Below are 54,388 nucleotides of genomic sequence, written 5' to 3'. Positions count from 1 at the left end.
GCATCGTGCAGACCATACCGATCAGCCGCAAGTGAAAGGGGATCGCAGATGAACGAGAAATTCGATTTCGGCCCGGAAATCACGGGCAACACCGTCTATATCCGTCGCGTCGCCATGGACACGCTGCCCGACGAGGTGCGCCGCCAGGTGCCGGATGCCGAGGCGCTCTATGCCGTGCACGGCCCCGATGGCGAGCGGCTGGCGCTGGTCAAGGACCGCAGCCTGGCTTTCATGCTGGCCCGCCAGAACGAACTCAGCCCGGTCAGCGTGCACTGACCGCCGGCGCCGCCCCGTCCGGCGGGGCGGCGGGCGCTGCTGCGGCGGTCTGTCGCAGCCCGGCGGCAAGAAATCGTTCCGAACTGTCGGCTATCTTACACAAACACCGGCAAGAATCCGCTAAATGGTGGTGACGCTAGGGGATCCATGTTTCCTCGGCCCGGTTTTGCAAGTGCCGGATCCCCCAGCGCAATGCTTCCGGTGCCCCGGCGGCAGGTTCTTTGCTGTTCCGATCCTGCCCCGTTCGTGTAAAATCATGCGCGTCACCTGACGCGCATGATTCAAACTGGGGCGGCCTCTTGACCAATGACAGCCCGATCCGCCGGAGCCCGCAGCCGGGCCCCGTTCGAAAAGCGCCGGGCCTGCCGCCATGGTTCCAGCAGCCGGGGCGCTGGGAAAGCCTGTCGCCCGACCTGATCGAGGGGCTGGGCGTCGAGGCGCGGCTGGCCTTCTATGCCGAATGCACGCCGCGGGTCTTTCCCACCCCCACCGAGATCCTCAGCCAGGACGAGGAAACCGACGTCGCCTATCTGATCATCGAGGGCCAGATCGAGGTCAGCTTCATCGACGTGGACGGCAACACCGTCATCGCCCATGTCGCCGGCCCCGGCGAGGTGATGGGCGAGATCGAGCTGCTGTCCGGCAAGACCTGCGCCGCCTCCTGCCGCACCCTGCCGAACACCAGGCTGCTGTGCTTCACCGCGCCGCTGCTGATGCGGCATGTGCCGTTGGCGGTGCTGCTGCGCAATTTCGCCGGCATCCTGCATGGTCGGCTGGTGCGCGACAACCGGCTGCAGGCCATCGCGCAATTCTACTCGGCCGAGGGGCGGATCTGCATGCACCTGCTGCGCATGACCACGACCGAGCGGCCCGAGGTCCAGGTCAGCCAGTCGCAGCTGGCGCTGCTGGCCGGCTGCTCGCGCCAGACCGTCAACCGCACCCTGGCCGAGCTGCGCGCCGAAGGCATCATCGAGCAGCGCCGCGGCCTGATCCGCGTGCGCGATCCCGGCCGGCTGAGCGCCCGGCGGCTGGCGCCGTAACGGACGCCGGTTCAGGCCGGAAAGCCGTAATGCTCCAGCATGGCGCGCAGCGCGCGGTCGTTGCCGTCGCCGGCCAGGTTGCCGGCGCGCAGGTTCTGCGCCTGGGTGCCCGGCCATTCGGTGATGCGGAAGCGGCCGCCGATCTTTTCCGGCCGCGACCCCGCCAGCCGGTGCATCCAGTAAAGCCAGACATCGTCGGCCGAGGGCGCCAGCCGCTGGAACAGCGCCGCATCGGTCACGTCCGGGTGGAACACCCCCGGCGCATAGAGCACGCCCCCCACCCCGGTCGGAAAGACCAGCGGCCCGGCCTCGGGCCGGCCGATGTTGCGCTGCCAGTCGCCATAGGCGGCGGGCCGGCCGTCGCGCAGCGCCACGCGATGCGCGCGGTGGCAGACCACGCCCGCCCCCGCCCGGCGCACCATCTGCGCCAGCCAGTCGGCGCCGTAATAGACATCGTCGTCGGCGGTGACGATGAAGGCATCCGGCGCCTCCAGCAGCGCCGGCACGATCTTCTTGTAGCTGCGCCAGTTCGGGCAGATCCGCGTCTCGACCCCCAGCGCCCGGATCTCGGGGGTCAGCTTCGCCTCGTCGCCCGCGTCCAGCCACAGGATCACCCGGTCCGCCGCCACCGTCTGCGTCAGCAGCGAGCGCAGCACCAGATGCAGGCTGGCGAAACGCGCCGGATAGCTGGTCAGGCTGACGACCAGCGGCGCCCGCAGCCCATGCGGCGCCGGCGCGACGCGGCGGGCCAGGATCTCGGCCTCGGCCGCCCTGATGCGCCGGGCCTGCTTCAGGCGCCGCAAGGCATCCGCGATCATCCCTGCCAGGCCTTTCTCAGCCAGTCGATATTGCCGATGCGGCGATACCATTTGTGGCCGCGGCCGGCGAACACGTCCTCCATCTTCGGCGCCCCGGCGAACAGCACGATCTTCGCGCCCTCGGGCAAGGCCGGATCGGCCAGGAAGCTGCGGAAATGCCGCGGCACGCAATCGTTCTTGAAGCTGACGCACCAGCCTTTCGGCCAGTAATGCAGGTTGCCCTGCGCGGCGAGCTGGGCGCTCTGGAACTGCTGGCTGATCTCGTATCGCGCGGTCGCCGCCTGCGGATCGGCCAGATAGGCGTCCAGGACATAGCCATGCGCCCCGACCTCGTAGCGGAAGACCGAGCTGTTGCCGACCGAATGCAGGAAACGGTCGCGGGCCGGATTGACCTTGCGCAGCGGCTTGGCGCGAAACAGGTCGTCGTCGCGGATGATGAAGAAATCGCCCGGCAGGTCGAAGAACGGCGCCAGGTCGTCCACCACCACCAGGTCCAGGTCCAGAAACAGCGCCGTCATGCCGGCAAAGCCGCCCAGGTCGCGGCGGAACAGCGCCAGCTTGCGCCAGCGCGTGTCACCATGGCCCTTGGGCAGGCCCAGCTCGGGCAGCGGCAGCGCCTCGACGCCGGGGTCGATGCCCTCGGCGTCGTCGGTGAAGCAGATGAAGCGATGCGGCCGCGCCAGATGGCGCCGAACCTGCCGATAAAGCCGGTTCACATCTTCTGCACCGTAGATCGTGCCCCATTTCATGGTCAGGATCAGGACAGGCTCGGTCATCTGCGCTCCCACTCTCTGCCTCTTGCGATAGGCGATGCGGCCGTGCCGGTCAACGCGCCGTCAGCCGACGGGGTCGAGCCCCAGCCCGTCCGCATGGGCGCAGAGCAGCCGCCGCGCCGCCGCGTCCTCGGGCAGCAGCAGATGCGTGGCGCCGTGGTTGCGCGCCAGGATCGCCTGGCCCAGGGCGCTCTCGACGGCCAGCGGCAGCGCCACCGGCTCGCCCCGGTCCGGGCGCAGCATCACCCCGCCCGCGCCAAGCTCGGCCAGCACCTGCCGGCAGCCCGCCGCCCGGAACCGCGCCCGCAGCGCATTCGGGGTCAGCGCCGCGTCGCGGCCGCGCGGTGCCGCCAGCCCCTTGATGCGGCCGCCCAGCAGCGCCGGGCCGGCGCCCCAGATATCGGTCACCGACATGATCGCCAGCACGGCGCCGCCGGGTTCCCGCAGCGCGATGTCCTGGCCCGGCTCCAGCTCGGCGGCAAGGCCGTCCGGAACCGCCAGTGCCAGCGGCAGCGGCCAGACCATGCCCGAGGCCAGCCGGCCGTCCGCCAGCACCGCCTGATGATCGGCCTGGGACAGGTAGCCGCGCAGCGGAAACAGCCCGCCATCCATCATCAGCGCCAGTTCGGCCGTCTGCTCGGCGGTCAGGTCCCAGGCCGCCAGCCGCGCGGCATCCGCCCGCAGGCCCTGCCCGGCGGCGGGGCTGACATAAAGCTCGGGCAAGGCGGCAAAGGCCGTCACGCCGGGATCTCGGCGGCGTGGCGGTTCGGCTCTCCGGCCATGTCATGCTCGGCCAGCCAGCGCTCGGCATCCAAGGCCGCCATGCAGCCCATGCCGGCGCTGGTCACCGCCTGGCGATAGATGTGGTCGGTCAGGTCGCCGGCCGCGAAGACGCCGGGGATCGAGGTGCGGGTGGTGCCCGGCTCGACCTTCACATAGCCGCCATTGTGCAGCTCCAGCTGATCCCGCACCAGCTCGGATGCCGGGGCGTGGCCGATGGCGATGAACACCCCATCCGCCGGGATCACCTGTTCGGTTCCCTGCGCGACGTGGCGGAGCTTGACGCCGGTGACGCCCAGCGGCGCCTCGGTGCCCTCGACCTCGGCCAGTTCGTGGTCCCACAGCACCGCGACCTTGGGATGGCGGAACAGCCGCTCCTGCAGGATCTTTTCCGCCCGCAGGCTGTCGCGGCGGTGCACCAGCGTCACCTTGCTGGCGAAATTGGTCAGGAACAGCGCCTCCTCGACGGCGGTATTGCCGCCGCCCACCACCACCACCTCGCGGCCGCGATAGAAGAAACCGTCGCAGGTGGCGCAGGCCGAGACGCCGAAACCCTTGAACTTCTCCTCGCTCGGCAGGCCCAGCCAGCGCGCCTGCGCCCCGGTGGCCAGGATCACCGCATCGGCGGTGATGGTGGCGCCGGAATCCAGCGTCGCGACAAAGGGCCGCACCGTCAGGTCCAGCTTCGTCACCGTGTCGATGAAGATGCGCGCGCCCATCGCCTTGGCATGGGCCTCCATCTTCACCATCAGTTCGGGGCCCTGGATCTCGGTCTCGCCGGGCCAGTTCTCGACCTCGGTGGTGATGGTCAGCTGGCCGCCGGGCTGCATGCCCTGGATCAGCGCCGGGCTCAGCATGGCGCGCGAGGCATAGACGGCGGCGGTATAGCCCGCCGGACCCGAGCCCACGATCAGCACCCGGCTATGGGCGGGCAGGACGGCATCGGCAGCGGGGCTGGCGGCATCGACGGAATCTTGGGACATGAAGCTGGACCTTTTGCGTTGCGCCGCCTAGGTAATCACCCCCGCCGCCTCATGCAATCCACCTGCGGGCAGGCTGCGGTGGCGGAAAGAATATTGCGCAAAGCCACCCGGCGGGGTAGCTTCCGGCATGATTTTGGCCGAGCGAACGGCCCAAGAGGAACAGATGAGCGGCGCCAGACTTGACGAGATCGACCGAAAAATCCTGGCGGAACTGCAGGGCGACGGTCGGATGACCAATGTCGAGCTGGCGCGACGGGTGGGCATCTCGGCCCCGCCCTGCCTGCGCCGGGTCCGCGCGCTCGAGGAGATGGGCTATATCCGCGGCTACCATGCCGATATCGACGCCCGCGAGCTGGGCTTCGAGGTGCAGGTCTTCGCCATGGTCCGCCTGCTCAGCCAGTCCGAGCGCGACCTTTCGGCCTTCGAGACGCTGTGCCGCGACTGGCCGCTGGTGCGCGAATGCCACATGCTGAACGGCGAGATCGACTTCATCCTGAAATGCGTCTCGCCCGACCTGCCGAGCTTCCAGCGCTTCCTGACCGAAAGCCTGACGGCGGCGCCGAACGTGGCCTCGGTCAAGACCTCGCTGGTGATCCGCTGCGCCAAGGACGAACCCGGCGTGCCCTTCGCGGTGGTCGAGGAACGCGCGGCGGCGGTGGGATAAAGGGGCTGAGGCCAGTGCGGACGGTCGCGCGACGCCGCCCGGCGTCGCTGTTGACGGCCGACAGGGCGGCGCCGGAAGGCTTGGTCCATCTGAAGATGGATGATCGCCTGCTTGTCGGCCGGGACGGTCGCATGGCGGTCTCCGGCACGAGCTAGCGGGACGCGAAGCCGCGATCCGTTACCGTAATCGCGCGCAGGTCCACCCCGGCCTCATTCCGAAAACGCGCGACTGCTGCGTCGGCAAGCGCCGCCTGCATCGGCTCGTTCCCCTTCGCCACAGCATCACTGTAAACAGCCTGTTGAATGAGAAAGTTCATCATCAACACCTCTGAAAGCTCCTGGCGTTGCGCCTCGGTCAACGCCCGGAAACCGCCATTTTGCGACAGCGCCAACCGGGCCTGAATCAATATGGGGCGGGTATCAAAATCCGTCTCATGCGCCCTGTTGGCGATGATCCAGTTGAGCATCCAGTATCCTGCAACTGCGTCCACCGCATCGCCTGGCCGCAGCCCGTCCCCTGCGACCATCCCGGCCCAGATCTGGGACGGGCTTGCTTTTCTGAATTCCAGTTCGACCGCCTCGGCGCCGGCCGCACCGGAGGTCTCGCGGACAAAGGCGATGAACTGGCGCTGCGCCTGCGCGCTTACCGCTGCCGATGCCGCATAGCCGGTTTCCACGGCAGCTCGTGTTTCCGTCGCCGGCTCATCGTCATTCTGCTCCAACATGCTGTTGAGCATCGAGCTGTGCAAAGCATTCATCGCCATGTCTGTGGCAAGCCCGTCAAACGGAACCGGAAAATCCTGCCCCGCCGAGGGCGGTGCAATCGTCAGCCCCAAAAATGCCAAAAGCATCGCATATGTCCGCATATCGTTACTCCGATTGCTGTTCGACTTGCTGGTCCAGCGCTTCCGCGGCGGGCGACACGGCCCGTTCACTGACCTGGGCCACCCGGGTTGAATGCCCCGTTCCGAAGATCGGTCTCGACCGGCCCCTTCGCCATCGTGACCCGGTTTTCCCGGCCCGGCGAACCGGACCGCCTATTCCTGATGGGCGCCGGCGCGCATGGCGCTGCCGAATGCGGCCCTTGCCGGCCGCGACAAAGGCGCGGCGGCTTTCATGAGCCATTCCGACGCGGCCTCACCCGCCACCGGCGTGGAGATATCTGCGCCGCGCGCAAACCGTTCGGCCGCCTCTTGGTCATCCTTCAGCGCCGTCATCATTGCCCCGGTCGCAAACCCCGCATTCGCCGCCAATGGGAACCGGACGCCGCCATCTTGAAACACCGGCCGCCCAAGGCTGTCCGGGTCGGCGATCAACAACGCCCATTGCTGGCCAAGCCGCGCCGCCGCCCCGGCCTCGACCATCGCCCTTGCATAGCGCTGCATGGCGATGCGCCCGCCGATCTCATTGTCGACCAGGGATGCAACGGCCTCCGGATCGTTCTCGAACACTGCGGCCAGCTCATCCAGCCGCTCGGTCATCGCCCGGCTCTGGATGACCGGGATGAAGTCCTCCGGCCGCAATGAGACATCCTCGGCGCGAACCGCGCCGCCGGAAATCGGGCCCAAAACCAGCAGCATCAGCCCGAAGCTGTAGAACAGGGGGTTCAACCGGGACATCCTATCGCTGCTGACATTCCGCGCCAAAGCACTCGCCCCGATCATGGTCGGTTTTTCGCCCCGGGACAATTGCACAGCGCAACATTCCGTCGGCTGCCGCGGAAAACCACCCTGCCCAGCTGACGCAACGGTCTTGTGACCGCTGCGTCCCGCGACGCTGACAGCGCCCAAGGCCCCCTCGGCCCGGCTGGGAATGTCCGCCCCCCGGCATACGGCCTGTGTACGCCCGGTGTACGGCCGTCACGCCCGCATTTCCAGCAGGATTAACGCCTTGAAAGCCGCGTTGCGCGCCCCGCGCACGCCCGTTGCCTCACAGCGCGATCGCCGAGATCAGCCGCCCGTAATCCGCCTCGTTCTGATGCGTGCTGCGGCGATAGGAAAAGAACCGCTCCGGGTCGGAATAGGTGCAGCGCCCGGTCCATTCCGCCTCGGCCCCGGCCTCGCGCAGCCGCATCAGCCCGAACGAGGGCAGGTCGAACATCGGCCGGCCGTTCGGCCCACCGGCGAAGAAGCGGTGATAGTCCGGGTCCTCGGCCAGGAACGCGTCCATGAAATCCTCGCCGACCTCATAGGCGCGCTGGCTGATCGTCGGGCCGATCACCGCGCGGATGCGCCGGGCGCCCAGGTCGTTCATGGCGCCCACCGCCGCCTCGATCACCCCCGACAGCGCACCGCGCCAGCCGGCATGGACGGCGCCGATCACCCCGGCCTCGGGGTCGGCCAGCAGGATCGGCTGGCAATCCGCCGTCAGCACCGCCAGCGCCACGCCCGGCTGGTCGGTCACGATGCCGTCGGCGCGAATCGTCGCGAAATCAGCGGCTTCGTCGCCGGCGCGCAGCACGGCGACATCGGCGGAATGGACCTGATGCACGGTGGCAAGCCCGCCCGGCGGCACGCCCATCGCCTCGGCGACGCGGGCGCGGTTGATGGTCACCATCTCGCCCTGATCGCTCGAGCCATAGCCGCAGTTCAGCCCGGAAAACAGCCCCGAGGAAGCGCCGCCGCGGCGGGTGAAGAAGCCATGCCGCACCGAGGCGAGCAGCGGATGGGTCAGGATCTCAAGCGTGGTGTGCATCATCGTCCAGGGGCTCTATTCCAGGAGGCGCGGGCGCATGGCGAGCCCAGAAGGCCAGCACCTTGAACAGGTGACCCATTTCGCCGGGCGCGGTCAAGCGATGAAGCGCCGCCATGGCGCCGCCGTCCCCGGCCGCCGCCAGGCGCTGCGCCCGTTGCGCGATGCCCAGCCGCAACAGCCATTCGCCCTGGCTTATCATGCCCGAGACGCGGATGCCCAGGGCCCGCGCCGTTCCGGCCAGCGGCGCGAAATCGACATGCGCGGTCAGATCGGCCTCGCCGGGATGGGCCAGCGGATCCTCGGGCCGGTGCCGGCGCAGCGCCTGGAAGGTGTCGCCCTGCCCGTCCCAGCCGCCATAGTCGATGACGATGGCGCAGCCGCCATGCGCCGCGATCCGCCCGGCCAGGGTCGCGACGATGGGTCCGGCCGCCGAGCAAAGCTCGCGCACCGTGCCCTCGGGCGCAGGCGGCAGCGGCTGTTCGGCCACCGCGGCGAGCCCCAGCGCCAGCCCGCCCTCGGGGTCCAGGACCACCACCCGCTCGGCCCAGCCCTGCCCGCCCATCTGGAACTGGCGGATCGGCAGCGCGTCGAAAAACTCGTTGGCGACCAGGAACAGCGGCGCTTCCGGCAGCCCGGACACATCCTCCACATGACTGATTTCGCCCAGCTTTTCGCGCTGCACCCGGCGCAGATGCGGCGAGGCCTCGACCAGCACCACCCGCGCCGCCGCGGCCATGCCCGGCACCACGCGGATGGCGCGCAGAATGTCGGCCATCAGCGTGCCGCGCCCCGGGCCGATCTCGGCCAGGGTGAAGGGCGCCGGGCGGCCCTGGTCCAGCCAGGCCTGCGCCAGCGCCAGCCCGACCATCTCGCCGAACATCTGGCTGATCTCGGGCGCGGTGGTGAAATCGCCCGCCACGCCGAAGGGATCGCGGGTCGCGTAATAGCCATGCTGGGGATGCAGCAGGCAAAGCTGCATGTAGTCGTCCAGCCGCATCGGTCCCGACAGCCGGATGCGCGCGGCAATGGTCCGCGCCAGCGGGGTCATGCGGCGGTCGGGGCGATGGCCGGCCGCGCGCGGGCGCGGATCAGGAAGGCCAGCCCGACCAGCACCATCGGCAGCGACAGCACCTGCCCCATGGTCACGCCCCAGACCGGCCCGCCCAGCACATGGCCCAGCGGATTGTCGGGGGTGATGAATTGCGCATCGGCCTGGCGGAAGAACTCGACCACAAAGCGCGACAACCCGTAGCCCATCACGAAGACCCCCAGCGCCTGCCCCGGCCGCCGCAAGCCGCCAGCGCGGACCAGCAGCACCAGCACCAGCGCCAGCAGCACCCCCTCCAGCCCGGCCTCGTAAAGCTGGCTCGGATGCCGGGCGCAGGGGCCGGTGACGCCGGGACAGGCCTGCGCCGCCTCGCCCGGGAAGATCACCCCCCAGGGCGCGTCGGTCGGCCGCCCCCACAGCTCGGCATTGATGAAATTCGCCACCCGGCCAAGGCCCAGCCCGACGGGCGTCGCCACCGACAGCGCATCGGCCAGCCGCAGCGCCGGGATGCCGTGCCGCCGGCAGAACCACCACGAGGCCAGCACCACGCCCAGGAAACCGCCGTGAAAGGACATGCCGCCGCGCCAGATCACCGGGATCTGTCCGGGATTGGCCAGGTAATAGCCCGGCTCGTAGAACAGCACGAAGCCCAGCCGCCCGCCCAGAACCACGCCGACGATCACCCAGGTCAGCAATTCCTCGACCTGCTCGGGACGCATCGGCGCGCCATCGCCCCAAAGCCGCGGCCGCCGCATCAGCGCCACGATGATGCGCCAGCCGATCAGCAGCCCGGCCAGATAGGCCAGCGCATACCAGCGCAGCGAGAAATCCATGCCGAAAAGATGGATGGTGAAGATCTCGGGCGAAATGTCGGGAAAGGGGATCATGGGCTCCTCGTTTCGGCGCGGGCAGGCTACGCGGGGGCGGCCCGGTGTCAACCGCCGCCGTCAGGCAATTGAACAGCGGCCCCGGCAGGGCCATATAGGGGCCGACGCTGAACCGAAAGGCCCGCCATGACCGCGAACAACCGCTTTCTCGACGATCTCTCGAAATTGATGACCAACGCCATGGGCGTGGCGCAGGGCGCCAAGGACGAGGCGCAGACCGCCTTCAACAGCTGGATCGACCGCTGGCTGGCCGAGCGCGACTTCGTCACCCGCGAGGAATTCGAGGCGGTGCGCGAAATGGCGATCAAGGCAAGGACCGAGAATGCCGAACTGCGTGCCCGGCTGGATGCGCTGGAAGGCAAGGCCCCCGGTGCCGCCGGCACCAACGGCGGCAAGGCCGGTGACTCGGCTCAGGGCTGAACCTGGTCGCGCAGCCGCCCCTGGCGGTCGTAAAGCAGCACCGCGCCCGCTTCCGTCACCACCACGATCCAGTCGCGGGCAAAGGTGACGGCGGCGGGCGTCGCGCCCTCGGGCAGGGCGATGTGCTCGGGCAGTTCCGGCAGCGGCGCCTCGGACAGGCGCAGCCACAGAAGCGCCGCGATCACCAAGACGCCCAGGCCCATCACCGCCGCCAGCGCGGTCACCAGAAAGCGCAGCCAGCGCAGCATCGGCAGCGCTTCCTCTGGCCCCGCATCCAGCCTATCATCCCGTGCCATGGCCGAAATCCTCATCACCATTCCCGAAGGTCTGTCCGAGCGCCTTGATAAGGCGCTTGCCCTCTGCGCACCAGAGCAGGCGGTGCTGTCGCGTTCGCGGCTGGCCCGGCTGATCGCCGAGGGCGCGGTGACCGGCCCCTCGGGTTCCGTCACCGACGGCAAGGCGCGGGCCGAATCCGGCGACTATTTCGTCGAGATCGGCGAACCCGAGCCGCTTGACGCCCTGCCCGAGGCGATCCCGCTGAACATCGCCTATGAGGACGAAGACCTGATCGTGGTGGACAAGCCCGCCGGCATGGTGGTGCATCCGGCACCCGGCAGCCCGTCGGGCACGCTGGTCAACGCGCTGCTGGCGCATTGCGCGGACAGCCTTTCCGGCATCGGCGGCGCGGCGCGGCCGGGCATCGTGCACCGGATCGACAAGGAAACCTCGGGCCTCTTGGTGGTGGCGAAATCCGACCGCGCCCATCAGGGCCTGGCAAGGCAATTCGCCGATCACAGCGCGCAGCGCCGCTATCTCGCCATCGCGCATGGCATGATCGACCCGGCGGATGCGCGGCTGCGCGGCCTGCCGGGCCTGGCCTTCGAACCTGGCGGGGTGCTGCGCATCACCACCCTGCTGGGCCGCCATCCCGGCGACCGGCAGCGCCAGGCGGTCAGCTTTCACAACGGCCGCCATGCCGTGACCCGGGCCAGGGTGGTCGAGACCTTCGGCACGCCGCCCGCCGCCATGCTGGTCGAATGCCGGCTGGAGACCGGCCGCACCCATCAAATCCGCGTGCACATGGCCCATGCGGGATTGGGCCTTGTCGGCGACCCGGTCTATGGTGGAAACAGGCGGGCTTCTGCCCGGGCGCTGGGGGCGGAGGCCGCAAGCGCCGTCGCCGCCTTTCCCCGCCAGGCCCTGCATGCGGCCGAGCTGGGCTTCGAACATCCGGTCAGCGGCCAGACGCTGACCTTTGCCAGCCCGCTGCCGCCCGACATGGCCGGGTTGCTGGCCAAACTGCGCGGCGCGCCGGGCTGACGGAACCCGGACCGCGCTGATAGCGTTCACAATTGCCCGCTGCTCTGCGGGACAGGGATTTTCAGATGGCGAACTACACGAACCTTCCGGCCCCCAGCCCCGAACAGGGCTTGAACCGCTACTTGCAGGAAATCCGCAAGTTTCCCCTGCTGGAGCCGGAGGAGGAATACATGCTGGCCAAGCGCTGGACGGATCACGAGGATCCCGAGGCGGCGCAGAAGCTGGTGACCAGCCACCTGCGGCTCGCCGCCAAGATCGCCATGGGCTATCGCGGCTACGGCCTGCCGCAGGCCGAGGTGATCTCCGAGGCGAATGTCGGCCTGATGCAGGCGGTCAAGCGCTTCGATCCGGAAAAGGGCTTCCGGCTGGCCACCTATGCGATGTGGTGGATCCGCGCCTCGATCCAGGAATACATCTTGCGGTCCTGGTCGCTGGTGAAGATGGGCACGACCAGCGCCCAGAAGAAGCTGTTCTTCAACCTGCGCAAGGCCAAGTCCAAGCTGGGCGCGCTGGAGGAAGGCGACCTGCGCCCCGAGAACGTCGCCCAGATCGCCAACGACCTGAACGTCTCCGAGCAGGAAGTCATCGACATGAACCGCCGGCTGTCGGGGGGCGATGCCTCGCTGAACGCGACGGTGGGCTCGGGCGACGGCGAATCGACGGCGCAATGGCAGGACTGGCTTGAGGACGAGGATGCCAACCAAGCCGAGGCCTTCGCCGAGGCCGACGAGCTGTCGACGCGGCGCGAGATGCTGATCGCCGCCATGGACGTGCTGAACGACCGCGAAAAGGACATCCTGATGGAGCGCCGGCTGCGCGACGATCCGATGACGCTCGAGGACCTGTCCTCGCGCTACGACGTCTCGCGCGAGCGCATCCGCCAGATCGAGGTGCGCGCCTTTGAAAAGCTGCAGAACCGCATCCGCGAACTGGCGCGCGAGCGCGGCATGGCCGTCCCCGAAAACGCCTGAGCCCGGCTGGTCCGCCTCGTTCCCGTCCCCTGTGCAGGGCGCGAACCGGCCGGGACCGTGACGGTGGTCCGGCAGGATGCGGAAGGCGCTGCATGCGGGTTTCGCGCGGGACCGGGGGCGCCCCTGCGACCGCCCTCGGGCGCATGGCGAATTTTGTCGCGGCCCATCGCGGACACTCTGGCGCCGGCGCGGAATTTCCGTGACAACAGGGGCCGTTGACCGGCGCCGGGCTTGGCTTATGGTCGGGAAAAGGCAGCGGAGGCCGGTCGCGCAGCAATGACAGCGCTGAACCAATATCAACGGCTGGAGGCAGCGGGAATCTGGCGCGAGACGCCGAAATCGCAGCTGCGCGACGTCATCGTCTCGTTCGGCGATGCGACGTTGGTGCTGACCGATCCGCGCTCGGAAATGCCGCTGGCGCATTGGTCGCTGCCGGCGGTGACGCGGCTCAACCCCGGCAAGCTGCCGGCCCGCTACGCGCCGGGCGGCGCCGATGCCGGCGAAGAGCTGGAAATCGACGACGAGCTGATGATCGCGGCCATCTCCAAGGTGCATCAGGTGATCGAGGCCAGCAAGCCGCATCCCGGCCGGTTGCGCGGCGGGCTGATGCTGGGCGCCGCCGCGGTCATGGCGGTGCTGGCGCTGTTCTGGGTGCCGCCGGCGCTGGTGCGACATGCCGCCGACATCGCCCCGCCGGCGCAACGCGCGGAAATCGGGCGCATGGTGCTGGCCGAGATCGCCAAGACCACCGGCAGCCCCTGCTCGCGGCCCGCGGGCGACATGGTGCGCCAGAAGCTGGCGATGCGGCTGATGGGCCCCGAGGCGCAGATCGCCGTGGTCCCGGCCACGCTGCGCGGGGCGCTTCGCCTGCCCGGCCCGATCACCGTGCTGGGCGAGGACCTGATCGAAGGCCAGCTCTCGCCCGAGGTTGCGGCGGGCCATATCCTCGCCGCGCAGGCGGCGGCGGTCGCGAACGACCCACTGCTGGCCGCGCTGCGCTATGCCGGACCGCGGGCGACCTTCCACCTGCTGACCGCGGGAACGCTGCCGGCAGCCTCGCTGTCGGGCTATGGCGAGAAACTGCTGGCCGATCCGGTGCCACGCCCCGAGGACGAGCAGTTGCTGGCCTATTTCACCCGCGCCGGCCTCTCGAGCGAGCCCTATGCCCGCTCGCTGGACCCGACCGGAGAGGCCACGCTGGGCCTGATCGAGGCCGACCCGTTCCGCACCGCCGCGCCCAAGCCGGTGCTGAGCGACCGGGAATGGATCGCCCTGCAGGAGATCTGCGACCAGTGACGCCGGATGGCGGGGCCGCAGGCAGGCGGCGGCGGCCCGCAGCCAGCCGCCCATCCGCCCCAGGACCGCCCGCCAGCTTGGGTCAGCGTGGGAAGGCATCGCGATAGCCGGCGCGGCGGATGGCATCCAGCGCGCGCACGATGGATTCGCGGTCGTCGAACGGGCCGGCCATGATGAACTGCACCTCGCGCCCGTTCACCCGGTCCCTGCCACGCAGCACCGGATAGCCCAGCCCGGCCAGCCGCCGGGCCGCGCGCTCGGCATTGTCGGGATTGCCGAAGGTCCCAAGCTGCACATAGCGCGCGCCCGCGGGGATGGTGCCGACGGCGGAGGTCGCAGCGCCAGCACCCCCGTGGCTCTTGCCGGCCGGCTGCGGCCTGGTCCCGGGCTTGTCCTGGGGGACGATCGCTCGTGCCGCAGCGGCCGGCTTCGCGGCCGGCACAGGCCCGGGAACGGTTTGGCGGCCCAGCCCCGCCACCGTCGCGGCTTGCGCTGTCGCCGCTGGCGGCAGCGGCGCGACCCGCGCGGCCGTGGCGGTGGCCGGATGGCCGGCCGGGCGCATGAAGCTGAGACGCGACAGGTCCGCTGGGTTCAGCGAGCCGCAATAGCCCTGCGACGGGTCCGCGCCCAGCCGGGCCGCGCCCGGCGCGCCGTCATAGCCCAGCAGTTCGCACAGCCGGCGATTCGGCTGCAACGCACCGCCCATGCCCTGACGCAGGGCCGGCGCCGCGCTCAGCGCGGCGCGCAAGGCCTCGGCCGGGCCGGCCGAGGCAGGCTCGCCGCCCCTGTCGGGCAGGGTCTCCATCGGCCGGGGGTCGCTGGCCAGCTCGCCCGGCCGCAGGTTGGTGATGACGGCCTGGGACAGCGTTTCCTCCAGCAACTCGGCATGGCTGCGCCCGGCATCGGGGTCCAGCGCCCGCAGCCGCGGCTTGCCGTCCAGCCCGCGCGCCGACAGCGTCGGCGGATAGCCGCAGGTCGCCGAGCCGTCGCGCGCCAGGCGCGGCGCCCACAGCCCGGCATCGTCGCGCAGGAACACGCAGCCCCGGCTGTCGATATATTGCCGGGCAAAGAAATCCGCCGGCGGTTCCTCGGCCGGGCGCAGATCCTGGGCCAGCGCCAGTCCCGGCAGCAGCGCCAGCATCATCCGCAGCATCCACAGCATCGTCCCGTTCCCGAATCGGCCCTTTGGGACGGTGATAGGGCAAAAACCCTGAACCTGCGGTTAACGCCGGCCTATTTGGTGCCGAACATGCGGTCTCCGGCATCGCCCAGGCCCGGCACGATATAGCCGTGATCGTCCAGCCGCTCATCCAGCGCGGCGGTAAAGATCGGCACGTCGGGATGGGCCTGCCGCATGCGCTCGACCCCCTCGGGCGCGGCCAGAAGGCACAGGAATCGCAGGTTTTTCGCGCCGCGTTCCTTCAGCATGTCGATGGCCGCGACCGAGCTGTTGCCGGTGGCCAGCATCGGATCGACCACGATGGTCATGCGCGCGTCCAATTCCTTCGGAACCTTGCAGTAATATTCCACCGGCTGCAGCGTCTCGGGGTCGCGATACAGGCCGACAAAGCCCACGCGCGCGCCCGGGATCAGCTCGAGAATGCCGTCCAGAAGCCCGTTCCCGGCCCGCAGGATCGAGATCAGCGCCAGTTTCTTGCCTTCGAGCGTCGGCGCCTCCATCTCGCAAATCGGCGTCTCGATGCGGATCGTGGTCAGTTCCAGCTCGCGCGTGACCTCATAGGCCAGCAACAGGCTGATCTCGCGCAGCAGGCGGCGGAAACCCGCGGTGGAAACATCCTTCTGGCGCATGATCGTCAGCTTGTGCTGCACCAGGGGGTGGTCGACGATGGTCAGGTGCCGGGTCATGTCAGGTCCTTTCGCAGGCGGGTGCGGGTGGTCTCGTCGCAGAATGCCGCATCGACGGCCCAGAGGTTCATCTGCCGGAACTCATCTTCGGCCCAGCCGAAGGCATCGGCAAGCATCTGGTATTCGCGGGAAAGCGAAGTGTGGAAGAAGGGCGGATCGTCGGTCGAGACCGTGACCCGCACGCCCGCATCGGCCAGCCGGGCGATGGGATGGGCGGACCAGGACGGCACGATGCCGAGCGCGACATTGGAACCCGGACAGACCTCCAGCGTGGTGCCGCGCTCGGCCAGGTCGCGGAGGAGCGCCGGGTCCTCGACGGCGCGGATGCCGTGGCCGATGCGGGCAACGCCCAGCGACAGGGCATCGCGGACCGACTCCGGCCCGCGCCATTCGCCGGCATGGGCGGTCAGGCCCAGCCCGGCCTCGCGCGCGCAATCGAAGGACCAGGCGAAATCGCGCAGTTCGCCGACATTCTCGGCGCCGCCGATGCCGAAGCCGGCGACCCAGCCGCCCGCGGTCTCGGCGGCGCAAAGCGCCGTCCGGCGGGCGCGTTCCGGGCCGAAATGCCGGATCGCGGTCAGGATGGCGCGGCTGGCGATGCCGTCGCGCTCGGCCGCGGCGGCGACCTCCTCCATCGCGGCGAGATAGTCGCGCCAGGCCGAAAGCTCGGCGCCGCCGCAGAACTCGGGCGAGACGAACAGCTCGGCATAGATCGCGCCCTGTTCGGCGCATTCCGCCAGCACCTCGGCCAGCAGCCGGGCATAGTCGCGCGGACCGGTCAGGACCGAGGTCGCAGCCTCGTAGACGCGCAGGAACTCGTCGAAGCCGCGATAGGCATAGGCGCCGCGCGCGTCGAAGATGCCGCCGATGTCGCGCTGCTTCTCGGCCGCCAGCGCGCGGATGAAGCCCGGCGGCGCGGCGCCTTCCAGGTGCAGGTGCAGCTCGATCTTCTTCACGGATTTCACAGGAAGGCTCTCCCCGGCCCGACCTGCGGCAGGCCCAGATGCGCGGCGACCGAGGCACCGATATCGGCAAAGCCCACCAGCCCGACCGCGCGCGCGCCATAGCCCCAGCCCAGAACCGGCACCCGTTCGCGGGTGTGGTCGGTGCCGTGCCAGCTGGGATCGTTGCCATGGTCGGCGGTGAACAGCGCCAGGTCGCCGGGCCGCAGCCGCCGCATCAGCGCGCCGGCCACGCCGTCGAACCATTCCAGCGCCCGGGCATAACCCTTGATGTCGCGGCGGTGGCCGTAGAGGCTGTCGAACTCGACGAAATTGGCAAAGGTCAGGCTGCCCGGCTCGGCCTCGTCGGCGAGCCGCAGCAGGTGTTCGGCCAGATCGGCATCGGACCGGCCCTTGTGCAGCCGGTCGATGCCGCGATGGCTGAAGATGTCGCCGATCTTGCCGATGGCATGGGTGACGCGCCCGGCCGCCTGCGCCGCGTCGAGGATGGTCCGGCCGGGCGGCGCGATGGCATAGTCGCGGCGGTTGGCGGTGCGGGTGAAAGCCCCCTCGGCCCCGGTGAAGGGCCGGGCGATCACCCGGCCGACGCGCAGGGGATGGACCATGGCCGCCACGTCCCGGCACAGCCGATACAGCCGCTCGAGCCCGAAGGCCTGCTCATGCGCGGCGATCTGCAGCACGCTGTCGGCCGAGGTGTAGCAGATCGGCCAGCCGCCGCGCAGATGCTCGGCGCCCAGCCGCGCGATCACCTCGGTGCCCGAGGCGTGCTCGTTGCCGAGGATGCCTTCGGTGCCGGCGGCCTGCGCGATGCGGGCGGTCAGCTCGGGCGGAAAAGCCGGGCGGGTATCGGGGAAATAATGCCACTCCCACGGCACCGGCACGCCGGCGATCTCCCAATGGCCCGAGGGGGTGTCCTTGCCGCGCGACACTTCGGTCGCGGCGCCCCAAAGCCCCTGCGGCCGGGCATCGAGGCCGGGCGCCGCCTCGCCGCTGGCCAGCCGGACCGCCGCGCCCAGACCGAGCCCGTCGAGATTGGGCATGGCCAGCGGGCACGCCCGGGCGATATGGGCCAGGGTATTGGCGCCGCTATCGGGCAGGCCGTCGTTGAAGAACTCGGCCGCGTCGGGGGCGCCGCCGATGCCGACCGAATCCATGACGATCAGGAAGGCGCGACTGTCAGTCATCGGGCGATACCTCGCAGCGGATCAGCGGGCCCGGTCCCGGCCCGTCGCCCAGCAGATAGGCGGCCTGCACCGTGGCGACCGCCGCCTCGGCCGCCGCTTCCGAGGCGGCATGGACGAAGGCCAGGGGGCGGCCCGCGCCGGCCTCTTCGCCGATGCGCAGCAGATCCGCAAGACCCACCCGCGGGTCGATGCGGTCGCCGGCATGCAGCCGGCCGCCGCCAAGCGCCACCACGGCGTGCCCCAGCGCCTCGGTGTCGATGGCGGCGACGCGGCCATGGCCGGGCACGGGGCGGATCACCGGCGCGGCCGGCAGGTGGCGGTCGGGACGGTCGAGCAGGTCGGCCGGCCCGCCTTGCGCCACCACCATGCGGGCGAAACGCTCGGCCGCCGCGCCGCCTTGCAGCGCCGCCCCGGCCCCGGAAAGCCCGACCAGATCGAGGCAGGCCGCGGACAGCGACAGCGACAGCTCGCGCAGCGCGCCCTGCCCCTGGGCGCCGGTCAAGACGGCGATGGCCTCGCGCAGTTCCAGCGCGTTGCCGGCGGCACGGGCCAGCGGCTGGTCCATGTCGGTCACCAGCGCCCGGACCCGGCAGCCGGCGCCCTGCGCGGTCGAGACCAGGGCGCGCGCCAGGTCCAGCGCCGCCTGCGGATTGCGCAGGAAGGCGCCCGAGCCCTGCTTCACGTCCAGCACCAGCGCATCGAGCCCCGCCGCCAGCTTCTTCGACAGGATCGAGGCGGTGATCAGGTCCAGCGAGCCGACCGTCGCGCTTTCGTCGCGAATCGCGTAAAGCCGCGCATCCGCCGGCGCCAGCTCGGGCCCCGCCGCGACGATGGCGCAGCCGGTCCCGGCCACCACCCGGCGAAACTCGTCCTCGGCCAGCGCGGTGCGGAAGCCGGGGATGGCCTCGAGCTTGTCCAGCGTGCCGCCGGTATGGCCCAGCCCCCGGCCCGAGATCATCGGCACATAGGCGCCGCAACAGGCGACCAGCGGCGCCAGGATCAGGCTGACCGTATCGCCGATGCCGCCGGTCGAATGCTTGTCCACCACCGGCCCCGGCAAGTCCCAGCGCAGCACGTCGCCGGAATCGCGCATGGCCAGCGTCAGCGCCACCCGCCCCGCCGCGTCCAGGCCGCGCATCAGCACCGCCATGGCGAAGGCCCCGGCCTGGGCGTCGCTGACCCAGCCCTCGGCCAGGCCGCGGGCGATCAGCGCCGCGCCGGCCCCGTCCAGCCCGCGCCCGTCGCGGACGGCGGCGATCACCGGACGCGGATCCAGACGGGGATCGGCTGGCGTCATTCGGTGCCCGAGAGATGCGAGATGTCGAAACGTCCGGGCAGCAGCTCGCCGATGGTGGTGGCCAGCTCGGCGCCGCGGACGGTGGCCAGCAGAACCGGGGTATCGGCGCGGCCGAACTCGGCCAGCTTCTGCCGGCAGCCGCCGCATGGCGGCACCGGGGTCGGGCTGTCGGCCATCACCGCGACCTCGACCAGCTCGGTCTCGCCCGAGGCGACCATCAGGGCGATGGCCCCGGCCTCGGCGCAGGTGCCCTCGGGATAGGCGACGTTCTCGACATTGCAGCCGGCATAGATCCGGCCCGAGACGCCGCGCACCGCCGCGCCGACCTTGAATTTCGAATAGGGCGCATAGGCCCGCTCCCGCACCTCGCGCGCCGCATCCAGAAGCGTCATGCCGGTCCCCTTTTTCGCCACCGCCTTGCCGCTTCCAGTTTTGCGCGCGCCCCCGTCCCGATGCAAGACCGGCAGAGGGCCGCCCGCCCGGCGATGCCCCCTGTTCCCCCGCGAAAAAATAGTTTAACGCTGAACCATCTTGAGAGGAGAGGGCTCTGGCCATGGAAGAACGCCGGCAGGACAACGCCAGGCAGGCGGCACTGGATTATCACGAATTCCCGCATCCGGGTAAGCTCGAGGTGCGCGCGACCAAGCCGCTTGCCAACGGCCGCGACCTGAGCCGCGCCTATTCCCCCGGCGTGGCCGAGGCCTGCCTGGAAATCAAGGCCGATCCCGCCACCGCCGCCCGCTATACCGCGCGCGGCAATCTGGTCGCCGTGGTCTCGAACGGCACCGCCGTGCTGGGGCTGGGCAATATCGGCGCCATCGCCTCGAAACCGGTGATGGAGGGCAAGGCGGTCCTGTTCAAGAAATTCGCCAATATCGACTGTTTCGACATCGAACTGAACCAGCCCGACCCGGAAAAGCTGGCCGAGATCGTCTGCGCGCTGGAACCGACCTTCGGCGCCATCAACCTGGAAGACATCAAGGCCCCCGACTGCTTCATCGTCGAGAAGCTGTGCCGCGAGCGGATGAACATCCCGGTCTTTCACGACGACCAGCACGGCACCGCCATCGTCGTCGGCGCCGCCGCCACCAACGCGCTGCACATCGCCGGCAAGCGGTTCCAGGATATCAAGGTGGTCTCGACCGGCGGCGGCGCGGCCGGCATCGCCTGCCTGAACATGCTGCTGAAGCTGGGCGTCAAGCGCGAGAATGTCTGGCTGTGCGACATCGCCGGCCTGGTCCACGACGGCCGGACCGAGGAGATGACGCCGCAAAAGGCGGAATACGCGCAGAAATCCGACCTGCGGACGCTGGACCAGGTGATCGAGGGCGCGGACCTGTTCCTGGGCCTGTCCGGCCCCGGCGTGCTGAAGCCCGAGATGGTCGCCCGCATGGCCAAGCGCCCGATCATCTTTGCGCTCGCCAACCCCACGCCCGAGATCCTGCCCGAGGACGCCCGCGCCGTCGCCCCCGACGCGATCATCGCCACCGGCCGCAGCGACTATCCGAACCAGGTCAACAACGTCCTGTGCTTCCCCTTCATCTTCCGCGGCGCGCTGGACGTGGGCGCGACCACGATCAACGACGAGATGCAGCTGGCCTGCATCGAGGGCATCGCGGCGCTGGCCCGCGCCACCACCTCGGCCGAGGCGGCGGCGGCCTATCGCGGCGAGACGCTGAGCTTCGGCCCGGACTACCTGATCCCGAAGCCCTTCGACCCGCGGCTGATCGGCGTGGTCTCGACCGCCGTGGCCAGAGCGGCGATGGAAACCGGCGTCGCCACCCGGCCGCTGGAGGATATCGCCGCCTACAAGCGCAAGCTGGACGGCTCGGTCTTCCGCTCGGCGCTGATCATGCGCCCGGTCTTCGAGGCCGCCGCCACCGCCAACCGCCGCATCGTCTTCGCCGAGGGCGAGGATGAACGGGTGCTGCGCGCCGCCAACGCCATGCTGGAGGAAACCACCGACGCGCCGATCCTGATCGGCCGCCCCGAGGTGATCGAGATGCGTGCCGAGCGCGCCGGCCTGCCGATCCGCCCCGGCCGCGACTTCGAGATCGTGAACCCGGAAAACGATCCCCGCTATCGCGACTATTGGGGCACCTATCACGAGCTGATGGCCCGGCGCGGCGTCACCCCCGAAGTCGCCCGCGCCATCATGCGCACCAACACCACCGCCATCGGCGCCGTCATGGTCCACCGCAACGAGGCCGACAGCCTGATCTGCGGCACCTTCGGCCAATACAGCTGGCACCTGAACTACATCACCCAGGTCCTGGCCCGCGACGGGCTGCGCCCGCATGGCGCGCTGTCGCTGATGATTCTGGAAGACGGACCGCTGTTCATCGCCGACACCCAGGTCAACCACTCGCCGACCCCGGAACAGGTGGCCGAGACGGCGATCGGCGCCGCCCGGCATGTGCGCCGCTTCGGCATCTCGCCCAAGGTGGCGCTGTGCAGCCATTCGCAATTCGGCAATCTCGACACCGATTCCGGGCGCAAGATGCGCGCGGCGATGGAGATCCTGCAGGCGCGCGGCGTCGATTTCATCTTCGACGGCGAAATGCATGTCGATTCGGCGCTGGACCCGACCATCCGCGAGCGACTGCTGCCGAATTCCCGCATCGAGGGCGCGGCGAACGTGCTGGTCTTCTCGGGCACCGACTCGGCCTCGGGGGTCCGGAACGCGCTGAAGCTCAAGGCGAACGGGCTCGAGGTCGGACCGATCCTGATGGGCATGGGCAACCTCGCCCATATCGTCACCCCCTCGATCACCACCCGCGGGTTGCTGAACATGAGCGCCATCGCCGGCACCCCGGTCGACCACTACAAATGAACGGCGCGGGCCGCGGTGATTCTGCCGCGGCCCGTTTCCCCGGCGGCCATTTTGCAAAGGCCCGGGCATTTTTCAGCCATGCGCAAAGAAACCCCGGCTTTGCAAAGCCATCCGCCGTTTGGCGGCAGGATTCTGCAAAACTTTTTGTCGCACCCCCGGCTGTGGGCGTTAACATTCTTGCACAACCGCTTTTCGCTCGCCTAACAACCACGGAATAGCTCGGGGAGGAGTTGTTTCATGGGATATCGTGACGTCTATTCCGCCTGGCAGGCAGATCCCGATGGATTCTGGATGCAGGCCGCCGAGGCGATCGACTGGCAGCAGAAACCCTCGAAGGCGCTTTTCGACGACAAGGCCCCGATCTACGAATGGTTCTCGGACGGCATGGTCAACACCTGCTGGAACGCCGTGGACCGCCACGTCCTGGCCGGGCGCGGCGACCAGGTCGCCATCCAGCACGAAAGCCCGATCACCCTGTCGTCCAAGGGCATCACCTATCGGCAATTGCAGGATCGCGTCGCCTCGCTGGCCGGGGCGCTGCGGATGCGCGGCGTCGAAAAGGGCGACCGGGTCATCATCTACATGCCGATGATCCCCGAGGCGCTGGAGGCCATGCTGGCCTGCGCCCGGCTGGGCGCCATCCATTCCGTGGTCTTCGGCGGCTTCGCGGCGAACGAGCTGGCGGTGCGCATCGACGACTGCCAGCCCAAGGCGATCATCGCCGCCTCCTGCGGGCTCGAACCCAACCGGGTGGTGCATTACAAGCCGTTGCTCGACGCCGCCATCGACATGGCCGGGCACAAGCCCGAGTTCTGCGTGATCTTCCAGCGCGAGCAGGAGGTGGCGAAGCTGGTCGAGGGCCGCGACTTCAACTGGCACGGCTTCCAATACGGCGTGAAGCCCGCCGAATGCGTGCCGGTCGAGGGGAACCACCCGGCCTATATCCTTTACACCTCGGGCACCACCGGCCAGCCCAAGGGCGTGGTGCGCCACACCGCCGGGCATCTGGTGGCGCTGCAATGGTCGATGACCAACATCTACAACATCGATCCCGGCGACCGCTTCTGGGCCGCCTCGGACGTGGGCTGGGTCGTCGGGCATTCCTATATCTGCTACGGGCCGCTGATCGCCGGCGCCACCACCGTGGTCTTCGAGGGCAAGCCGGTCGGCACGCCGCATCCGGGCGTGTTCTGGCGCATCATCCAGAACCACCGCATCAAGAGCTTCTTCACCGCCCCCACCGCCTTGCGCGCCATCCGACGCGAGGATCCGCAGGGCGAATGGATCAAGCGCTACAAGCTGCACGACCTGCAGGCGCTGTTCCTGGCCGGCGAGCGCGCCGACCCCGACACGGTGAAATGGGCGCAGGAGCATCTGGGCGTGCCGGTGGTCGATCACTGGTGGCAGACCGAGACCGGCTGGGCCATCGCCGCCAATCCCATCGGCATCGAGATGCTGCCGACCAAGCTGGGCAGCCCCTCGGTGCCGATGCCCGGCTATGACGTGCAGGTGCTGGACGAGGGCGGCAATCCGGTCCCTGCCGGCACGCTGGGCGCCATCGCGATCAAGCTGCCGCTGCCACCCGGCACCTTGCCGGGGCTGTGGCATGCGGAAAGCCGCTTTCGCAAGTCCTATCTGGAGCATTTCCCCGGCTATTACGAGACCGGCGATGCGGGCTATATCGACGAGGACGGCTATCTCTACATCATGGCCCGCACCGACGACGTGATCAACGTCGCCGGGCACCGGTTGTCGACCGGGGCGATGGAGGAGGTGCTGGCGTCGCATCCCGACGTGGCGGAATGCGCGGTGATCGGCGTGGCGGACAGCCTGAAAGGTCAGTCTCCGGTCGGATTCCTGTGCCTGAAGGCCGGGGTTGCGACCCCCCATGACAAGGTGGTGGCGGAGGTGGTGCGGCTGGTGCGCGACAGGATCGGCCCGGTGGCGGCCTTCAAGTCGGCCTGCGTGGTCGAGCGGCTGCCCAAAACCCGCTCGGGCAAGATCCTGCGCGCCACCATGGCCAAGATCGCCGATGGCGCGCCGTTCAAGGCCCCGGCCACCATCGACGACCCGGCGATCCTGGACGAGATCCGCGCGGCGCTGGCCGGGATCGGCTATCCGCTGGCCGCCGCCAAGACGGGCTGAGGCCGCGCCCGGCGGCGCGGGTGCCGGGCGGCGGCGCGGGTGCCGGGGTATTTGGGAAACGGTGAAGGCCGGGGCGCAGCAGGGCGGCGCGGCCCGGTTCGGTTTCGCGGTGGGATTGGGCTATTCGGGGAAAGAAGAAGCAGGGCGCCACCCGTGACGGGCGCCCCTGCGCCTTAGTCGATCTGCGCGCCGAGGCCGCGCATCAGCGGCAGGAAATCCGGGAAGGAGGTGGTGATCGGGCCGCCGTCGTCCACGCGGATCGGCTGCTCGGAGGCCAGGCCGGCGACCAGGAAGGACATGGCGATGCGGTGGTCGAGATGCGTGGCGCAGGTGGCGCCGCCGGTCAGCCCGCCCTGGCCGTGGACGGTCATGCTGTCCGGGCTGTCCTCGACCTTGGCGCCATTGGCGCGCAGGCCGACCGCCATGGCGTCGATGCGGTCGCTTTCCTTGACCCGGAGTTCATGGACACCCTGCATGACGGTCGCGCCCGCGGCGAAGCAGGCGATGACCGACAGGATGGGGAATTCGTCGATCATGCTGGCGGCGCGGTCCGGCGGCACGGTCACGCCCTTCAGCGGGCCGTGGCGCACCAGCAGGTCGGCCACCGGCTCGCCGCCTTCTTCGCGCGGGTTCTCGAAAGTGATGTCGGCGCCCATTTCCAGCAGCGTCGCATAGAGCCCGTCCCGGGTCGGGTTGCGGCTGACGCCGGGCACACGGATCTCGGAGCCCGGCACGATCAGCGCCGCCGCCACCGGGAAGGCGGCGCTGGACGGGTCGCGCGGCACCGCCACCGGCTGCGGTTTCAGTTCCGGCCGGCCCTGCAGGGTGATGACATGGCCCTCGTCGGTGGTCTCGGTGCGGATGCTGGCGCCGAAGCCGGCCAACATCCGCTCGGTATGGTCGCGGGTCGGCTCGGATTCGATCACCACGGTTTCGCCCGGCGCATTCAGGCCCGCCAGCAGCACGGCCGACTTGATCTGCGCCGAGGCGACCGGGGTCCTGTAGCGCACCGGCACCGGATCGGCGGCGCCCTTGATGGTCACCGGCAGGCACTTGCCCTCGCGCGCCGTCACTTCGCAGCCGAACTGTTCCAGCGGGTCGGTGACGCGGCCCATCGGGCGGCGCGACAGGCTGGCATCGCCGGTGAAGGTGGCGGTGATCGGCGTCGTGGCCATGGCGCCCATGATCAGCCGCACGCCGGTGCCGGAATTGCCGCAGTCGATCACGCCCTCGGGCTCGGCAAAGCCGCCGGTGCCGACGCCGTCGACGCGCCATTCCCCCTCGCCCAGCCGTTCCACCCGGGCGCCGAAGGCCCGCATCGCCGATGCGGTGTCCAGCACGTCCTGGCCTTCCAGCAGGCCGGTGATATGCGTCTCGCCCACCGCCAGCGCGCCGAGGATCAGCGCGCGGTGGCTGATCGACTTGTCGCCCGGCACCTTGGCCTCGCCCGTCAGGGGACCCGAACGACGGGCGGTCATCGGAAGCGGTTCGGCGGAATGTGACATGAAGGCCCCCTCGTGCTTGTCGCGCAAGGTGATAGCGGTCACGGCGACCGGGCGCAATCAGCCCGGCGGAAATTCATGCCTGCCGGCGGAAGGTGACGTAATGCGGCGCCCGGCCCTCGCGCAGCGCCTTCTGTTCGTAGCGGGTGCTGGGCCAGTCGTCCCATGCCTGCGGCCCCTCGGCGACCAGTGCGAAGCCGGCCTGCGGCACCTCCTCGAGCGTCTGGCGCACGTAGTCGGGAATGTCGGTGGCGACGCGGAACTCGGCGCCCGGCTTCATGACGCGGGCGAGCGGGATCAGGTGCTCGGGGGTCACGAAGCGGCGGCGGTGATGGCGTGCCTTGGGCCAGGGGTCGGGATAGTTCAGGAACGCCTTGCTGATCGAGGCATCGGGCAGCACGTCCATCAGGTCGCGCGCGTCGCCGGGATGCACGCTGACATTCTGCACCCCGGCATTGCGGATCTTGCCCAGCAGCATGGCGACGCCGTTGATGAAGGGTTCGCAGCCGATGATGCCGATCTCGGGATAGCGCGCCGCCATGTGCACCATGTGCTCGCCGCCGCCGAAGCCGATCTCGAGCCAGACCGGGCGGGCGTCGCCGAAGATGGCTGCCGGGTCTACGGGCGTCCTCTCGGGGTTCTCCTGCTCGGTGATGCCGCGCGGGCGCAGGCTGCCCAGATCCTCGGACAGGTAGCCCTTCTGGCTCTGGCGCAGGGTCTTGCCATGGCGGCGGCCGTAGAAGTTGCGGCGCGGAGGGTTCGGATCGAATTCGCTCATGCCCGCGCCCATGCCCCGGGCGCGGGTCGAGGTCAAGTCATTCCGCGGCCAGACGCGAGATCACCACCGTCACCTCGGGCTTCTTGCCGATCTCCTCCATCGAGACTTGCCGGGTGATCTTGCGGATCCCTTCCTCCAGGCGGTCGTCGTCCATGACCGTGCGGTCATCGGCGCGTTCCAGGAACTCGGCCAACTCGCTTTCGATGTTGCGGGCCAGCGGCACGCCGGCGCGGCCCTGTTCCGGCAGACCGGACAGTTCCACCCAGGCGTCGGGCAGCGGCGTGTCGTCCTCGTCGATGATCACCGAGACCATGGCATGGCCGTTCAGCGCCATGCGGATGCGGTCGCGCACCACCCCATCCATGGCGCCGATCAGCACCGTGCCGTCGAGATAGAGCCGGCCGGTGTCGATCTGGTCCACCACCCGCGGCGCTTCGCCCGACAGGTCCAGCATGGTGCCGTTGGTCGCCACCATCGCATGAATGCCGCGCGCCTCGGCCAGCTTGGCATGTTCGCGCAGATGCATGTGCTCGCCATGCATCGGGATGACGATCTGCGGCTTCAGCAGGTCGTGCACCGCCTCGATATCCGGGCGGTTGGCATGGCCCGAGACGTGATAGAGTCCGTCATCGGCGTCATACAGGTCGACGCCCATTTCCGAAAGCGCGTTCATGATGCGGATCACCCCGCGCTCGTTGCCGGGGATGGTGCGCGAGCTGAACAGGAAGCTGTCGCCGTCCTTCAGCTGGATGCCCAGATAGCGGCCGCGCGACAGCTGGGCGCTGGCGGCGCGGCGCTCGCCCTGGCTGCCGGTGACGATCAGCATCACCTTGTCGCGCGGCAGTTCCGAGGCTTCCTCGGGGCTGATGACCGGGGGGAAGCTGGTCAGGATGCCGGTCTCGACCGCGACGGTGACCATGCGGCGCATGGCCCGGCCCAAAAGGCAGATCTTGCGGCCGGCGGCGATGCCGGCCTCGGCCAGGGTCTTGAGCCGGGCAATGTTGCTGGCGAAGGTCGTCGCCACCACCAGCTGCCGCTGCGCCATGACGAAATCCAGCAGCGGATTGGCCAGCACCGCCTCGGACCGGCCGGGATGGGGCGAGAAGACGTTGGTCGAATCGCAGGTCAGCACCTTGACCCCCTGCCCCTCGTTCGCGATCTCGTGCCAGAGGATCGGGTCGAAGGCCTCGCCCACCACCGGGGTGCCGTCCAGCTTGAAATCGCCGGTATGCACGATCCGCCCCGCCGGCGTGTCGATGATCAGCGCCGAGCTTTCCGGGATCGAATGGCTGACCGGGACGAATTGCACCCGGAACGGACCCGCCGTCACCACGTCGGGGCGCGGCGCATGGATGTGGATCTGGTCGACGGGCTGGCCGGCCTCCTCGAGCTTCAACCGCGCCAGCGCGCCGGTAAAGCGGCGGCAATGCACCGGCTTTTGCAGCTTGGGCCAGAGCAGGCCAAGCGCGCCGACGTGATCCTCGTGCCCGTGGGTGATGAAGATCGCGTCGATGCGGTCGCGATTGGCTTCCAGCCAGGCCACATCGGCCATGATCAGGTCGATGCCCGGCGCGCTGTCCATGTCGCCGAAGGTCACGCCCAGATCGACGACGATCAGCCGCTCGCGTCCCGGCTGACCATAGCCGTAGACATAGGCGTTCATGCCGATTTCGCCCGCGCCGCCCAGCGGCAGATAGATCAGGCGCTCAGCCATTGCCCAACTCCTTGTTGTAATCGTGGATCAGGCGCAGGCCATGCATGGTCAGATCGTCCTCGATCGCGTCAAATAAATCAAATCCCTGGTCGAACAGCGGCGCCAGCCCGCCCGTAGCTATAACCTGCATCGGCCGTCCGCGTTCCTCGCGAATCTTGTCCACCACGCCCTGCACCAGGCCGATATAACCCCAGAAGATCCCCGACTGGATGCAGGCCACCGTATTGGTGCCGATCACCTTGACGGGCATGGTCACGTCGACATGCGGCAGGCTCGCCGCGCCCATGTGCAGCGCCTCGAGCGACAGGTTCACCCCCGGCGCGATGACGCCGCCGACATAGGCGCCGTCGGTGTCCACCACGTCGAAGGTGGTGGCGGTGCCGAAATCGACCACGATCAGGTCCGGGCCGTGCCGGTCGAAGGCGCCGACGGTGTTCACCAGCCGGTCGGGGCCGACCACGGTGCCGAAATCGACGCGCGGCGCCACCGGCAGCAGGCAGTCCGGCTTGCCCACCACCAGCGGACGGGTATCGAAATAGCGATTGCAGAGCACCCGCAGGTTGAACACCACCCGCGGCGCGGTCGAGCTGATGATGCAGGCGTCGATGTTCAGTTCCAGCTTCTGCAACGAGATCAGCGTGGACAGCCAGACGAAATACTCGTCCGCCGTGCGGCGATGGTCGGTCGAGATGCGCCACAGGCCGACGAACCGCTTGCCGTCCCAGACCGAAAAGACCGTGTTGGTGTTGCCGGTGTCGATGCAAAGCAGCATGGCCCTAGCCCCCGAAATAGACATCGGCGGCGGGAATGACCTGCCGCCCGGCCGCCGTGCGCAGGATCAGCGCGCCGCTGTCGTCGATGCCCTCGAAGATGCCGTGGCTTTCCAGCCGCCCGGTGCGGGCGGTGATGGGCTCGCCCAGCTTCGCCGCGCGGGCCAGCCAGGCATTGCGGATCGGCGCGAAGCCGTAGGTGTCGAGCTGTGCCTGCCAGCGCGCGAAGGCCGGGGCCAGCAGGTCGAGGAAATCCTCGGGGTCGACGGCATGGCCGGTCTCGCCCCGCACCGAAACCGGCGGCACGGCGCCGGGCTCGACCGCCGCCGCATCCGGTGCGGCGGCCAGGTTGACGCCGATGCCGACCGCGACGGCCTGCACGCCCGAACCCGAGCCGGAACTTTCCAGCAGGATGCCGGCCACCTTGCCGCCGTTCAGCAGCACGTCATTGGGCCATTTGATCGCCAGCCGCACCGAGGGGCCGCAGGCATCGGCAAGTGCATCATAAAGCGCCAGCGCCGCGACGAAAGAGAGTTGCGCCGCGCCCAGCGGCCCGCCCCTGGGCCGCGTCACCAGCGTGCCGGCAAAGTTTCCGGCCGGCATCACCCAGTCCCGGCCGCGACGGCCGCGACCCGCGAACTGGTCGCGGGTCATCACCCAGGCCGGGCCGGAAAGACCGGGCGCCAGCCTCAGCGCCTCGGCATTGGTGCTGTCGGTGCGGGCCAGCACATGGCGGGCCACGCCCGTGGGCCAGGGCTCACTCACCTTGGTCGGGCTCGGTGGCCAGAACGGGTTCGGCGGCTTGTCCGGCGGCCAGGGTCGGCGTCACCAGCGTTTCGGCGGCACGGCCGGCGGCGGCATCGACGCCGAACATGTTGATGGCTCCGACCAGCATGGCCAGCGCCGGGACCATCAGCCCCAGATACTGCACCGCGCCCATGCGCGAGGTGACGCCCTCGCTCTCGCCGCCGAAATACATGTAATAGACGATGCGCAGGTAGTAGAAGGCGCCGATGACCGAGGCGATGACGCCCAGCACCGCCAGCCAGCCCAGCCCGGCATCGACGGCTGCGGTCAGCACGCCGAACTTGGCGAAGAAGCCCAGGGTCGGCGGCACGCCTGCCAGGCTGAACAGCAGCACCAGCATGGCCAGCCCCTTGACCGGCTCGTTCCAGGCAAAGCGGTTCAGCGAGGCCAGGTCGGTGACCGGCACGCCGTCGCGCTCCATCGACAGGATGAAGGCGAAGGTGCCGACGTTCATCACCGCATAGATGGTCATGTAAAGCAGCATGGACTGCACGCCGAGCGCGGTGCCGGCGGCCAGGCCGACCAGCGCGAAGCCCATATGCGCGATCGAGGAATAGGCCATCAGCCGCTTGATGTTGCTCTGGCCGATCCCGGCGATCGAGCCCAGGAACATCGACATCACCGCCAGCGCCGCGACGATCTGGCTCCAGTCGCCGATGACATGGCCGAAACCGTCGAAGACCAGCCGCGCGATCAGCGCCATGGCCGCGACCTTGGGCGCGGTGGCGAAGAAGGCGGTCACCGGCGTCGGCGAGCCCTCATAGACGTCCGGCGTCCACATGTGGAAGGGCACGGCCGAGACCTTGAAGGCCAGGCCCACCAGCATGAACACCAGGCCGAACAGCACGCCCAGCGACAGGTGCCCGCCCTCGATCACGGTGATGATGCCCGAGAAGTTCGTGGTGCCGGCAAAGCCGTAGACCAGCGAGGCGCCATAGAGCAGCAGCCCCGAGCTGAGCGAGCCCAGCACGAAATACTTCAGCCCGGCCTCGGACGAGCGCACCGAGTCGCGGCGCATGGCGGCGACCACGTAAAGCGCCAGCGATTGCAGCTCCAGCCCCATGTAGAGCGTCAGCAGGTCGCCGGCCGAGACCATGAACATCATGCCCAGCACCGCCAGGGCGACGAGAACCGGGAATTCGAAGCGCAGCATGTTGCGACGCTGCAGGTAGTCGGCGCTCATCGCCAGGACGGCGGCGGCGGCGACCAGCGTCACCACCTTGGCGAAGCGCGAGAAACCGTCGTCGATGAACATGTCGTGGAACGCCGCCTGATCGGCGCGGCTGCCAAGGCCGATCATGGCGGCGATGACCAGGAAGGCCACGACCGTCGCCCAGAGCAGCGTCCGCGCCAGCTTGTCCTTGCCGAGATAGGCCCCGGCCATCAGCGCGGCCAAAGCGTAAGCGGCCAGCACCACCTCGGGCAGAATGGTCGAGAAGTCGAGCGAGGTCATGTCTGCCCCCTAGTGGCTGGCTTGGGCCGTGGCGACGGGCGCCGCCGGCTGGCTTTGGTTATAGTCATTGAGCAGGCTTTCCACCGCCGGTCCGGTCACGTCGGTCACCAGCCGCGGATAGACGCCCAGGATCAGCGTCATGGCGATCAGCGGCACGAAGATCCAGCGCTCACGCGGGGTCATGTCGGTGATCGACTTCAGGCTTTCCTTGATCAGCTGGCCGAAGGTCACCCGGCGATACAGCCAAAGCGCATAGGCGGCCGAGAAGATCACCCCGGTTGCCGCAACCAGCGCCACCCAGGTGTTGACGCGGAAGGTGCCGAGCAGGGTCAGGAACTCGCCCACGAAGCCCGAGGTGCCGGGCAGGCCCACATTCGCCATGGTGAAGAACATGAACACCGCGGCATAGGCCGGCATCCGGTTCACCAGCCCGCCATAGGCGTCGATCTCGCGCGTGTGCATGCGGTCGTAGATGACGCCCACGCAAAGGAACAGCGCGCCCGAGATGAAACCGTGCGACAGCATCTGGAAGATGGCGCCGTCGACGCCGACCTGGTTGGCCGCGAAGATGCCCATGGTCACGTAGCCCATATGCGCGACCGAGGAATAGGCGATGACCTTCTTCATGTCCGACTGCGCCAAGGCCACCAGCGAGGTGTAGACGATGGCGATGGCCGAGAGCCAGAAGACATAGGGCTGCGCCACGCCGCTGGCGACCGGGAACATCGGCAGCGAGAAGCGCAGGAAGCCGTAGCCGCCCATCTTCAGCAGCACCGCCGCCAGCAGGACCGAGCCGGCGGTCGGCGCCTGAACGTGCGCGTCGGGCAGCCAGGTATGCACCGGCCACATCGGCATCTTGACCGCGAAGCTGGCGAAGAAGGCCAGGAACAGCAGCATCTGCGTGCCGCCGACCACGGTCATGCCCAGCAGGCGATAGGTCTCGGACGGGAAGTCGAAACCCAGCAGCGTCGGAATGTCGGTGGTGCCCGCCATGCGGTACATGGCGATCATCGCCACCAGCATCAGCACCGAGCCGAGGAAGGTGTAGAGGAAAAACTTGAAGGACGCATAGATGCGGTCCTTGCCGCCCCAGATGCCGATGATCAGGAACATCGGGATCAGGCCGGCCTCGAAGAACAGGTAGAACAGCACCAGATCCAGCGCGGTGAAGACGCCGATCATCAGCCCTTCCAGCACCAGGAAGGCGATCATGTATTCCTTGACCTTCACCTCGACCTGCCAGGTCGAGAGGATGGTCAGCGGCATCATGAAGGTGGTCAGCAGCACGAACAGCACCGAGATGCCGTCCACGCCCATCTTGTAGCGCAGGCCCATGATCCAGGCGTGGTCTTCGACGAACTGGAAGCCGGTATTGGCCGGGTCGAAGCGGAACAGCACGAAGAGCGAGATCACGAAGGTCGCCGTCGTGGTCAGCAGCGCCAGCCACTTGGCGTTGCGTGCCGCGGCCTCGTCCTGGCCGCGCAGGAACAGCGCCATGATGATCGCGGCGACGATCGGCAGGAAGGTGATGATGGAAAGAAGGTTCGTCATGTCAGTGCGCGCCCCGCATCATCACCCAGATCAGCAAGCCCACGATGCCCAGAACCATCGCGAAGGCGTAGTGGAACAGATAGCCCGATTGCACCCGGACCGCCGCGCGGGTCAGCCGCGGGATCAGCCCCATGGCCACCCCGTTGATGGTGCCGTCGATGACGGCGCCGTCGCCGCCCTTCCACAGCGCGCGGCCAAGCCATTTCGCCGGGCGGACGATGAGGAAGTCGTAGATCTCGTCGAAATACCACTTGTTGAGCAGGAACTGATACAGCGCCGGCTGCTGCGCCGCCAGCCGCCGCGGCAGCGTCGGGTTGGCGATGTAGAAGAAGAACGCGGTGACCAGCCCCAGCACCATGGCGATGAAGGGCGAGACCTTGACCCAGGCAGGCGCATGGTGCGCCTCGTCCATGATGTGGTTGTCGGGATGCATGTAGATCGCACCGCCGACCGGTGCGGCGACATGCGCAGGGGGGGGGGCTGCCTCGCCCTCGGCGGTCGCGGTATCGGCGGCGGCATGTTCCACCGGGGCCTCGGCGGTCGCGTGTTCCGCCGCTTCGCCCTCGGCCGCTTCATGCGTGCCGGCGATGTGGAAATATTCCGTGACCTTGTGATGGTCGCCGAAGAAGGGGCCGTACCAGACCATGCCGGCAAAGACCGCGCCGATGGCCAGCACCCCCAGCGGGATGGTCATCACCGGCGGGCTTTCATGCGCATGGTCATGGGCATGATGGTCGCCGCGCGGCTTGCCGTAGAAGGTCAGGAAGATCAGCCGCCAGGAATAGAAGCTGGTGAAGCAGGCGGCGATGACCAGCAGCCAGAAGGCATAGGCACCGCCGGCCCAGGCGCTTTCGATGATCGCGTCCTTGGACAGGAAGCCGGCAAAGCCGATATGGGTCAGCGGGATGCCGACGCCGGTGATGGCGAAGGTGCCGATCATCATCGCCCAATAGGTCAGCGGGATCTTCTTGCGCAGCCCGCCATAGTTCCGCATGTCCTGTTCGTGGTGCATGGCATGGATCACCGAGCCGGCGCCCAGGAACAGCATGGCCTTGAAGAAGGCATGGGTCAGCAGGTGGAACATCGCCGCCGAATAGACGCCGACCCCGGCCGCCACGAACATGTAGCCCAGCTGCGAGCAGGTCGAATAGGCGATGACGCGCTTGATGTCGTTCTGCACAAGCCCCACGGTCGCGGCGAAGAAGGCGGTCGTGGCGCCGATGATGACGATGAAGTTCTTGGCGTCCGGCGCGAATTCGTAAAGCGGCGACATGCGGCAGACCAGGAACACGCCGGCCGTCACCATGGTCGCGGCATGGATCAGCGCCGAAACCGGGGTCGGACCCTCCATCGCGTCGGGAAGCCAGGTGTGCAGAAAGAGCTGCGCCGATTTGCCCATGGCGCCGACGAACAGCAGGAAGCCCAGCAGGTTCGCCGCGTTCCAGTCCCGCCACAGGAAATGCATCTGGGTCTGGGCGATCTCGGGGACCTGGGCGAAGATCTCGTCGAACTGGATCGTCCCGGTCAGCCAGTAGAGGCCGAAGATGCCCAGGAGGAAGCCGAAATCGCCGACGCGGTTGACGATGAAGGCCTTCATCGCCGCCGCGCCCGCCGACTGCTTCTTGTAATAGAAGCCGATCAGCAGGTAGGAGGCGACGCCGACGCCCTCCCAGCCGAAGAACATCTGCAAGAGGTTGTCCGCCGTCACCAGCATCAGCATGGCAAAGGTGAAGAACGACAGATAGGCGAAGAAACGCGCCTTGTAATGTTCGTCATGGGTGAAGTTGTCGTCATGGGCCATGTAGCCCAGCGAATACATGTGTACCAGCGCCGAGACCGTGTTCACCACGACCAGCATGATCGCGGTCAGCCGGTCCAGCCGGATCGCCCATTCCGCGTGGAAGTCGCCGACCACCACCCAGTCCAGAACCGAGATGTGCCGCGGCACGCCGTCGAAGGACAGGAACAGATACCAGCTGATGAGGCAGCACAGGAACAGGATGCCGGTGGTCAGGTACTGCGCGGCCTTCTCGCCGATCGCGCGCCAGCCGAAGCCGGCGATCAGCGACCCGACGAGGGGCGCAAAGAGGACGATCTTTTCCATGCCGCCTTATCCCTTCATCACGTTGACGTCTTCCACCGCGATGGTGCCGCGGTTGCGGAAGAAGACGACCAGGATCGCCAGGCCGATGGCGGCTTCGGCCGCCGCCACGGTCAGGATGAACATGGTGAAGACCTGCCCCGCCAGATCGCCCAGATGGGTCGAGAAGGCGACGAAATTGATGTTCACCGCCAGAAGCATCAGCTCGATCGACATCAGGATGACGATGACGTTCTTTCGGTTCACGAAGATGCCGAAAATGCCGGTGACGAAAAGTATCGCCCCCACCACAAGGTAATGTGTCAATCCGATCATCGTCCTGGTCCCTCCGGGTCGTTCACCCGTTGAAATATCCGTTTGCTACTGGGGCCGCAGCGGCGGTCCCGATGGCTGCCGCGGCCCGATCCGCCGCGGTCAAAGCCCCTGGCCCGGTTTCACATCCCGCATCTCGATGGCCTTGGCCGGGTCGCGCCACATCTGCTCCAGCACGTTCTGGCGCTTGATATCGCGGCGGTGGCGCATGGTCAGCACGATGGCCCCGATCATCGCGACCAGCAGCACCATCCCGGCCAGCTGGAACATCAGCACGTAGCGGTCGTAAAGCACCATGCCCAGGCCGCGGGTGTTCTGCACCCCCTCGATCACCGGGGCCGCGCGCAACGCCTCGGCCTGTTCCGAGGCCGTCCAGCCCGAGAAGGCGATGCCGAGCTGCGCCAGCAGCACCACGCCGATCACCAGCGCCAGCGGCAGGTAGCGCGCCAGCTCGCCCTTGAGCTCGGCGAAATCCACGTCGAGCATCATCACGACGAACAGGAACAGCACCGCGACGGCGCCGACATAGACCACGACCAGCAGCATGGCGACGAATTCCGCGCCCTGCAGCACGAACAGGCCGGCCGCCGAGAAGAAGGCGAGGATCAGCCACAGCACCGAATGCACCGGGTTGCGGCTGATCACGACCATGAAGCCCGCGACGCAGCAGCAGATCGCGAACAGGTAGAAAGCGAAGGTCATCATTCCTCGTCCTCCTCGGCATAGACGCTCTGGGCGATCTCAAGCGCCTTCTGCATCGCAGGCAGCCCGCCGAACATGCTCATCTGAAAGATCGTCTCGGCGATCTCGCGTTTCGTGGCGCCGGCCGCGATGGCCTGGCGAATGGTCAGGCGCAATTGCGGCTCGGCCAGCGCGCCCTGCACGGTGATCGCGCCGATGGTGAGAAGCAGGCGCGTCTTGGCGTCCAGCCCCTCGCGGTTGAAGGTCTTGCCGAACCACATTTCCAGCATGTCGGCAGGGATCGTCGGCACCAGCTTTTCCATGGCGCGCATGTCGAAATGTTCCAGCGCCGGGTTGAAGGCACGCGCCATCTCCTGGCCGGAAGCCATCATCTGCGCGAAAAGCCTGGTGAGCGCATCGGTCATCTGTAGGGCGCATCCATCTGCAGGTTGCGGGCGATCTCGGCCTCCCAGCGCTCGCCGTTCGCAAGCAGCTTCTGCTTGTCGTAGAACAGCTCTTCGCGGGTCTCGGTGGCGTATTCGAAGTTCGGCCCCTCGACGATGGCATCGACCGGGCAGGCTTCCTGGCAGAAACCGCAATAGATGCACTTGGTCATGTCGATGTCGTAGCGCGTGGTGCGGCGGCTGCCGTCCTCGCGCGGTTCGGCGTCGATGGTGATGGCCTGGGCCGGGCAGACCGCCTCGCAGAGCTTGCAGGCGATGCAGCGTTCCTCGCCATTCGGATAGCGGCGCAGCGCGTGTTCGCCGCGGAAGCGCGGCGACAGCGGGCCCTTCTCATGCGGGTAGTTCAGCGTCGGCTTGGGCGAGACGAAATAGCGCATGCCCAGGCCGAAGCCCTTGATGAAGTCCCACATCAGGAAATACTTGGTCGCCCGCGCGAAATCGAAGGCCATCAGAAACGTTCCCCTTGCTTCGGGGCCGCGAAACGGTCGAACGCGGCGACATATTCCCTGACGCGGGCGCCGTCGCGCGCATGTTCCGCCGTGTCCAGGTTGTTGGCGAGGAAATGCGCCAGCTCCACCTTGTCGGTCTCACTGGCTTTGGCAAATGCCTCGGCGAGCTTGTTGGAATACATGGTTTATCCTCCGACCGCGAAGCGGGCCCAGAATCCGCCCAGCACTTCGTAACGGGCCAGGATCGCCACCAGCACCACCCAGCCCAGCGACAGGGGCAGGAACACCTTCCAGCCGATCCGCATCAACTGGTCGTAGCGGTAGCGCGGCACGATCGCCTTGACCATGGCGAACATGTAGAACCAGAACCACATCTTGATCACCATCCACCACCAGCCATCGGCGATGAAGGGCACCGGCGACAGCCAGCCGCCGAAGAACAGCAAGGACAGCAGCGCGCACATCAGGTAGATGGCGATGTATTCGCCGGCCATGAACAGCAGGTAGGGCGTGGACGAGTATTCGACCATATGGCCGGCGACCAGCTCGGATTCGGCCTCGGCCAGGTCGAAGGGCGGGCGGTTGGTCTCGGCCAGCGCCGAGACGAAGAACAGCACCACCATCGGCAGGTGCGGCAGCCAGTACCAGTTCAGCAGGCCGTAATCGCCCTTTTGCGCCAGCACGATCTCGCTGAGGTTCATCGAGCCCGACGAGATGATGATGCCGATGATGATCAGCCCCATCGACACCTCGTAGGAGATCATCTGCGAGGCCGAGCGCAGCGAGGCCAGGAACGGGTATTTCGAGTTCGAGGCCCAGCCGCCCATGATCGCGCCGTAGACTTCCAGCGAGGAGGCGGCAAAGACGAACAGGATGCCGACATTGATGTTCGCCATGACCCAGCCGTCGTCGAAAGGGATCACCACGAAGGCGAACAGCGCCAGCATCATCGACAGGAAGGGCGCAAGGAAGAAGATGAACTTGTCGGCGCCGGCCGGGATGACGATTTCCTTGACGACGTATTTCAGCGCGTCGGCAAAGGTCTGCAGCAGGCCCCAGGGGCCGACGACGTTCGGGCCGCGGCGCATCTGCACCGCCGCCCAGATCTTGCGGTCGCCATAGACCATGAAGATCAGCGAGCCCATGACAAAGGCGATGACCGCCAGACCCTGCAAGAGCAGGCTGAGCGCGAAACCGTAGGGCGAGGCCCAGAATTCAGCCATGATCTTTCGTCCCTTCTCTCACGCCGCGGGAATGCCGCGTGCCTTGCATTCCTGCAAGGTCTCTTTCGTTGTCATCACCGTCAGGCCCATCGGTTTTTCCGCGGACAGGGTGAACACCGAGCCGACGACCATCTTGCCGTTGCGCTTGTCCCTGAGCGTGCGGATGTGGCGGGCGTAAGCTGCCCCCTTCGCATCGGCCCAGTTGGCCAGCGCGCATGTGGCATAGGCGAAGGCCGTGTCGGCGTCCACCCCGCCTCGCAGGTTCGCGGTCACTTCCACCAGGCTGTCCGCGCCCTTGCGCGAATTCGCCAGACCCGTCACCCGCGCGCCTTGGAAATCCTTGGGATCGGCCTCGAAGCTCGACGGCAGGTTCAGCCGCAGCGGCCGGGTGCGGGCGGCGAATGCGGCCAGCGCCTTTTCCTGCGCCGTGGGTTCGCGCTTGCGCACCGGGCCCATGTCCGGCAGGCCCGACAGGTCCAGATCCAGATTGGCGTTCAACGCCAGCAAGTCCGCCTCGGTCACCGCGAAGGCGTCGCGGCCCTCGGGGCTGTCCAGCGCCATCTCGCTGACCGATCCGTCGGGCTCCAGAATCAGGATCTCGCCCGACTTGGTCGAGATCCGGCCCTTGGTCAGCACCTTCTTGTAGGGCGAGCCGCCATCGCTTTGCAGCACCGCCACGCCCAGCTCCGCCGGCTTGGGCTGGGGCCGCGAATCGGTCTTCGAATCGCCGCAGCCGGCCAGCAGGGCCGTCGCACCCATTCCGATCAGCAGGGCCAGACGGGACCGCATCCTGTTCACTCCGCCGCCAGGGGCGCGGCCTTGCGCGCCGCCGCCATCGCCGAAAGCTCACCCATCAGCGGCGAGGAGCGCGCGATCGGGTTGGTCAGGTAGAAGTCTTGGATCACATAGCGGAAATTCGCCTGCCCCAGGTCGAAACGGTCGAGCGGCTGCCAGTCGTTCTGCGGCACCTGGTCGATCTGCGCCAGATGCGGCACCGCCTCGACCAGCTTGCGGCGCAGCCCGGCCAGGCTGTCCCAGGGCTGGGTCTTGCCCAGTTCGGCGGAAAGCGCGCGCAGGATGGCCCAGTTCTCCTTGCCCTCGCCCGGCGCGAAATTGGCGCGGGCAGCAAGCTGCGGCCGGCCCTCGGTGTTCACGAACAGGCCGCTTTCCTCGGTATAGCAGGCACCGGGCAGGATGATATCGGCGCGATGCGCGCCGCGGTCGCCATGGCTGCCCTGATAGATCACGAAAGCACCGGGAGCGATGTCCACCTCGTCGGCGCCGAGGTTGTAGATCACTTCCGCGCCGTCGATGGCGGCAAGCAGGCCGCCATCGGTCACCGCGCCCACATCCATGGCGCCGACGCGACCGGCGGCGCTGTGCAGCACCAGCAGCCTGCAATCGCCCAGTTCGCAGATGCGCATGGCATTGGCCAGCACCGCCTCGCCATCCGCCTCGCGCAGCGCGCCCTGGCCGACGATCACGATGCCGGACGTTCCGTCCTTGTTCGCCAGATCCTCGTCCAGCAGCTTGGCCAGCGCGGCCCGGTCGCTGCCGAAATGGCGGTAGTCATAGGTCAGGTCCACCGGTTCGCCGATCAGGGCGACCTGCGCGCCTTGCGCCCAGGCCTTGCGGATGCGGGCATTCAGCACCGGCGCCTCGTCGCGCGGGTTGGTGCCGATCAGCAGGATGCGCTTGGCGCTGTCGATGTCCTCGATCCGCGCCGTGCCGACATAGGCCGAGCGGTTGCCGGCCGGCAGCCGCGCGCCGTCGGTGCGGCATTCCACCGTGCCGCCCAGGCCCTCGACCAGTTGCTTGAGGCTGAAGGCGGCTTCGGCCGGGACCAGGTCGCCGATCAGCCCCGCGACTTTCCTGCCCTGCATCGCCTGCGCCGCGGCCTCCAGCGCCTCGGGCCAGGAGGCCGGGCGCAGCTTGCCGTTTTCGCGGATATAGGGCCGGTCCAGGCGCTGGCGGCGCAGCCCGTCCCAGACGAAGCGGGTCTTGTCGCTGATCCATTCCTCGTTCACCGCGTCATTGTTGCGCGGCAGGATGCGCATGACTTCGCGGCCCTTGGTATCCACACGGATGCTCGCCCCCAGCGCGTCCATCACGTCGATGGATTCGGTCTTGGTCAGCTCCCAGGGCCGGGCGGAGAAGGCATAGGGTTTCGACACCAGCGCCCCGACCGGGCACAGGTCGATGATATTGCCCTGCAGGTTCGAGTTCAGCGTCTCGTTCAGATAGCTGGTGATCTCGCTGTCCTCGCCCCGCCCGGTCTGGCCCATCTGGGTGATGCCGGCGACCTCGGTGGTGAAGCGCACGCAGCGGGTGCAGGAGATGCAGCGGGTCATGTGCGTCTCGACCAGCGGGCCGAGGTTCAGATCCTCGCTGGCGCGCTTCGGCTCGCGATAGCGGCTGAAATCGACGCCATAGGCGACGGCCTGGTCCTGCAGGTCGCATTCGCCGCCCTGATCGCAGATCGGGCAGTCCAGCGGGTGGTTGATCAGCAGGAACTCCATCACCCCCTCGCGGGCCTTCTTGACCATGGGCGAGTTGGTGCGGACTTCCGAGGGCGCGCCGTCCGGGCCGGGACGCAGATCCTTGACCTGCATGGCGCAAGAGGCGGCGGGCTTCGGCGGGCCGCCCACCACCTCGACTAGGCACATGCGGCAGTTGCCGGCAATCGACAGCCGCTCGTGATAGCAGAAGCGCGGCACCTCGATCCCCGCCTGCTCGCAGGCCTGGATCAGGGTCAGGTTCGGATCGACCTCGATAACCACGTCGTCGATCTTGATCTTGCGAAGATCTGCCATCTTTCGTCTTCCCTCATGCCCCGCGGCGGCGGCTGGCCGATGCGAGTTTCAAATGCTGGTCCAAGGCTGGCCCGGTTGTCCTGTGCGCCGTCATTGCTGCACCTTCACGAAGGCTCGCGGATAGACGGTCGGCACCATTCTGTCTGATTCATTGTCGCGCGCGACCAGCACGGCGGCCGCTTCCTGGCCGGGCTGGAAGATCACCGTCGCCCGCACCGCGCCGGCGGTGTTATAGCGCACCCTGCGGTTGACATCGGTGGTATAGCGGCTGCCGTCGCGGGTCCAGCAGGCGATCTCGGCCCCGGCCGCATTGCCGGTGATGCGCAGCAGCGGCGCGCCGGTGATTCCGCGCGTCAGCTTGGTGCGCACGCCCGGTCCGGTCGCGTCGCATTGCAGGTCGCCCGGCGCGAAGATCGAGAATTGCAGGTAGAATTTCTGCGCCGTCGGCTGGAACGGGTCCGAGGGCTCGCCCGCGAAGGCGTCCGCCCCGATCATCGCCGCCGCCGCGGCGGCCATCAGTCCCAGTCCGATCCGGTTGAGCCATTTCGTCATTTCGCCACCAGCAAGCTGCCAATCACGGTGTTCTTCTGGATCTCCTGCCGGCCGATCCGGCAGAAGCTCTCGGGATCGTCGGCCGTGGCGCCGTTGCGGACCAGATAGTCCTCGGCCACGGCATAGATGCGCTTCTTGTCGTCCTTGCTGTCAAGGAAGGCGTCGATCTGCGCCCGCGAATAGCCCTTCCGCTCGGCATAGCGCTTGAGCTTGCGGGCCTCGCCATAGGCGTAAAGGATCCGGCCGTCGATGCTGGGACAGGTGCGGCGGATGCGGTCGGCGATGCGCGCCGCGATCAGCCGGTCGTTGACGTATTTTTCCTTGCTCAACGGCTCCAGCGCGGCAGCTGGCGTCGCCAGCATGGCCCCCATCAGGGCAAGCGGCAGAAGTTTCATGGTTCTGGCCTTTCTGTCATGACACCCGGTCATAACACGGCCGCGCCCCATGGGTTCGACACCTTGTCTTGAGCGCTGCCCGGCCATGCCGGCGCCGTCCCCCAAGGGGGTCCGCCGCGCCGCATCGTCCCGGACCTGCGCCATGGCTCTTACTCCGCCGCCATCGCGCCCATGCGCCCGGTGCGCTTGGCCTTGATGCGGTCCTCGATCTCCTCGCGGAAGTTGCGGATCAGGCCCTGGATCGGCCAGGCGGCCGCATCGCCCAAGGCGCAGATGGTGTGTCCTTCGACCTGCTTGGTCACGTCGAAGAGCATGTCGATCTCCTCGACCTCGGCATCGCCGCGCACCAGCCGCTCCATGACCCGCATCATCCAGCCGGTGCCTTCGCGGCAGGGAGTGCACTGGCCGCAGCTTTCGTGCTTGAAGAATTTCGACAGCCGCCAGATCGCCTTCACCACGTCGGTGTCCTGATCCATGACGATCATGCAGGCGGTGCCGAAGCTGGATTTCAGCTCGCGCATGCCATCGTAATCCATGATGGCGGTCTCGCACATCTCGGCGGTCAGCACCGGGCAGGAGGCACCGCCGGGGATCACCGCCTTGAGGTTCTTCCAGCCGCCGCGGATGCCGCCGCCATGCTTCTCGATCAGCTCGCGCATGGGGATCGACATGGCCTCTTCGACCACGCAGGGGGTGTTCACATGACCGGTCAGGCCGAACAGCTTCACGCCCGCGTTGTTCGGGCGGCCGAAGCCGGCGAACCATTCGGCGCCGCGGCGCAGGATGGTCGGCACCACGGCGATCGATTCGACGTTGTTCACCGTGGTCGGGCAGCCATAGAGGCCCGCGCCCGCCGGGAAGGGCGGCTTCATGCGCGGCATGCCCTTCTTGCCCTCAAGGCTTTCCAGCAGCGCGGTTTCCTCGCCGCAGATATAGGCGCCGGCGCCGTGGTGCAGGTAAAGGTCGAAATCCCAGCCCGACTGGGCGGCGTTGCGGCCCAGCAGCCCCGCGTCATAGCATTCGTCGATGGCGGCCTGCAGCGCCTCGCGCTCGCGGATGAACTCGCCGCGAATGTAGATATAGGCGGCATGGGCGCCCATGGCGAAGCTGGCGATCAGCGCGCCCTCGATCAGCGTATGCGGATCGTGGCGCATGATCTCGCGGTCCTTGCAGGTCGCGGGTTCGGATTCGTCGGCGTTGATGACCAGATAGGACGGGCGGCCGTCCGATTCCTTGGGCATGAAGGACCATTTCATCCCGGTCGGGAAACCGGCGCCGCCGCGGCCGCGCAGGCCCGAGGCCTTCATCTCGTCGATGATTTTGTCGCGGCCGCGCTGGATGATGGCGGCGGTGCCGTCCCAGCAGCCGCGCTTCTGCGCGCCGGCCAAGCTGCGGTCGCCCATGCCGTAGATGTTCGTAAAGATCCGGTCCTGATCGTTCAGCATCGTCTTATCCTTGTCCCTGCGAGGACGCATTGCGCCGCCGCCAGATCCGCCAGGTCACCAGAAGCGACCAGATCAAGGCCCCAATCGCCGCCAGATCGGCGAGAAAGGCGTATTTCGCGGGCCAGTCCTGCTGGCCCCCCAGCCATTGCACCCCAAGCCACAGCGCCATGGTGACGGCGATCACCACCGCCACCAGCCGCATCTGCCGCGCATCGGCCGGAGGGCTCTGCGCCGGGTCCTGTCTCGCGGGGCGGGCCATCAGCCGGCCTCGCCCGTATCGACGCGGCGCGAATGGGCCGTCTCACCCCCCGCCGCCAGCAGTCTCGCCTGGCCGACCCAGTCGTCGGCCTCGATCCGGCTGCCCATCCGGCCCATGCGCTGCGCGAAACCCGCAGCCGCGTCACGGTCCCAGGCGGCGATCTGCGCATAGCGCGTCACGCCATGTTCCTGCAGCCAGTCCGAGATCTTGGGGCCGATGCCCTTGATCCGCCGCAGGTCGTCGGCCGTCGGCGCGGCTGCCCCGGCCGGCATGGCCTTGTCCATGGGCATCTGCGCCGCCGTCGGCTGCTCGGGCAGCAAGGCCGAGACCAGCAGCGCCTCGGGCTGGCTGTCCAGCTGGCGGCGCTGCAGATCCTCGGGCATCACCGGCACGAAGGGCGGCAGCGGCTCGGGTTGCCCCTCGCAGATCAGCCAGACCATCAGCGCGCCGAACAGCGCGAAGGTCACCGCACCCAGGAACAGCCCGGCCAGCCAGTGCAGATCACCGATGCCCGAGGCGGACAACAGCACCAAGACCCCGGCGATGGCCGCCGAGATCCAGCAGTTCCTGTTGCACTCAACCCGTTCCATCGTGATCGGACTTCTTTCCGCCCCCGTGATTTAAGCGTGTTTTTCCGCGCCAAGCCAAGGCGTGGTGATCGGGACCTCGGTGCCGTCGATGCGCGTGATCGTATCGCCCAGCCGCACCGCCAGCGCCACGCTGCCGTTATACTGCTCGCCGCCCTTCAGATCGGCCAGCGCGGTCGGGCCGCCCAGGGCCTCGGCCGAGAAGCGGCCGTTCTGCGGGCCCGGCAGCGGCACTTCGCCCGCCGCGACGCGGTCGATCAGCGCCGCAAGTCTTTCGGCGGTCAGATCCTCGTAGAAATCCTTGCCGATCTGGGCCATGGGCGCATTGGTGCAGGCGCCCAGGCATTCGACCTCTTCCCAGGAAAAGCGGCCATCGGCCGAAAGCGTATGCGGCGCCGGCGCGATCTTTTCCTTGCAGACCCGGATCAGTTCCTCGGCGCCGCAGATCATGCAGGTCGTGGTGCCGCAGATCTGGATATGGGCGACGGTGCCGACCGGATAGAGCTGGAACATGAAATAGAAGGTCGCGACCTCGAGCGCGCGGATATAGGGCATGCCCAGCAGATCGGCGCAGTATTCGATGGCGGGACGGGACAGCCAGCCTTCCTGTTCCTGCGCGCGCCACAGCACCGGGATGATCGCCGATTGCTGGCGGCCTTCCGGGTATTTGGTCATCTGGGCGCGGGCCCATTCCAGGTTGGCGGGGGTGAACTCGAACGAGTCCGGCTGGATGGGGGACAGACGGCGCAGCATCAGCGGTCAACCTCTCCGAAAACGATGTCGAGCGTGGCGATGATCGCCGGGACGTCGGCCAGCATGTGGCCTTTGGACATCCAGTCGATCGACTGCAGATGCGCAAATCCCGGCGCCCGCAGCTTGGCCCGCCAGGGCTTGTTGGTGCCGTCGGCGACCAGGTAGACGCCGAACTCGCCCTTGGGCGCCTCGACGGCGGCATAGACTTCGCCCGCCGGAACCTTGAAGCCCTCGGTATACAGCTTGAAGTGATGGATCAGGCTTTCCATGTCGCGCTTCATGTCGGCGCGCTTCGGCGGCGCCAGCTTGCCACGCGCCAGCACGTCGCCGGCCGGTTCGGCCCGCAGCTTCTGGATGGCCTGCTGCATGATCTTGGTCGATTCCCGCATCTCGGCCATGCGGCACAGGAAGCGGTCGTAGCAATCGCCATTGGTGCCGACCGGGATCTGGAAATCGAACTCGTCGTAGCATTCATAGGGCTGGCTGCGGCGCAGGTCCCAGGCCAGGCCCGAGCCGCGCACCATCACCCCGGTATAGCCCCAATCCAGCGCGTCCTCCTCGGACACCACGCCGATGCCGACCAGGCGCTGCTTGAAGATCCGGTTCTCGACCAGCAGGGTGTCGAGGTCGTCGACCAGCTTCGGGAAGCGCTCGCACCATTCCTCGATGTCGTCCAGCAGGTCCGGAGGCAGATCCTGGTGCACCCCGCCGGGGCGGAAATAGGCGGCGTGCAGCCGCGCCCCGCAGGCGCGTTCGTAGAACACCATCAGCTCCTCGCGCGCCTCGAAGCCCCAAAGCGGCGGGGTCAGCGCGCCCACGTCCAGCGCGCCGGTGGTCAGGCCCATCAGGTGGTTCAGGATGCGGCCGATCTCGGAATAGAGCACCCGGATCAGGCTGGCGCGGCGCGGGATCTGCGTGCCGGTCAGCCGCTCGATGGCCAGGCACCAGGCATGTTCCTGGTTCATTGGCGCCACGTAATCGAGCCGGTCCAGATAGGGCAGGTTCTGCAGATAGGTGCGGCTTTCCATCAGCTTCTCGGTGCCGCGGTGCAGCAGGCCGATATGCGGGTCGGCGCGTTCGACGATCTCGCCGTCCAGCTCCAGCACCATGCGCAGCACGCCATGCGCGGCCGGGTGCTGCGGACCGAAGTTGATGTTGAAATTGCGGATGCTCTGCTCGCCGGTCAGGGCGTCGACCGAGCCGTCGTCATAGCTGCTCTTGCGGATGTCGCCGTCCATGGTCATCCCTCCAGCCCGGCCATGGCGCGCTTGGCGGCCAGCCGGTCGTTGAATTTCGCGGTAGTGATCAGCGCGCGGCGGTGCCGGCCGGCGCCGATGCGGTCGATGCCGTCATGGGCCACGACCTTGAACCAGATGAAGCGCCCGTCGATCTCCTCGACCTCGGTCTCGACGGTGACCGCCTGGCCGGGCAGGGTCGGGGCGGTATGGTCCACGTCCACATGCACGCCCAGCGAATCCTCGCCTTCCGCGTAATAGGGGCGCAACTGCTCGACGCAGGCCCATTCCATCAGCCCGACCATCTTGGCCGTGGCGAAGACCGCCGGCATCTGCGGAAACGCGCCGCGATCCGCGAACAGCGCCCGCACGGTATCGTCCTCGGCAACCGTCATGCTGAAGCGGGCGCGGGCGCCGGGGGTCAGGCCGGGTTTCACTTCTTCGCCTCCGGGGCTTTCTCGTCGCCGGGCAGCACGTATTTCGCACCCTCCCACGGCGACAGGAAATCGAACTGGCGGTATTCCTGCACCAGCTTCACCGGCTCGTAGACCACGCGCTTCTCGACATCGTTCCAGCGCACCTCGACATAGCCGGTGGTCGGGAAATCCTTGCGCAGCGGATAGCCGCGGAAACCGTAATCGGTCACGATGCGGCGCAGGTCCGGGTGACCCGAGAACAGGATGCCGAACAGGTCGAACACCTCGCGCTCGTACCAGTCGGCGCCGGGGAAGATGCCGGTCAGGCTGGGGACCAGCTCGTCCTCGCGCACCTGGACCTTCACGCGGATGCGCTGGTTCTGGTACATCGACAGCAGGTGATAGACTAGGTCGAAGCGCGCCGGCCGGGCCGGATTGTCGACGGCGGTGATGTCGATCAGCGTCGAAAAGCGGCAGTTCGGATCGTTGCGCAGGAACTCGATCAGGCCGATCACGCCGGACAGCGTGGCATTCACCGTCAGCTCGCCAAAGGTGACCCGGGTCGAGATCACGTCGCTTTCGCGGCGCAGGGTGATGTGCTCGGCCAGTTCCAGCAGGGTGTCGTCGGACATGGCCTTACCTCACCAGCGTGCCGGTGCGCCGGATGCGGCGCTGAAGTTGCAGGATGCCGTAGAGCAGCGCCTCGGCAGTCGGGGGGCAGCCGGGAACGTAGATGTCCACCGGCACGATGCGGTCGCAGCCGCGCACCACCGAATAGGAATAATGGTAATAGCCGCCGCCATTGGCGCAGCTTCCCATGCTGATGACATAGCGCGGCTCGGGCATCTGGTCATAGACCTTGCGCAGCGCCGGGGCCATCTTGTTGGTCAGCGTGCCGGCGACGATCATCAGGTCGGACTGGCGCGGGCTGGCGCGCGGCGCGGTGCCGAAACGCTCCAGGTCGTAGCGCGGCATCGAGGTCTGCATCATCTCGACCGCGCAGCAGGCCAGGCCGAAGGTCATCCAGTGCAGGCTGCCGTTGCGGGCCCAGTTGATGATGTCTTCGGTCGTGGTCAGCAGGAAGCCCTTGTCCTGCAGCTCGCGGTTCAGCTCGGCCGTGGCGAAATCACGGTCGGCGCCCGCGGTGTTCGGGCCGGTCATCACGCCCATTCCAGCGCCCCCTTCTTCCATTCATAGGCAAAGCCCACTGTCAGGACCCCCAGGAACAATATCATGCCCCAGAAGGCCACGTCCGTCAGGCTGCCGAAGCTGACCGCCCAGGGGAACAGGAAGGCCACCTCGAGGTCGAAGATGATGAACAGGATCGACACCAGGTAGAAGCGCACGTCGAACTTCATCCGGGCGTCGTCGAAGGCGTTGAAGCCGCATTCATAGGCGCTGACCTTTTCCGGATCCGGGTTGCGGACCGCCAGGACCGCCGCGGCCAGAATCAGCACGATGGCAAGGCCCGAGGCCATCCCCAGAAAAACCAGGATCGGCAGGTATTCTTGCAGCAGATATTCCACTGGGTTGGGCTCCCTTTCGCTCGCAGGAACCCGACTGGCGCCCCGCGATGGGTTTGGCTGACGCCCGTTTAGCCCCGGTCGCCGGTATGGTCAACGGTCGGACCCCGCGTCATACTGCCTTTGCAAGGCCGGGGAGGCGACAAAAGCACAGCTTTCAGGACCGGACTTTCTAGGTACTTTACTCAGCTTTCGCGGCCGATGCGACCCAGATGCGTATTGCGAAAGTCCGTAGGCCGTTTCAGCCCATATCCCAGCGCCCGGTCGATACCGATATGGGCCAGCCACAGCCCGCCGCCAGCGATCAGCCCCGTCGATCCCAGCGCCACCCCGGCCGCCGCCATCAAGAAGGGCAGCGCATAGAGATGGACCAGGTTGTAAAGCGCGGCGCCGATCCGCCGTCCGGCCAGATAGCCCAGCATCGACAGGTCGGGCGCCAGCAGAATCGCCAGCCAGACCAGCGCCCCCCAGCCGGGAGAGGCGAGCGCCGCGACCAGCAGCCCGCCAAGCCCCAGCCCCGCGCCTTCCAGCCGCTGCCAGAGGATCGGACTCATTCCGCCGCCCGGCTGCGCGCGGCGCCGAGCAGCGGCGCCAGATAGCGGCCGGTATGGCTTGCCTCGACCCCGGCCACGGCCTCGGGGGTGCCGGTGGCGACGATGCGGCCGCCGCCGTCCCCGCCCTCGGGGCCGATGTCGATGATCCAGTCGGCGGTCTTGATGACATCAAGGTTATGCTCGATCACCACCACCGTATTGCCCTGGTCGACCAGGGAATGCAGCACTTCCAGCAGCTTGCGCACATCCTCGAAATGCAGCCCGGTGGTCGGTTCGTCCAGGATATACAGCGTCTTGCCGGTCGCGCGGCGCGACAGTTCCTTGGACAGCTTGACCCGCTGCGCCTCGCCGCCCGAAAGCGTCGTGGCCTGCTGGCCGACCTTGATATAGCCCAGGCCCACCTCGACCAGCGCGTCCATCTTGTCGCGGATCGAGGGCACGGCCTTGAAGAATTCCTGCGCATCCTCGACGGTCATGTCCAGCACGTCGGCGATGGACTTGCCCTTGAACTGCACCTCGAGCGTCTCGCGGTTGTAGCGCTTGCCCTTGCAGGTCTCGCAGGTGACGTAAACGTCGGGCAGGAAATGCATCTCGATTTTGATGACGCCGTCGCCCTGGCAGGCCTCGCAGCGGCCGCCCTTGACGTTGAAGCTGAAGCGGCCGGGCTTGTAGCCGCGCGCCTTCGACTCGGGCAGGCCGGCATACCAGTCGCGGATATGCGTGTAGGCGCCGGTATAGGTTGCGGGGTTCGATCGCGGCGTCCGCCCGATGGGCCGCTGGTCGATGTCGATGACCTTGTCCAGCAATTCCAGGCCCTTGATCGTCTCGCAGGGCGCAGGGGTCTGGCGGGCGCCGTTCAGCCGCAGGCTGGCGGTCTTGAACAGGGTCTCGATCGTCAGCGTGGATTTGCCGCCGCCCGAGACGCCGGTCACGCAGACGAACTTGCCCAAGGGAAACTCGGCGGTGACGTCCTTGAGGTTGTTGCCAGTGGCGCCGACCACCTTGATCGCCTTGCCATTGCCCTTGCGGCGCTGCGCGGGCACCGCGATTTCGCGCGCGCCGGACAGGTATTGCCCCGTCAGGCTGCAGGGATCGGCGGCGATCTCGGCCGGGGTGCCGCGGGCGACCACCTGGCCGCCATGCACGCCGGCGCCCGGCCCCATGTCGAAGACGTAATCGGCATGGCGGATCGCATCCTCGTCATGCTCGACCACCACGACCGAATTGCCCTGGTCGCGCAACCCCTTCAGCGTCGAAAGCAGCCGGTCGTTGTCGCGCTGGTGCAGGCCGATCGAGGGCTCGTCCAAAACGTAAAGCACCCCGGTCAGGCCCGAGCCGATCTGGCTGGCGAGGCGAATCCGCTGGCTTTCGCCACCTGACAGCGTACCCGCGGCGCGGGACAGCGTCAGGTAATCCAGACCCACGTTCACCAGGAAGCCCAGTCGTTCGCGGATCTCCTTGAGGATCGCGGCGGCGATCTCGTTCTTCTGCTTGGTCAGATGGGCGGGCGCGGCCTCGACCCAGGCCAGCGCCTCGCGGATCGACAGCTCGGTGACCTGGCCGATATGGGTATCCGCGATCTTGACCGCCAGCGCCTCGGGCTTCAGCCGGTAGCCCTCGCAGGCGCCGCAGGGACGGTTGTTCTGGTATTTCTCGAACTCCTCGCGCACCCAGGCCGAGTCGCTTTCGCGCAGGCGGCGTTCCATGTTCGGGATCACGCCCTCGAACTGGCGGGCGACCTCGTAGACCCGGCCGGCATCGTCGAAGCGGAACGGGATCTCGTCCTGGCCCGAGCCGCGCAGGAACATCTGCCGCACCGATTCCGGCAGATCCTTCCACGGCGTCTTCTTGTCGAAGCCATAGAACTTGGCCAGCGCATTGATGGTCTGGGTCAGATAGGCCGATTTCGACTTGGCCCAAGGCGCGACGGCCCCCTGCGCCACCGACAGCGCCGAATCGGGCACCACCAGCCGCTCGTCGAAGAACAGCTCGACCCCCAGCCCGTCGCAGACCGGGCAGGCGCCGAAGGGCGCGTTAAAGGAAAACAGCCGCGGCTCGATCTCGGGGATGGTGAAGCCGCTGACCGGGCAGGCGAAATTCTCGCTGAAGGTGATGCGTTCGGGCTCCCCCTCGGCCGGCGCGGTTTCCAGCACCGCGATACCGTCGGCCAGGTCCAGCGCGGTGCGGAAACTGTCGGCCAGCCGCGTCTCCATGCCCTCGCGCACGACGATGCGGTCCACCACCACGTCGATATTGTGGCGGAATTTCTTGTCCAGAACCGGTGGTTCGTCCAGTTCGTGGAACTGGCCGTTGACCTTGACGCGCTGGAAGCCCTGCTTGCGCAGCTCCAGGAATTCCTTTTTGTATTCGCCCTTGCGGTCGCGGACGATGGGCGCCAGCAGATAGGCGCGCGTGCCCTCGGGCAGCTCCATCACCCGGTCCACCATGTCCTGCACCTGCTGCGCCTCGATGGGCAGGCCGGTCGCCGGCGAATAGGGCGTGCCGGCGCGGGCGAACAAGAGCCGCAGATAGTCATAGATCTCGGTCACCGTGCCGACGGTCGAGCGCGGGTTCTTCGAGGTGGTCTTCTGCTCGATGGAAATCGCCGGCGACAGGCCGGTGATATGGTCCACGTCCGGCTTGCCCATCATGTCGAGGAACTGCCGGGCATAGGCCGACAGGCTTTCGACATAGCGCCTCTGCCCCTCGGCATAGATGGTGTCGAAGGCGAGGCTGGACTTGCCCGAGCCGGACAGGCCGGTGATCACCACCAGCTGGTCGCGGGGAATGTCCATGTCCACGTTCTTCAGATTGTGCTCGCGCGCGCCGCGAACCTCGATGAACTTCTGTTCCATCGCGCCAGTCCTGATTCCGCCAAGCGCATGAGATAGGCATCTGCGGCGAAATGGCAACCCAGAACGGAACAACTCGGGAACATTTCTGCTTGCGACCCCGGCCGCCCTGCCCCACCATGCGGGCCGAATCGCGAAATCGGAGGTGCGAAATGACCCGACAGCATTACAAGGGCAGCTGCCAATGCGGCAGCGTCGCCTATGAGGTGGATGCCGATCTGGACCAGACCTTCACCTGCAACTGTTCGCGCTGCCAGCGGCTGGGCTTCGTGCTGGCCTTCGTGCCCAGGGCGGATTTCCACCTGACCAGCGACGGGCCGGTGACGGAATACCTGTTCAACCGCAAGCAGATCCATCACCGCTTCTGCCCGACCTGCGGCGTGGAATCCTATGCTTTCGGCACCGGGCCGGACGGGGCCGAGATGGTGGCGGTGAACGTGAATTGCCTGGAAGGGGTCGATCCGCGCGGGCTGGCCAGCCAGGCGGTGGACGGGGCCAGCTACTAGCCGCCGGTATGGCTCATGAAGCGGCTGACCTGGCCGGCGACATGCCGGCGGGAATAGTCGAAATCATGGCCCTTGGGCTTGCGGGTGATGGCGGCGCGGATGGCGGCGCGCAGGGGCGCGTCATCCGGGCCGGCGCGCAGCGGCGCGCGCAGGTCGGCGCGATCCTCCTGCCCCAGGCACATGAACAGCTCGCCCGTGCAGGTGACGCGCACCCGGTTGCAGCTTTCGCAGAAATTATGCGTCAGCGGCGTGATGAAGCCGATTTTCTGCCCGGTCTCCTCAAGCCGGACATAGCGCGCCGGCCCGCCGGTGCGCTCGGCCAGCGGCGTCAGGGTAAAGCGTTCCGCAAGCCGGGCGCGCAGGTCGGACAGCGCCCAATACTGGTCCAGCCGCTGCTCCTCACCCATCTCGCCCATGGGCATGACCTCGATGAAGGTCAGGTCATGGTCGTGCGCCGCGCACCAGTCGGTCAGGCGGAACAGCTCGTCCTCGTTGAAGCCCTTCAGCGCCACGGCATTGATCTTGACCCGCATGCCGGCAGCCTTGGCGGCTTCGATGCCCTGCAAGACCTGCGGCAATCTGCCCCAGCGGGTGATCCGGGCGAAACGCTCCTCGTCCAGCGTATCCAGCGAGACATTGACCCGCCGCACGCCGCAATCGGCCAGTTCATCGGCGAATCGCGCCAGCTGGCTGCCATTGGTGGTCAGCGTCAATTCGTCCAGGCCGGTGCCCAGATGCCGGGACATGGCGCGGAAGAATTCCATGATGTTGCGCCGCACCAGGGGCTCGCCGCCGGTGACGCGCAGCTTGCGCACCCCCAGGCCGATGAAGGCAGAGCACAGCCGATCCAGCTCCTCCAGCGTCAGCAGGTCGCGCTTGGGCAGGAACTGCATATGCTCGGCCATGCAATAGGTGCAGCGAAAATCGCAGCGATCCGTCACCGATACCCGAAGATAGGTGATCGGCCTGGCAAAGGGGTCTATCAGCGGGGCCTGCGCGTCCATGCCGCAAAGATAGGGCGGGGCCGGCATCGGCACAAGCCGGCCGATCCGTTAATCCTGTCGTAACCATGAATGGAAGCTCGGGTGGACAGGCGGGCGCCGACGGGTCTAGCCTCGACCCCACCACCATGCGGAAGACGAGGGGAACCGTTAATGATCAAGCCGATCCTGCGCCTTCCGGGCGCGCTGGCGCTGCTGGCGCTGGCCGCCTGCACCCAGAACCCGCAGACAGGGGACGCGCCCGCCGGCCGGGTGATGGAGGGCATGATCGACCCCGCGACCGGCCAGCCGGTGATCTCGGGCCCGGTCCTGACCGGCACGGCGCCGCGTACGCCGGGCAAGACGCTCAGCACCGCCCCGCCCCCCACGCCCGCGGCCCGCACCGCGGCGGAATTCGACACCACGACGCGCGAGCAGAAGGCCGCGGCGGCCACCGCGCCGGCCAGCGGCGAACGCCGGCTCGGCACCACCATCGCCTCGCTGGGGGATCCGTCGCAGCCGGGCTTCTGGATCAAGACGCCGCTGGCAAAATCCGAATCGGAGGGCCGGATCGTGAACCCGGCGAACGGCAAATCCGCCAAGGTGCGGCTGATCCCGATGGGCGGCCCGGCCAGCGCCGGCAGCCAGGTCTCTCTGCCGGCGCTGCAGCTGATCGGCGTCAGCCTGACCGACCTGCCCACCATCGAGGTCTATGGCAGCTGATCGCCGTTGCCGGGCGCATCCTTGCGGTTCTCGGGCAGCCACCGTCCCGCCTCGCGCCGGGCAAAGGGCTTCAACCGCGGCCCATGCGCCGCCAGCCAGTCGCGGACGCGCTGCGGATCGTGCTTAGACAGGTCGCGCAGCCAACTGCCGATGGCCTTCTGGATGAACCATTCGCGGTCATCAGCCAGCCGTTCAAGCCAGGACAGCACCCGTTCGCGCCGCGCCAGATCCTGCGGCTTGGGATTGCGGATGCGGGTCCAGGGCAGGGTTCCGACCAGGGCGGCGCGCCGCACCCACAGGCTGGGATGATCCAGCCACAGCGCCACTTCGTCGAGTCGCGCAGGTTCCGCCAGCAACCGCCGCTCGCCGGCCTTCATGGCGTGATCGGCGATTGCCCAGCCGTCGAATTGCGGCACCCAGCCGGCGATCAGCCGCCAGACCGGCTCGTCCGGCCGGATGCGGGCCTGGGTCAGCAGCTTCGCCGCCGCGATCCGCGCCTCATGCACGTCGCTGTCCCAGAGCCGCCGCGCCAGATCGACCCGCGCCGGCACCTCCCTGCCCTCGCGCCAGGCACGGGCGAGCGTGTCGATCTCGGGCACCGAAACGCCCAGATAGACCCGCGGCGCCTTGTGATAGGCCGCCATCTCGGCCGCCTTGACGGCATCGCCGCGCGCCTTCAACTCGTCCAGTTCCCGCATCTGTCTCGTGCCCTCGATTCTCAAAGCGCCACGCGG

58 protein-coding genes and 1 pseudogene (1 of these 59 only partly in view) are annotated in these 54,388 nt (G+C 67.9%); 12 read left to right on the top strand and 47 right to left on the bottom strand.

What is annotated here, in order from left to right:
• From ACFOMP_RS08800 to ACFOMP_RS08790, 3 genes are all read left to right on the top strand, one after another.
• Window positions 1-35: the final stretch of an Hsp20 family protein gene (locus ACFOMP_RS08800; protein WP_289893328.1), read on the top strand. The gene continues 376 nt to the left of window position 1, outside the view; the window shows 35 of its 411 coding nt (coding positions 377-411); its start codon lies off the left edge, out of view; it ends in the stop codon at window positions 33-35.
• A gap of 13 nt (window positions 36-48) precedes the next feature.
• Entirely contained in the window at window positions 49-276 is a 228-nt protein-coding gene (locus ACFOMP_RS08795; protein WP_289893327.1) for a DUF1150 domain-containing protein, read from the top strand.
• A gap of 299 nt (window positions 277-575) precedes the next feature.
• Entirely contained in the window at window positions 576-1,316 is a 741-nt protein-coding gene (locus tag ACFOMP_RS08790) for a Crp/Fnr family transcriptional regulator (RefSeq protein ID WP_379029595.1), read from the top strand.
• An 11-nt stretch (window positions 1,317-1,327) separates the two neighbouring features.
• On the opposite strand, the gene ACFOMP_RS08785 is transcribed toward ACFOMP_RS08790, so the two are convergent.
• Genes ACFOMP_RS08785 through trxB form a run of 4 tightly spaced genes read right to left on the bottom strand, consistent with a single transcriptional unit; the run spans window position 1,328 to window position 4,670 of the window.
• On the bottom strand, window positions 1,328-2,134 hold the full coding sequence (locus ACFOMP_RS08785; protein ID WP_379029592.1) for a glycosyltransferase family 2 protein: 807 nt from the start codon (window positions 2,132-2,134) through the stop codon (window positions 1,328-1,330).
• Entirely contained in the window at window positions 2,131-2,910 is a 780-nt protein-coding gene (locus tag ACFOMP_RS08780) for a hypothetical protein (RefSeq protein ID WP_379029589.1), read from the bottom strand. Before ACFOMP_RS08780 ends, ACFOMP_RS08785 begins: the two co-directional genes overlap by 4 nt.
• Window positions 2,911-2,970: 60 nt before the next feature.
• Complete coding sequence (locus ACFOMP_RS08775; protein WP_379029586.1) at window positions 2,971-3,648, bottom strand: transcription antiterminator BlgG; 678 nt, start codon at window positions 3,646-3,648, stop codon at window positions 2,971-2,973.
• Complete coding sequence (trxB, locus tag ACFOMP_RS08770; RefSeq protein WP_379029583.1) at window positions 3,645-4,670, bottom strand: thioredoxin-disulfide reductase; 1,026 nt, start codon at window positions 4,668-4,670, stop codon at window positions 3,645-3,647. Before trxB ends, ACFOMP_RS08775 begins: the two co-directional genes overlap by 4 nt.
• Window positions 4,671-4,833: 163 nt before the next feature.
• Between trxB and ACFOMP_RS08765 the strand changes: the two genes are divergently transcribed.
• Window positions 4,834-5,334, top strand: a complete 501-nt coding sequence (locus tag ACFOMP_RS08765) for an Lrp/AsnC family transcriptional regulator (RefSeq protein ID WP_289893321.1) — start codon at window positions 4,834-4,836, stop codon at window positions 5,332-5,334.
• A gap of 151 nt (window positions 5,335-5,485) precedes the next feature.
• Here the strand turns inward: ACFOMP_RS08765 and ACFOMP_RS08760 are convergent, their stop codons facing one another.
• The 5 genes from ACFOMP_RS08760 to lgt all read right to left on the bottom strand — a co-directional run bounded on the left by ACFOMP_RS08760 (window position 5,486) and on the right by lgt (window position 9,962).
• Window positions 5,486-6,184 (bottom strand): DUF6683 family protein, encoded by a 699-nt coding sequence (locus tag ACFOMP_RS08760; RefSeq protein ID WP_289893320.1) that lies wholly within the window; start codon window positions 6,182-6,184, stop codon window positions 5,486-5,488.
• 186 nt (window positions 6,185-6,370) lie between these two features.
• Window positions 6,371-6,943 (bottom strand): hypothetical protein, encoded by a 573-nt coding sequence (locus ACFOMP_RS08755; protein ID WP_379029580.1) that lies wholly within the window; start codon window positions 6,941-6,943, stop codon window positions 6,371-6,373.
• Between the two features lie 319 nt (window positions 6,944-7,262).
• Entirely contained in the window at window positions 7,263-8,027 is a 765-nt protein-coding gene (pgeF, locus tag ACFOMP_RS08750; RefSeq protein WP_289893318.1) for a peptidoglycan editing factor PgeF, read from the bottom strand.
• Complete coding sequence (locus tag ACFOMP_RS08745) at window positions 8,011-9,075, bottom strand: class I SAM-dependent methyltransferase (RefSeq protein ID WP_379029577.1); 1,065 nt, start codon at window positions 9,073-9,075, stop codon at window positions 8,011-8,013. The genes pgeF and ACFOMP_RS08745 overlap by 17 nt, the downstream gene beginning before the upstream one ends.
• Window positions 9,072-9,962 (bottom strand): prolipoprotein diacylglyceryl transferase, encoded by an 891-nt coding sequence (gene lgt, locus ACFOMP_RS08740; protein ID WP_379029574.1) that lies wholly within the window; start codon window positions 9,960-9,962, stop codon window positions 9,072-9,074. The genes ACFOMP_RS08745 and lgt overlap by 4 nt, the downstream gene beginning before the upstream one ends.
• A gap of 126 nt (window positions 9,963-10,088) precedes the next feature.
• On the opposite strand from lgt, the gene ACFOMP_RS08735 reads away from it, so the two are divergent.
• On the top strand, window positions 10,089-10,382 hold the full coding sequence (locus ACFOMP_RS08735; protein ID WP_379029571.1) for an accessory factor UbiK family protein: 294 nt from the start codon (window positions 10,089-10,091) through the stop codon (window positions 10,380-10,382).
• Here ACFOMP_RS08735 and ACFOMP_RS08730 read toward each other — a convergent pair.
• Window positions 10,373-10,678 (bottom strand): DUF6476 family protein, encoded by a 306-nt coding sequence (locus ACFOMP_RS08730; RefSeq protein WP_332909055.1) that lies wholly within the window; start codon window positions 10,676-10,678, stop codon window positions 10,373-10,375. The genes ACFOMP_RS08735 and ACFOMP_RS08730 overlap by 10 nt on opposite strands.
• Between ACFOMP_RS08730 and ACFOMP_RS08725 the strand changes: the two genes are divergently transcribed.
• The 3 genes from ACFOMP_RS08725 to ACFOMP_RS08715 all read left to right on the top strand — a co-directional run bounded on the left by ACFOMP_RS08725 (window position 10,677) and on the right by ACFOMP_RS08715 (window position 13,969).
• Entirely contained in the window at window positions 10,677-11,702 is a 1,026-nt protein-coding gene (locus tag ACFOMP_RS08725; RefSeq protein WP_289893314.1) for an RluA family pseudouridine synthase, read from the top strand. The genes ACFOMP_RS08730 and ACFOMP_RS08725 overlap by 2 nt on opposite strands.
• Window positions 11,703-11,767: 65 nt before the next feature.
• Window positions 11,768-12,673: an RNA polymerase sigma factor RpoH gene (rpoH, locus tag ACFOMP_RS08720; RefSeq protein ID WP_289893313.1), complete on the top strand. Its 906-nt coding sequence runs from the start codon at window positions 11,768-11,770 to the stop codon at window positions 12,671-12,673.
• A 276-nt stretch (window positions 12,674-12,949) separates the two neighbouring features.
• Window positions 12,950-13,969: a hypothetical protein gene (locus ACFOMP_RS08715; protein WP_379029566.1), complete on the top strand. Its 1,020-nt coding sequence runs from the start codon at window positions 12,950-12,952 to the stop codon at window positions 13,967-13,969.
• 82 nt (window positions 13,970-14,051) lie between these two features.
• On the opposite strand, the gene ACFOMP_RS08710 is transcribed toward ACFOMP_RS08715, so the two are convergent.
• The 6 genes from ACFOMP_RS08710 to ACFOMP_RS08685 form a co-directional block, all read right to left on the bottom strand.
• On the bottom strand, window positions 14,052-15,131 hold the full coding sequence (locus ACFOMP_RS08710; protein WP_379029563.1) for an SPOR domain-containing protein: 1,080 nt from the start codon (window positions 15,129-15,131) through the stop codon (window positions 14,052-14,054).
• Between the two features lie 71 nt (window positions 15,132-15,202).
• Window positions 15,203-15,835, bottom strand: coding sequence for a uracil phosphoribosyltransferase (gene upp / locus ACFOMP_RS08705; RefSeq protein WP_019353488.1), 633 nt, complete (start codon window positions 15,833-15,835; stop codon window positions 15,203-15,205).
• Entirely contained in the window at window positions 15,832-16,800 is a 969-nt protein-coding gene (locus ACFOMP_RS08700) for an adenosine deaminase (RefSeq protein ID WP_289893309.1), read from the bottom strand. The genes upp and ACFOMP_RS08700 overlap by 4 nt, the downstream gene beginning before the upstream one ends.
• On the bottom strand, window positions 16,797-17,981 hold the full coding sequence (locus tag ACFOMP_RS08695; protein ID WP_379029559.1) for a phosphopentomutase: 1,185 nt from the start codon (window positions 17,979-17,981) through the stop codon (window positions 16,797-16,799). The genes ACFOMP_RS08700 and ACFOMP_RS08695 overlap by 4 nt, the downstream gene beginning before the upstream one ends.
• Window positions 17,974-19,278, bottom strand: a complete 1,305-nt coding sequence (locus ACFOMP_RS08690; RefSeq protein ID WP_379029556.1) for a thymidine phosphorylase — start codon at window positions 19,276-19,278, stop codon at window positions 17,974-17,976. The genes ACFOMP_RS08695 and ACFOMP_RS08690 overlap by 8 nt, the downstream gene beginning before the upstream one ends.
• Window positions 19,275-19,670, bottom strand: coding sequence for a cytidine deaminase (locus ACFOMP_RS08685; RefSeq protein ID WP_379029554.1), 396 nt, complete (start codon window positions 19,668-19,670; stop codon window positions 19,275-19,277). Before ACFOMP_RS08685 ends, ACFOMP_RS08690 begins: the two co-directional genes overlap by 4 nt.
• 161 nt (window positions 19,671-19,831) lie before the next feature.
• Here ACFOMP_RS08685 and ACFOMP_RS08680 point away from each other — a divergent pair, with 161 nt between their 5' ends.
• Complete coding sequence (locus ACFOMP_RS08680; RefSeq protein WP_379029552.1) at window positions 19,832-22,111, top strand: NADP-dependent malic enzyme; 2,280 nt, start codon at window positions 19,832-19,834, stop codon at window positions 22,109-22,111.
• A 237-nt stretch (window positions 22,112-22,348) separates the two neighbouring features.
• Complete coding sequence (locus ACFOMP_RS08675; RefSeq protein WP_379029549.1) at window positions 22,349-24,256, top strand: propionyl-CoA synthetase; 1,908 nt, start codon at window positions 22,349-22,351, stop codon at window positions 24,254-24,256.
• 173 nt (window positions 24,257-24,429) lie between these two features.
• Here the strand turns inward: ACFOMP_RS08675 and aroA are convergent, their stop codons facing one another.
• The 29 genes and pseudogenes from aroA to uvrA all read right to left on the bottom strand — a co-directional run bounded on the left by aroA (window position 24,430) and on the right by uvrA (window position 51,448).
• Window positions 24,430-25,761: a 3-phosphoshikimate 1-carboxyvinyltransferase gene (gene aroA, locus ACFOMP_RS08670; RefSeq protein ID WP_379029546.1), complete on the bottom strand. Its 1,332-nt coding sequence runs from the start codon at window positions 25,759-25,761 to the stop codon at window positions 24,430-24,432.
• Between the two features lie 73 nt (window positions 25,762-25,834).
• A complete protein-coding gene (trmB, locus tag ACFOMP_RS08665) occupies window positions 25,835-26,536 on the bottom strand; it encodes a tRNA (guanosine(46)-N7)-methyltransferase TrmB (RefSeq protein ID WP_289893303.1) in 702 nt (233 codons plus the stop codon).
• A 37-nt stretch (window positions 26,537-26,573) separates the two neighbouring features.
• Window positions 26,574-28,250 (bottom strand): ribonuclease J, encoded by a 1,677-nt coding sequence (locus ACFOMP_RS08660; RefSeq protein ID WP_289893302.1) that lies wholly within the window; start codon window positions 28,248-28,250, stop codon window positions 26,574-26,576.
• Complete coding sequence (locus tag ACFOMP_RS08655) at window positions 28,243-29,022, bottom strand: type III pantothenate kinase (protein WP_379029542.1); 780 nt, start codon at window positions 29,020-29,022, stop codon at window positions 28,243-28,245. Before ACFOMP_RS08655 ends, ACFOMP_RS08660 begins: the two co-directional genes overlap by 8 nt.
• A gap of 4 nt (window positions 29,023-29,026) precedes the next feature.
• The gene (locus ACFOMP_RS08650) at window positions 29,027-29,785 is read right to left on the bottom strand and encodes a biotin--[acetyl-CoA-carboxylase] ligase (protein WP_289893299.1); all 759 of its coding nucleotides are present in this window, start codon (window positions 29,783-29,785) and stop codon (window positions 29,027-29,029) included.
• Window positions 29,778-31,280: an NADH-quinone oxidoreductase subunit NuoN gene (gene nuoN / locus ACFOMP_RS08645; RefSeq protein WP_289893298.1), complete on the bottom strand. Its 1,503-nt coding sequence runs from the start codon at window positions 31,278-31,280 to the stop codon at window positions 29,778-29,780. Before nuoN ends, ACFOMP_RS08650 begins: the two co-directional genes overlap by 8 nt.
• 9 nt (window positions 31,281-31,289) lie before the next feature.
• On the bottom strand, window positions 31,290-32,831 hold the full coding sequence (locus tag ACFOMP_RS08640) for an NADH-quinone oxidoreductase subunit M (RefSeq protein ID WP_379029538.1): 1,542 nt from the start codon (window positions 32,829-32,831) through the stop codon (window positions 31,290-31,292).
• Between the two features lies 1 nt (window position 32,832).
• Window positions 32,833-34,935: an NADH-quinone oxidoreductase subunit L gene (gene nuoL / locus ACFOMP_RS08635; RefSeq protein ID WP_379029536.1), complete on the bottom strand. Its 2,103-nt coding sequence runs from the start codon at window positions 34,933-34,935 to the stop codon at window positions 32,833-32,835.
• A gap of 6 nt (window positions 34,936-34,941) precedes the next feature.
• The gene (nuoK, locus tag ACFOMP_RS08630) at window positions 34,942-35,247 is read right to left on the bottom strand and encodes an NADH-quinone oxidoreductase subunit NuoK (protein ID WP_155064184.1); all 306 of its coding nucleotides are present in this window, start codon (window positions 35,245-35,247) and stop codon (window positions 34,942-34,944) included.
• Window positions 35,248-35,346: 99 nt separating this feature from the next.
• Window positions 35,347-35,949 carry an NADH-quinone oxidoreductase subunit J gene (locus tag ACFOMP_RS08625; RefSeq protein WP_289893295.1) on the bottom strand — a complete coding sequence of 201 codons (603 nt, stop codon included), beginning with the start codon at window positions 35,947-35,949 and terminating at the stop codon, window positions 35,347-35,349.
• Complete coding sequence (locus tag ACFOMP_RS08620) at window positions 35,946-36,350, bottom strand: carboxymuconolactone decarboxylase family protein (RefSeq protein WP_289893294.1); 405 nt, start codon at window positions 36,348-36,350, stop codon at window positions 35,946-35,948. Before ACFOMP_RS08620 ends, ACFOMP_RS08625 begins: the two co-directional genes overlap by 4 nt.
• Window positions 36,347-36,838, bottom strand: coding sequence for an NADH-quinone oxidoreductase subunit NuoI (gene nuoI, locus ACFOMP_RS08615; RefSeq protein ID WP_289893293.1), 492 nt, complete (start codon window positions 36,836-36,838; stop codon window positions 36,347-36,349). Before nuoI ends, ACFOMP_RS08620 begins: the two co-directional genes overlap by 4 nt.
• Window positions 36,838-37,020 carry a hypothetical protein gene (locus ACFOMP_RS08610; RefSeq protein ID WP_019352610.1) on the bottom strand — a complete coding sequence of 61 codons (183 nt, stop codon included), beginning with the start codon at window positions 37,018-37,020 and terminating at the stop codon, window positions 36,838-36,840. Before ACFOMP_RS08610 ends, nuoI begins: the two co-directional genes overlap by 1 nt.
• A 3-nt stretch (window positions 37,021-37,023) precedes the next feature.
• Window positions 37,024-38,061 (bottom strand): NADH-quinone oxidoreductase subunit NuoH, encoded by a 1,038-nt coding sequence (nuoH, locus tag ACFOMP_RS08605; protein WP_289893291.1) that lies wholly within the window; start codon window positions 38,059-38,061, stop codon window positions 37,024-37,026.
• Between the two features lie 18 nt (window positions 38,062-38,079).
• Window positions 38,080-38,850, bottom strand: coding sequence for a hypothetical protein (locus tag ACFOMP_RS08600; protein WP_379029530.1), 771 nt, complete (start codon window positions 38,848-38,850; stop codon window positions 38,080-38,082).
• A 5-nt stretch (window positions 38,851-38,855) separates the two neighbouring features.
• Window positions 38,856-40,874: an NADH-quinone oxidoreductase subunit NuoG gene (gene nuoG / locus ACFOMP_RS08595; protein ID WP_379029527.1), complete on the bottom strand. Its 2,019-nt coding sequence runs from the start codon at window positions 40,872-40,874 to the stop codon at window positions 38,856-38,858.
• 90 nt (window positions 40,875-40,964) lie between these two features.
• A complete protein-coding gene (locus ACFOMP_RS08590) occupies window positions 40,965-41,426 on the bottom strand; it encodes a hypothetical protein (protein WP_289893288.1) in 462 nt (153 codons plus the stop codon).
• Window positions 41,423-41,821 carry a DUF5333 domain-containing protein gene (locus tag ACFOMP_RS08585; protein ID WP_289893287.1) on the bottom strand — a complete coding sequence of 133 codons (399 nt, stop codon included), beginning with the start codon at window positions 41,819-41,821 and terminating at the stop codon, window positions 41,423-41,425. The genes ACFOMP_RS08590 and ACFOMP_RS08585 overlap by 4 nt, the downstream gene beginning before the upstream one ends.
• 149 nt (window positions 41,822-41,970) lie before the next feature.
• Window positions 41,971-43,266 carry an NADH-quinone oxidoreductase subunit NuoF gene (gene nuoF / locus ACFOMP_RS08580; RefSeq protein ID WP_379029523.1) on the bottom strand — a complete coding sequence of 432 codons (1,296 nt, stop codon included), beginning with the start codon at window positions 43,264-43,266 and terminating at the stop codon, window positions 41,971-41,973.
• A 4-nt stretch (window positions 43,267-43,270) separates the two neighbouring features.
• Window positions 43,271-43,525: a DUF5337 domain-containing protein gene (locus tag ACFOMP_RS08575; RefSeq protein WP_289893285.1), complete on the bottom strand. Its 255-nt coding sequence runs from the start codon at window positions 43,523-43,525 to the stop codon at window positions 43,271-43,273.
• Window positions 43,525-44,115 carry a hypothetical protein gene (locus tag ACFOMP_RS08570; protein WP_379029520.1) on the bottom strand — a complete coding sequence of 197 codons (591 nt, stop codon included), beginning with the start codon at window positions 44,113-44,115 and terminating at the stop codon, window positions 43,525-43,527. The genes ACFOMP_RS08575 and ACFOMP_RS08570 overlap by 1 nt, the downstream gene beginning before the upstream one ends.
• A gap of 33 nt (window positions 44,116-44,148) precedes the next feature.
• Window positions 44,149-44,865, bottom strand: a pseudogene (gene nuoE, locus ACFOMP_RS08565) (NADH-quinone oxidoreductase subunit NuoE); the annotation flags it as partial.
• Window positions 44,865-46,103: an NADH-quinone oxidoreductase subunit D gene (locus tag ACFOMP_RS08560; protein ID WP_289893282.1), complete on the bottom strand. Its 1,239-nt coding sequence runs from the start codon at window positions 46,101-46,103 to the stop codon at window positions 44,865-44,867. The gene ACFOMP_RS08560 and the pseudogene nuoE, both read right to left, overlap by 1 nt.
• Before the next feature lie 2 nt (window positions 46,104-46,105).
• Window positions 46,106-46,537, bottom strand: coding sequence for a thioesterase family protein (locus tag ACFOMP_RS08555; protein ID WP_289893281.1), 432 nt, complete (start codon window positions 46,535-46,537; stop codon window positions 46,106-46,108).
• A complete protein-coding gene (locus ACFOMP_RS08550) occupies window positions 46,534-47,148 on the bottom strand; it encodes an NADH-quinone oxidoreductase subunit C (RefSeq protein WP_019351787.1) in 615 nt (204 codons plus the stop codon). The genes ACFOMP_RS08555 and ACFOMP_RS08550 overlap by 4 nt, the downstream gene beginning before the upstream one ends.
• A gap of 4 nt (window positions 47,149-47,152) precedes the next feature.
• Window positions 47,153-47,686: a NuoB/complex I 20 kDa subunit family protein gene (locus ACFOMP_RS08545; protein WP_289893280.1), complete on the bottom strand. Its 534-nt coding sequence runs from the start codon at window positions 47,684-47,686 to the stop codon at window positions 47,153-47,155.
• Window positions 47,677-48,042, bottom strand: a complete 366-nt coding sequence (locus tag ACFOMP_RS08540) for an NADH-quinone oxidoreductase subunit A (RefSeq protein WP_019352138.1) — start codon at window positions 48,040-48,042, stop codon at window positions 47,677-47,679. The genes ACFOMP_RS08545 and ACFOMP_RS08540 overlap by 10 nt, the downstream gene beginning before the upstream one ends.
• A 182-nt stretch (window positions 48,043-48,224) precedes the next feature.
• A complete protein-coding gene (locus ACFOMP_RS08535) occupies window positions 48,225-48,593 on the bottom strand; it encodes a DUF4260 domain-containing protein (protein ID WP_379029514.1) in 369 nt (122 codons plus the stop codon).
• Entirely contained in the window at window positions 48,590-51,448 is a 2,859-nt protein-coding gene (gene uvrA, locus ACFOMP_RS08530) for an excinuclease ABC subunit UvrA (protein ID WP_379029511.1), read from the bottom strand. Before uvrA ends, ACFOMP_RS08535 begins: the two co-directional genes overlap by 4 nt.
• Window positions 51,449-51,597: 149 nt before the next feature.
• On the opposite strand from uvrA, the gene ACFOMP_RS08525 reads away from it, so the two are divergent.
• On the top strand, window positions 51,598-51,951 hold the full coding sequence (locus ACFOMP_RS08525) for a GFA family protein (protein WP_289893277.1): 354 nt from the start codon (window positions 51,598-51,600) through the stop codon (window positions 51,949-51,951).
• On the opposite strand, the gene moaA is transcribed toward ACFOMP_RS08525, so the two are convergent.
• Window positions 51,948-52,982, bottom strand: a complete 1,035-nt coding sequence (gene moaA / locus ACFOMP_RS08520) for a GTP 3',8-cyclase MoaA (RefSeq protein ID WP_379029508.1) — start codon at window positions 52,980-52,982, stop codon at window positions 51,948-51,950. The genes ACFOMP_RS08525 and moaA overlap by 4 nt on opposite strands.
• A 123-nt stretch (window positions 52,983-53,105) precedes the next feature.
• Between moaA and ACFOMP_RS08515 the strand changes: the two genes are divergently transcribed.
• Complete coding sequence (locus ACFOMP_RS08515; RefSeq protein WP_379029505.1) at window positions 53,106-53,654, top strand: hypothetical protein; 549 nt, start codon at window positions 53,106-53,108, stop codon at window positions 53,652-53,654.
• Here the strand turns inward: ACFOMP_RS08515 and ACFOMP_RS08510 are convergent.
• Complete coding sequence (locus ACFOMP_RS08510; RefSeq protein WP_379029635.1) at window positions 53,642-54,352, bottom strand: DNA alkylation repair protein; 711 nt, start codon at window positions 54,350-54,352, stop codon at window positions 53,642-53,644. The genes ACFOMP_RS08515 and ACFOMP_RS08510 overlap by 13 nt on opposite strands.
• Window positions 54,353-54,388 lie beyond the last annotated feature (36 nt).

Source organism: Paracoccus simplex, assembly GCF_042648325.1.
Lineage (GTDB): Bacteria > Pseudomonadota > Alphaproteobacteria > Rhodobacterales > Rhodobacteraceae > Paracoccus > Paracoccus simplex.
This window is presented reverse-complemented; position numbering and strand designations above follow the sequence as displayed.

Coding starts and splice junctions, on each gene's coding strand:
- ACFOMP_RS08690 (WP_379029556.1), bottom strand. CDS start 19,278: ATGACGCCAGCCGATCCCCGTCTGGATCCGCGTCCGGTGATCGCCGCC.
- moaA (WP_379029508.1), bottom strand. CDS start 52,982: ATGCCGGCCCCGCCCTATCTTTGCGGCATGGACGCGCAGGCCCCGCTG.
- ACFOMP_RS08680 (WP_379029552.1), top strand. CDS start 19,832: ATGGAAGAACGCCGGCAGGACAACGCCAGGCAGGCGGCACTGGATTAT.
- nuoG (WP_379029527.1), bottom strand. CDS start 40,874: ATGGCAGATCTTCGCAAGATCAAGATCGACGACGTGGTTATCGAGGTC.
- ACFOMP_RS08660 (WP_289893302.1), bottom strand. CDS start 28,250: ATGGCTGAGCGCCTGATCTATCTGCCGCTGGGCGGCGCGGGCGAAATC.
- ACFOMP_RS08590 (WP_289893288.1), bottom strand. CDS start 41,426: ATGACGAAATGGCTCAACCGGATCGGACTGGGACTGATGGCCGCCGCG.
- ACFOMP_RS08795 (WP_289893327.1), top strand. CDS start 49: ATGAACGAGAAATTCGATTTCGGCCCGGAAATCACGGGCAACACCGTC.
- ACFOMP_RS08560 (WP_289893282.1), bottom strand. CDS start 46,103: ATGGACGGCGACATCCGCAAGAGCAGCTATGACGACGGCTCGGTCGAC.
- ACFOMP_RS08710 (WP_379029563.1), bottom strand. CDS start 15,131: ATGCTGTGGATGCTGCGGATGATGCTGGCGCTGCTGCCGGGACTGGCG.
- aroA (WP_379029546.1), bottom strand. CDS start 25,761: ATGTCACATTCCGCCGAACCGCTTCCGATGACCGCCCGTCGTTCGGGT.
- ACFOMP_RS08535 (WP_379029514.1), bottom strand. CDS start 48,593: ATGAGTCCGATCCTCTGGCAGCGGCTGGAAGGCGCGGGGCTGGGGCTT.
- nuoL (WP_379029536.1), bottom strand. CDS start 34,935: ATGGAAAAGATCGTCCTCTTTGCGCCCCTCGTCGGGTCGCTGATCGCC.
- ACFOMP_RS08730 (WP_332909055.1), bottom strand. CDS start 10,678: ATGGCACGGGATGATAGGCTGGATGCGGGGCCAGAGGAAGCGCTGCCG.
- trmB (WP_289893303.1), bottom strand. CDS start 26,536: ATGAGCGAATTCGATCCGAACCCTCCGCGCCGCAACTTCTACGGCCGC.
- ACFOMP_RS08785 (WP_379029592.1), bottom strand. CDS start 2,134: ATGATCGCGGATGCCTTGCGGCGCCTGAAGCAGGCCCGGCGCATCAGG.
- ACFOMP_RS08760 (WP_289893320.1), bottom strand. CDS start 6,184: ATGCTTTTGGCATTTTTGGGGCTGACGATTGCACCGCCCTCGGCGGGG.
- pgeF (WP_289893318.1), bottom strand. CDS start 8,027: ATGCACACCACGCTTGAGATCCTGACCCATCCGCTGCTCGCCTCGGTG.
- ACFOMP_RS08610 (WP_019352610.1), bottom strand. CDS start 37,020: ATGTATTCCAACAAGCTCGCCGAGGCATTTGCCAAAGCCAGTGAGACC.
- ACFOMP_RS08725 (WP_289893314.1), top strand. CDS start 10,677: ATGGCCGAAATCCTCATCACCATTCCCGAAGGTCTGTCCGAGCGCCTT.
- lgt (WP_379029574.1), bottom strand. CDS start 9,962: ATGATCCCCTTTCCCGACATTTCGCCCGAGATCTTCACCATCCATCTT.
- ACFOMP_RS08675 (WP_379029549.1), top strand. CDS start 22,349: ATGGGATATCGTGACGTCTATTCCGCCTGGCAGGCAGATCCCGATGGA.
- ACFOMP_RS08550 (WP_019351787.1), bottom strand. CDS start 47,148: ATGTCCGACGACACCCTGCTGGAACTGGCCGAGCACATCACCCTGCGC.
- ACFOMP_RS08585 (WP_289893287.1), bottom strand. CDS start 41,821: ATGAAACTTCTGCCGCTTGCCCTGATGGGGGCCATGCTGGCGACGCCA.
- ACFOMP_RS08510 (WP_379029635.1), bottom strand. CDS start 54,352: ATGCGGGAACTGGACGAGTTGAAGGCGCGCGGCGATGCCGTCAAGGCG.
- ACFOMP_RS08685 (WP_379029554.1), bottom strand. CDS start 19,670: ATGACGCTTCTGGATGCGGCGCGCGAGGTGCGGGAGCGGGCCTATGCG.
- nuoK (WP_155064184.1), bottom strand. CDS start 35,247: ATGATCGGATTGACACATTACCTTGTGGTGGGGGCGATACTTTTCGTC.
- ACFOMP_RS08625 (WP_289893295.1), bottom strand. CDS start 35,949: ATGATGACCTTCGCTTTCTACCTGTTCGCGATCTGCTGCTGCGTCGCG.
- upp (WP_019353488.1), bottom strand. CDS start 15,835: ATGACCCGGCACCTGACCATCGTCGACCACCCCCTGGTGCAGCACAAG.
- ACFOMP_RS08620 (WP_289893294.1), bottom strand. CDS start 36,350: ATGACCGATGCGCTCACCAGGCTTTTCGCGCAGATGATGGCTTCCGGC.
- nuoN (WP_289893298.1), bottom strand. CDS start 31,280: ATGACCTCGCTCGACTTCTCGACCATTCTGCCCGAGGTGGTGCTGGCC.
- nuoI (WP_289893293.1), bottom strand. CDS start 36,838: ATGGCCTTCGATTTCGCGCGGGCGACCAAGTATTTCCTGATGTGGGAC.
- trxB (WP_379029583.1), bottom strand. CDS start 4,670: ATGTCCCAAGATTCCGTCGATGCCGCCAGCCCCGCTGCCGATGCCGTC.
- ACFOMP_RS08575 (WP_289893285.1), bottom strand. CDS start 43,525: ATGGCCCGCCCCGCGAGACAGGACCCGGCGCAGAGCCCTCCGGCCGAT.
- rpoH (WP_289893313.1), top strand. CDS start 11,768: ATGGCGAACTACACGAACCTTCCGGCCCCCAGCCCCGAACAGGGCTTG.
- ACFOMP_RS08515 (WP_379029505.1), top strand. CDS start 53,106: ATGATCAAGCCGATCCTGCGCCTTCCGGGCGCGCTGGCGCTGCTGGCG.
- ACFOMP_RS08695 (WP_379029559.1), bottom strand. CDS start 17,981: ATGACTGACAGTCGCGCCTTCCTGATCGTCATGGATTCGGTCGGCATC.
- ACFOMP_RS08715 (WP_379029566.1), top strand. CDS start 12,950: ATGACAGCGCTGAACCAATATCAACGGCTGGAGGCAGCGGGAATCTGG.
- ACFOMP_RS08765 (WP_289893321.1), top strand. CDS start 4,834: ATGAGCGGCGCCAGACTTGACGAGATCGACCGAAAAATCCTGGCGGAA.
- nuoH (WP_289893291.1), bottom strand. CDS start 38,061: ATGGCTGAATTCTGGGCCTCGCCCTACGGTTTCGCGCTCAGCCTGCTC.
- ACFOMP_RS08745 (WP_379029577.1), bottom strand. CDS start 9,075: ATGACCCCGCTGGCGCGGACCATTGCCGCGCGCATCCGGCTGTCGGGA.
- ACFOMP_RS08545 (WP_289893280.1), bottom strand. CDS start 47,686: ATGGGCGTGATGACCGGCCCGAACACCGCGGGCGCCGACCGTGATTTC.
- uvrA (WP_379029511.1), bottom strand. CDS start 51,448: ATGGAACAGAAGTTCATCGAGGTTCGCGGCGCGCGCGAGCACAATCTG.
- ACFOMP_RS08600 (WP_379029530.1), bottom strand. CDS start 38,850: ATGCGGTCCCGTCTGGCCCTGCTGATCGGAATGGGTGCGACGGCCCTG.
- ACFOMP_RS08525 (WP_289893277.1), top strand. CDS start 51,598: ATGACCCGACAGCATTACAAGGGCAGCTGCCAATGCGGCAGCGTCGCC.
- nuoF (WP_379029523.1), bottom strand. CDS start 43,266: ATGCTGAACGATCAGGACCGGATCTTTACGAACATCTACGGCATGGGC.
- ACFOMP_RS08735 (WP_379029571.1), top strand. CDS start 10,089: ATGACCGCGAACAACCGCTTTCTCGACGATCTCTCGAAATTGATGACC.
- ACFOMP_RS08655 (WP_379029542.1), bottom strand. CDS start 29,022: ATGCTGCTTTGCATCGACACCGGCAACACCAACACGGTCTTTTCGGTC.
- ACFOMP_RS08780 (WP_379029589.1), bottom strand. CDS start 2,910: ATGACCGAGCCTGTCCTGATCCTGACCATGAAATGGGGCACGATCTAC.
- ACFOMP_RS08640 (WP_379029538.1), bottom strand. CDS start 32,831: ATGACGAACCTTCTTTCCATCATCACCTTCCTGCCGATCGTCGCCGCG.
- ACFOMP_RS08570 (WP_379029520.1), bottom strand. CDS start 44,115: ATGGAACGGGTTGAGTGCAACAGGAACTGCTGGATCTCGGCGGCCATC.